Genomic DNA, 57,671 nt, shown 5'->3' with positions numbered 1-57,671 from the left:
CCCCAGCTATCACGGCGTTAACTATGTTGAAGCATTGGGTCCAGCCGCTTTCATCGCCCGCGCCCGTGTCGTACCCTTACGCAATACCGGCTCGGCAATCAGTCCTTTTAATAGCTTCCTTATCCTGCAAGGGCTGGAAACATTGCCGCTGCGCATGGAACGCCATAGCAGCAATGCGCTGGCGATTGCCCATTACCTCAAGCAGCACCCGAAAGTGAAGTGGGTCAATTATGCCGGGCTGGAAGACCACGGAGATTACCCTCTGGTCAAAAAATACCTGAATGGGCTGGCGTCCGGCATCCTGTCCTTTGGTGTGCAAGGCGGCAAAGAAGGCGGCACCAAGTTTATCGATGCGCTGCAACTGTTCACCCGGCTGGTGAATATTGGCGATGCCAAAAGTCTGGCCTGCCATCCGGCGACCACCACGCACCGTCAACTGAATCCTGAAGAACTGGCAAAAGCAGGCGTCAGCGAAGACCTGGTCAGGCTTTCGGCTGGCCTGGAACATATTGATGACCTGATTGCCGACCTGGAGCAGGCACTTTCACAGGTATAAATTAATAGCGCAGGACCCTTTGACGAAAACCTGATTTCGGCATAGTGTTTTTGCTAATACACTGAGAGGGAAAACAATTGCTGTCTGTTCGCTCATTTATCATCGGCATACTGTTGCTGACTTTTACTGGGGTCGTTTGTGCTTCAGAATCCTATATCGGCCAGTTTCTGTTCAATTACGAAGGCGGCAGTGTCTATCGCGTAACCGTGAAGGATGCCAAGTCCCTGTCATGGGAATGCATCAAAGGCCCGGAAAAAGGTGCGCAAGGCATAGAAGAACCTGAGCGTTTTAAAGTAGCAGACAAGATTTACTTCGTCAGCTGGATAGAAAAAACCGGAATCCAGGTATCGCAAGTCATTAATCTGAACAGCCTAAAAGTATATTCAACCATTATTGACGGCAAAGAGCGCTATGTCGTGACTGGCAATATCGTTCGCGAGAAATAACTTGCACACGCCAGATGGTGGTCTAGAACTTTTCTTGTCATGCTGCCATCAGATTGCATACCGGCTTTGATTGTTTGACTGTTCAGACACTTTGAAAAACCATGTCAGCTAACATGCCTTACGATGCATCATCCCTGGAGAAAAATATGAAAACCATGATTGCGCTAACCCTGGCACTTGTTTCAAACGTCGCCCTCGCAAATATTGTCGTGCCGCTGCAAGTGGTGGATGAAAAAGGCGCGGGGGCAAACGCCGGCAAAGTCACGATTTCCGAAACAAAATATGGCCTGGTATTTACGCCGGAATTACAGGGCCTGCCTGCAGGAACACATGGGTTTCATATTCACCAGAACCCTAGCTGTGACCCTAAGGAGAAAGATGGAAAAATGACTGCCGCTGGTGCAGCCGGCGGTCATTATGACCCTGACAATAGCAACAAGCACGATGCGCCATGGGGCGACGGTCACTTGGGCGACCTGCCAGCCTTGTATGTGAATGCTAATGGCACGTCCAACCAGCCGGTACTGGCGCCAAGGCTGAAGCTGAGCGATATCAGTGGCCGTGCCCTGATGGTACATGTCGGTGGAGACAACCATTCTGATCATCCTGCGGCGCTCGGCGGCGGGGGTGCGCGGTTTGCCTGTGGTGTGATTAAATAGTCTCTATTGCCTCAAGTTAATCAGCCTGATAACCCCGGGAGTCATTGATGAGCGCAGAAAGAACACTAGGCACGTCACGAACGCTGCCTTATACGCCCGGTGAAATCTATGGCGCCTTTGCATCCCCTGAGTTGCTGGCAGCATGGTGGGGGCCTGATGGCTTTTCCAATACCTTCGAGATCTTTGAGTTCAAGACTGGCGGCCGCTGGAAGTTTGTCATGCATAGCCCGGACGGAAAAGATTATGCGAATGAAAACATCTTCAGCGAGCTGGTCAAGGATGCCAAAGTCGTCATCCATCATATTTGTCAGCCGTTATTCACGCTGACAGTGGAGCTCACCCCAGTCAGCGACGGTACGCATTTAAGCTGGCAACAGATGTTCGATGATGTGCAGACTGCTCAAGCCGTCAAACAGATCGTGGGGCCGGCAAATGAGCAGAATATAGACCGGCTGACGCAGGTGCTCAGCAAGGTGGCCAGTCCGCAATAACTCCCTTTCTGGTTTTACCAGCAAGGCCTGTTTTTTATGGAATGACTTATTCGACTACTTCAGAGACATGATGGCAGACATAGAGAAAATCAAAGGCCCGGCCTCTTACTTCCCGTCTATAGAAGCAAAGTATGGCCATCCGGTTAAACACTGGTTTGACATCTTGCGCCAGGCTGGTGATCTTAAACATATGGAGCTGGTCAATCTGCTCAAATCAGCACATGGCTTGGGTCACGGTCATGCCAATGCCCTGGTCGCGTACCACCTGGCAAAAAATAAGGCCTAAGATACAGATTAAGGTTTTAACTGACTAAACTAAAAGGCGTAACGGTCACCGTTACGCCTTTTAGTTTTATTACCTAAGCTAGAGTACAGATTAAAACACGCGCAATTGCGTAGGTTTGATATATACCGTTTCACCCTGTTTGAAATTCAGCTGGTTGAATACATCACGGCCCAATTCCACATCGACATATTGCTCATTGTCCGTGCGCTTGATTTCCAGACGCACCAATGAACCGACCGAGTGCACATAAGTCAGTGCACCGGCGATAGTATTCAACGCTGGTTCACGGCTGACTGCTATTTCGTATGGGCGCACAAAGCCTTTACCTTGCGGGGTTTCAAATGCGTTCACATTGCCGAGGAACTCATACACAAATGGTGTGACCGGATTGTCGTACACGGATTGCGGTGAACCCACCTGCTCTACTTGCCCGTGGTTCATCACGACTATGGTGTCAGCCACTTCCAGGGCTTCTTCCTGATCGTGCGTCACAAACACACTGGTGACATGCAGTTCGTCATGCAGGCGGCGCAACCAACGGCGCAGGTCTTTACGCACTTTGGCGTCCAGGGCGCCAAACGGCTCATCAAGTAACAATACTTTTGGCTCAACGGCCAGGGCCCGTGCCAGGGCGATACGCTGGCGCTGGCCACCGGAAAGTTGTGGTGGATAGCGATCTGCCAGCCAGTCCAGTTGCACCAGCTTCAGTAAATCATGCACACGCTTTTTGATTTCGGCGTTAGAAGGACGTGTTTCCTTTGGGCGCACGCGCAGGCCGAAGGCCACGTTTTCGAATACCGTCATATGCCTGAACAGCGCGTAGTGCTGGAACACAAAGCCAACCTGGCGCTCACGCACATCCGCATGCGTGGTATCTACGCCATCAAACAGCACCTGGCCACTATCCGGTGTTTCCAGACCGGCAATAATGCGCAGCAGCGTTGTTTTACCGCAACCTGATGGCCCGAGCAATGCGACCAGCTCACCACTCGGTACTTCCAGGTGAATATCACGCAGTGCACTAAAGCTACCAAAACCCTTGCTAATTTGTTGTATGGTGATGCCCATATTAAACCGTCACTTCCTTTTCCTGAGTAGCTGCATCACTTGATGCCCGCCATTCGACATAGGTTTTCAAAACCAGCGTTACCAGTGCCAGCAAGGTCAGTAGTGAGGCCACCGCAAACGCTGCTGCATAGTTGTATTCGTTATATAAGATTTCCACATGCAAGGGCATGGTATTGGTCATGCCACGAATATGGCCGGACACGACAGATACCGCGCCAAATTCACCCATGGCCCTGGCGTTGGTGAGGATCACGCCATACATTAGACCCCACTTTACATTGGGCAAGGTCACATGCCAGAGGATCTTCCAACCGGAAGCGCCCAGCACAAGTGCCGCTTCTTCCTCTTCTTTCCCCTGAGCCTCCATCAACGGAATCAGCTCGCGGGCGACAAACGGGAAAGTGATAAAAATGGTGGCTAATATGATGCCCGGTACCGCGAATATCACTTTGTAATCATGATCGATCAGCCATTCACCAAACCAGCCTTGCAGGCCGAAGATCAGCACAAAGATCAAACCAGCAATCACGGGGGATACCGCAAACGGCAAGTCGATCAGCGTGATCAGGAAACTTTTGCCAGGAAAATCAAACTTGGTGATTGCCCACGCAGCCGCTACACCAAACACCAGGTTTAAAGGCACAGCAACCAGGGAAGCAATCAGTGTCAGCTTCATGGCGGATAAAGCATCAGAATCGGTAATGGCGGCCAGGTACACTCCCCAGCCCTTACGCAATGCCTCTGCAAATACAGCCGCCAGTGGAATCAGCAGGAACAAACCAAGGAATACCAGGGCCGTAGCAATCAGTGCCCAGCGCACCCAGGCAGGCTCTGAAGTGGCGCGTTTATAAGCCACTTTCCCCTGGTATTGGTCAAATTGTGTTTTATGCATAGTTTTTTATCGTTTAATTAAAGCATTCAGTGAGCGGCATCAAGTACTGGCCGAATGACAGAACCCCGAATGTATTGGGTCTGTCATAGCCTTGATACTATTTCCCGCCATGGCGGTGACTGCTCCACCACTGCAATAGATTGATCAGCAACAGCAAGGCAAAAGAAATCACCAGCATCACCACCGCAATCGCGGTGGCGCCAGCGTAATCATATTGCTCTAGCTTGGTAATAATCATCAGTGGCGTGATTTCTGAAATCATCGGCATATTACCGGCGATAAAAATCACCGAGCCATACTCACCCACAGCACGGGCGAAAGCCAATGAAAAACCGGTCAGCAAGGCAGGCCAGATAGCAGGCAGAATGACTTTGAAAAAGGTCTGCCAGCGATTGGCGCCCAGGCTGGCAGCGGCTTCTTCCAGTTCGCTACTGAAATCCTCCAGTACCGGCTGCACCGTACGCACGACGAAGGGTAAACCGATAAATGTGAGTGCAACCACGACACCGAGAGGTGTAAATGCAACCTTAATGCCGTGCGGCTCCAGCCATTGGCCTAACCAGCCATTCGGTGCATAAATCGCTGTAAGGGAAATACCGGCGACGGCGGTAGGCAAGGCAAACGGCAAATCGACCAGTGCATCGAGTATTTTTTTGCCAGGAAACTGGTAGCGCACCAGCACCCAGGCCGTGAGCATACCAAACACCAGGTTAATTAATGCAGCAAGGAAAGATGCACCAAAGGTTAAACGATAAGTAGCCAGCACCCGCGGCGTAGTCACCACTGCCCAGAACTCACTAAAGCTTAATTCAGTCGTCCGCAGGAAAACTGCTGCCAATGGGATTAAAACGATCAGGCTTAAATAGACAAGTGTGTAGCCTAATGACAGGCCAAAGCCGGGCAATAAATGTTTTTTTCTAGTTGTCATATTGACTCGTGACCGGTTTGAACAGGGGCTAATGTAGCCGGATTCTTATTATTCACAAAAGAATGTTTAATCATTAATTTATAATTGACTGTTATATCAGAACTGCCGGATTACCCAGTGCAACGCCTAAGTAATTCCAGCAGCCGGATATTATAGTATTTAACGCAGTTTAATGATCAAATAATCCAGTGTTTAAGCCACTTTAGGCGCACGATGTTGGAACTGGTCATTCAAGACCTTGGCAACCACCGGCTCGGCCAGGAAGTTACCCTGCAGTATGGTCGCTCCGGAAGCAATGGCGATATCCAGTTGCTGTTGCGTTTCCACGCCTACAATCACTGGCGTACTGCCCAGATCCTGCACGGCATGCACCAGACCACCCAGCGCTTTGGCCAGTGAAGGTTGTTGCGCTGCCTGGTGGATCACCGAAACATCAAATTTGATAAAGTCATGCTGCACACCCCACAAACGATACAGCTTGCTCTGGTGATTGCCGACATGGTCAAACGCGATTCTATAGCCCAATGAACGGTAGTTCTCAATTGCCGCAATCAGGTGTTTGTCCTGGTCAATCAGGGATTCATTGATTTCCAGCACTACGCGATCAGTGGGCACCGAATACTGATGCAATATCTGCTCAAATACCTTACCGTGCGCACTGACTTCCAGCAACAACTTAGGATGCACATTGAGGAACAGCAAGCCGTTTTCCTGGTGAATGGCGCGGAAGTTAAGCACATGCTGCGAGCGGCATACGCGGTCAAACTGCACCAGCTTTCCAGACTGTTCGGCATAGGTGAATGCAAACTCCGGCGTACTGCCCAGTGTGCCAAACAATGATGGGCGAATCAGGGCTTCGTAGCCATAGATATCTCCCTGTTTGGCGTCGTAGATAGGCTGAAAAGCCGTTTTCAGGTGAACGCCGATAAAAGTACTTTCATACTCGCCGGTATTAGCTTCTATCAGCCCTAACTCTTCCAGGTCAAGCGCTAGCACTTGCTTTAGCTCGGCGCGTAACTGCACTACATGTTCTGGTTCCTGATGTTGTTGTCGCTGGGTCATCATCCCTCCTTATACTATGCTGCGTTTATTACGTATGCGTTTATTTCTGGTAAATCTGGTCAAAAATAGCACCGTCATTGAAATGTTTGTTCTCGGCCTCGGTCCAGCTACCGAAAACTTCCTTTACCGTAAAGGTATGAATTTTCTTGAAAGTCGGTTGAGCAACATCAGTCACTTGCGGGCGCAAATAATGTTTCGCTGCAATGGCCTGTCCTTGCGGTGAAAAATGGAAATCAAGATAGGCTTGTGCCTGCTTGCGCGTGCCTTTTTTATCCACGACTTTATCGACCAGTGCTACCGGGTTTTCTGCCAGTACCGTCACTGAAGGATAAACGATCTCGTATTTATCCTCGCCAAACTCTTTCTGTAACAGGTAGACTTCATTTTCAAACGTGATCAGTACATCACCGATATCCCGCTGAGCGAAAGTGGTGGTTGCACCACGGCCACCGGCATCCAGCACGGGCACATGCTTGAACAGTTCAGTCACGAATTGTTTTGCCTTGGCAGCATCACCGCCTTTTTGCGTGATATAGCCCCAGGCAGCCAGATAGCTGTATTTACCATTCCCGGAAGTTTTTGGGTTAGGGATGATAGATGCGACATCAGATCGGACCAGATCGTCCCAGTCTTTCACATGCTTGGGGTTACCCTTACGCACGACAAATACGGTAGGTGAAGCGCTTGGTACGCTATTGTTTGGCAAACGGGTCTGCCAGTTCGCCGGAATCAACTTGCCCTTTTGCGCCAGGATATCGATATCTGCACTACGGTTCATCGTGATCACATCTGCAGGTAAGCCATCTACAACTGCACGCGCCTGTTTTGAGGACCCACCATGAGATTGGTTAATCGTGACGGTTTCGCCGGTTTTTTCTTTCCAGAACTGTACAAATGCCGGGTTAAAGTCTTTATAGAACTCCCGCGTGACATCATAAGAAACATTTAACAATTCAGCGGCTTGCAGCGATGCACTACTGAACAATACTGCAAGAACGGCAGTGCGTAACAAAGATGACATATTCGACTCCTATGATGAACAGGTCAGCACTATACAGACCTATTTATATTTTTAAAAAGAATAAAAAATAATATATTTATAACATAAAAATATATTAAAAAAGCCTGCTAATTTTACTTATATTTTATTGCAAACTGCCCCGCAGAGGAGTAGCTTTATAGGCTCAATAGATTTATTTCAATGCCTTCTAGAGCGAAATTTAAATATTTCTTTACTAATAACCAAATGGAATAAGCAAATAATTAATAATTATTTGACTTAAACCCTGTTCAATTACAGAAGTTTATTTTATAGTGAGCGCATAAAAAGCTGTCTAGACCACTGGAAGCCAGTTTGCACTCATGATGCAACTGGTTTTTTGTTTTTTGAACAGCTAACAAAGCATACTGACAGGACAAATTGACGATGCAAGAAATCGCGATCGAACACATCGTGCAGCAACTGGCCAACATCAGAGAAAGCGCATTGCAACAACGGCAGCGACTATCGCAACCACCGAAACTCCCTTCCCGCAAGGCCTTGGGACAATGCGTGGAATGGCTGGGAGCCGCTTTATTCCCTAATCGCCTGGGCGACCCTGATATTCAGGCCAATGCCATTAACTTCTATGTCGGCACCACGCTGGACAAAGCCCTGCGTGAATTACAGCACCAGATCCGCCTGGAACTGGCGTTTAAAGCCCCCAGCGAACCTACGAACCAGTTTCGTGCGCAAGCGCATACATTAGCCGGCCAGTTCTCCGAGCACTTGCCGCGTATCCGCCTGCAACTGGATACTGATCTGGAAGCTGCTTTTCAGGGCGATCCGGCCGCTGACAGTGTGGATGAAATCCTGGTCAGTTACCCTGGCATACTGGCGCTGATTCATTACCGCATTGCCCACGTCCTGCATGGATTAGGCTTGACCATCATTGCGCGCCTGATTACAGAGATTGCTCATTCACAGACCGGAATCGATATTCACCCCGGCGCGCATATTGGTGACCACTTCTTTATTGATCATGGTACTGGCGTTGTGATTGGTGAAACAGCCATTATTGGTAACCATGTCCGCCTGTACCAGGCTGTCACTTTAGGGGCAAAGAATTTCCCTAAAGATGCCAATGGCCATCTGGTGAAGAAATTTGAACGTCATCCTATCTTAGAGGATTACGTGGTCGCCTATGCCGGCGCGACGATTTTAGGTCGTGTCACCATTGGTAAACATTCAGTTATTGGCGGTAACGTGTGGGTAACCCGCAACGTGCCCGCCAATAGTCATGTCACACAAGCGCATTCGGATGCTAAGCCCATACCGGCCGCTGCTTGATTTTTTGTAGTATTTATTAAGCCATACCAAATAAGGAGAATACATGTCACAACAGCCATCACAAAGTGCATTAGGCGATGTCGCCGCACGGACGCTTGCCAATGCCACCAAATCGGTACCTATGCTCAGCACCATCAGCCCACGCTGGCTGGTGCATTTGTTGAACTGGGTACCGGTAGAAGCAGGTATTTACCGCGTTAACAAGGCAAAAGATCCAGCGGCAATTACGGTTGATTGTTCAAGCAAGGATGAAAAAGACCTGCCAGCGACCTTTGTGGATTACGAAGAATGGGGCCGTGAATATGTATTGAATGCAGTGAACACGGTAGTAGATGTACATACCCGTGTTTCTGACCTGTATAGCAGCCCGCACAACCAGATCAAAGAACAGTTACGACTGACCATTGAAGTTGTCAAAGAGCGCCAGGAAAGCGAACTGATCAATAACAAAGAATACGGTTTACTGAACAATGTAGCCAAATCACAAATCGTGAAAACACGTAATGGCTATCCTACACCTGACGACCTGGACGAGTTGCTGAGCAAAGTCTGGAAAGAACCAGCGTTCTTCCTGGCTCACCCGAAAGCGATTGCCGCATTTGGACGTGAATGTACACGTCGTGGCGTACCTCCGCCAACAGTGTCACTATTTGGTTCACAATTCATCACCTGGCGCGGCATTCCACTGATTCCAAGTGACAAATTGCCTATCGCCAATGGCAAATCAAAAATCCTGCTGTTACGCGTAGGCGAAAGCAAACAAGGCGTGATTGGCCTGTATCAACCTAACTTGCCTGGTCAACAAAGCATGGGCCTGTCCGTGCGCTTCATGGGCATTAACCACAAAGCGATTGCTTCTTATCTGGTTTCACTCTATTGCTCACTGGCAGTGCTGACTGAAGATGCGATTGCCGTACTGGAAGATGTCGGAGTTGACCACTACTATGACTACAAGTAATCCAAACACACATCAGGCGCTAGATTTGGCAGGGTTTGAGCCGGAGGCCATTTTGGCTTCACTGCCTGGCGAGCATCCTAAGATGGCGGCTGCACTGGGTGTTGGCCGTGAGTTGGAACAGACCGGGTCACTTGATATAGACACCCTCAACCAGCTGGTCAATGAGCTGTATGCGGAAGGGTTTCCCGCCACGGCACCATTTGCGGCAGCACAGTTTGCGCAAACACTTGTTTCGCCTAACCAGGCGCAAGCAAAAGTACCAGCCACTGACTCACTCACGACGCATGTAAGTCATGCCACTGGTGGCAACGCCAGGGATATCACTTCACCCAGCTATGCGCAATCGTCTATACAGCCAGTCACACTTGAATCACAGGCACAGCAATTAACGTATGCGCCAGGGGTTGAGACACTGGCCAGTGACCATAACCATCTGGATGTGCTGCATACTGACCCGGATTACCTGATTCCAGGCCAGTTTGCCAGTCTCGGGATTGAGATTCCATATCAGCAGGAATTAAACCGTTGGCTTGGGCAGTCGAATCCGTCGATTCCAACGACTCAAACCCAGGTCCCTGGCCATGGCTCACCTGGCCATGGTTCACCTAGTCATGGTTCACCTAGTCATGGTTCTCCTGGACTAGGGTCATCTGGACTTGGATCGCCAGGCAATGTACCGCCTGCTAAAGCTTCCTCATCAAGCGGGCAGTCGTTTTATTTCCTGCAAGCTGAGCAGCCAGCCGTGCACAATAGTCTGCCTGCTTCAGCCCATCCGGCATTTGATGTGCTGAGCGTTCGCCGGGATTTTCCTATCCTGAACGAAAAAGTGAACGGCAGGCCGCTGGTCTGGTTTGATAACGCGGCAACCACGCAGAAACCACAAGTAGTGATTGATAGAGTCAGTTATTTCTATCAGCATGAAAACTCCAACATTCACCGCGCTGCACATGAACTGGCCGCGCGTGCGACAGATGCATATGAAGATGCGCGCGAAACCGTGCGTCGCTTTATCAATGCGTCTTCCGTGAATCAGGTGATTTTCGTACGTGGCACCACTGAAGGCATCAACCTGGTCGCCAAAACCTGGGGTAAAAAACACCTCAGCGCCGGCGATGAGATCGTGGTTTCCAACCTGGAGCATCACGCCAATATCGTGCCATGGCAGCAATTGTGCCAGGAAACAGGTGCGGTACTGAAAGTGATACCAGTGGATGACAGTGGCCAGATCCTGCTGGAAGAATACCAGCGACTGCTGACACCAAGAACCAAGCTGGTATCGTTTACGCAAGTGTCTAATGCGCTGGGTACCGTTACGCCTGCGCAGGAAATGATTGCGATGGCACATAGAGCTGGTGCCCGGGTGTTACTGGATGGCGCACAATCCATTTCGCACATGCGTATTGATATACAGACGCTGGATGCGGATTTCTTTGTGTTCTCCGGTCACAAGATATTTGGCCCGACTGGTATTGGTGTAGTTTATGGCAAAGCCGATGTATTGCAGGACATGCCAGCCTGGCAAGGTGGTGGCAACATGATCCAGGACGTGACGTTTGAAAAAACAGTCTATCATGCAGCACCTGCCAAATTTGAGGCTGGTACCGGCAACATCGCAGATGCGGTAGGCCTGGGTGCAGCGCTAAAATATGTAGAGCGGATTGGCATAGAAAATATTGCCAATTATGAACATGCTTTACTTGAGTATGCGACTGCGGGCATGCGGGATATCCCACATCTGCGTCTGATTGGTACGGCCAAAAACAAAGCCAGCGTATTGTCTTTTGCGCTCAAAGGCTACCAGAGCGAAGAGGTAGGTGCGGCACTGAACGAGGAAGGCATCGCCGTGCGTTCCGGACACCATTGTGCTCAACCTATCTTGCGTCGCTTTGGCGTAGAAACAACCGTGCGACCTTCAGTGGCGTTTTATAACACCTATGAAGAGATTGACCGCATGATTGTCATCTTGCAACGTCTGTCAGCGCGTCAGCCTTAATAGAAATGTAGCAACAAAAAATGCAGCCAGGCAACTGGCTGCATTTTTTCCTTTCATGTTATAACCCTCTTCTGTTGTGACATTCTGTCCAACCCTCTGTAAAATCAATGCCATCCTGACAACAACCAGATTCATCTGCTTTGAGATGAACAGCCCATGACAGATGAAATTTGACCCGCGTAATAATAAATTCACCGCTATTTTCACCGGTGAAATCCTGGGCGCCATGCTGCCCTCTATCATCCTGATCAGCCTGGCACTGTTTGTCGCCTATAAGTTTATTGACCCTGCCCCACCCCGCAAAATCGTGATCGCTACCGGCAATAACGATATCAATTACAATGCGTTTGCTTCTATTTATGGGGTGTTCCTGAAACAGGAAGGCATCACGCTGGAAACCCGTCCCACCTCTGGTGATAAAGAAAACCTGCGCCTGCTAAAAGATCCCGAGTCTGACGTGGATATCGCCTTTATCCAGGATGGTGAAGCGCATGCCGAAGGCGCTGGCACCTTGTTATCGCTGGGCAGCCTGTACTACCAGCCGGTGTGGATTTTTTGCCGCTGCAAACTGGAAACCACACATCTCTCAGCGCTAAAAGGTAAAAAAATCGCTATCGGCTATGCCGGCAATGGTACTCATACATTGGTAAGTACTTTGCTGGCTGAAAGTGGCGTCACCGCCGAGAATAGCCGCCTGGTTGAAACAGGTGGCGAAGAAGCTGCCGAAGCGTTACGCAAAGGCAAACTGGATGCCGCGTTTTTTGTGGATGTGCCCACTTCATACGTGATTCGCAGTATGGTGGAAGATAAACAGCTCAGCCTGCTCAGCATGGATACCGCAGAGGCATTTTCCCGCAAATTCTCATTTCTGCATCACCTGGTCTTGCCTGAAGGCGCCATGGACCTGGTTAACAATACGCCACCACATGATGTTCATATGGTGGCACCGACGGCGACCCTGGTCGTTAAAGAAAACATGCATCCTGCACTGGTTTACTTAATGATGAAAGTCATCGCACAAGTGCATGGCGGGGCGGGTTTATTTAATACCAAAGATGAATTTCCTTCTGCCAAGGATACTGACTTCCCATTGAGTACACAGGCTTTGAATTTCTATAAATCCGGCCTGCCGATTATCGATAAATACCTGCCCTTCTGGGCCGCCACATTTGTGAATCGTACCTTGATCGTCATTCTGCCATTGCTGGCTTTATTGATCCCGCTCACCAAAATTATCCCGATGATTTATGTCTGGCTGGTTAAACGCAAATTATTCCGTTACTACGGCGAATTGCGTTATCTGGATACGCAACTAAGGGAGATCAAAACTGCCGAGGACCAGCGCCTGTTTGTTGAGAAACTTAACGAAATTGAATCCAAGGTGATTAACGTGCAGCTGCCGGTGCCTTTTTCGCAATATGCCTACGAGTTACGTGCGCATATAGAGCTGGTCAGGTCAAAGCTCCAGCATGAAAAATACATGGCTGACACAAAGTCTGGTGCTTAGCCTAGCTTTCACTACTTGATAGCGCATTATCTTGCCGGGCTAGCACCCATTGCTGCAACGCTTGCTCAGACATGGGCTTGGCATATAAAAAGCCCTGCACAAAATCACAGCCCAGCCCTTTGAGGTAATCGGCCTGCGCTTCGGTTTCCACCCCCTCTGCCACAATCTGGTAATGAAGGTTTTTGCCAAGTACCACGATTGCGCTAGTCACCGCCTCTGAACGCTCTTTACCAGGCACATCGTTAATAAAAGAACGATCTACTTTCAGGTAGTCTCCGGGAATATCTCTCAAATAAGCCAAACAGGAATAGCCGGTACCAAAATCATCAATCGCCAGTTTCACGCCTATGCGTTTCAGGGCCTGTAGGTTTTCCATGCTTTTGGAATCGGAATGCACAAATGCACTCTCCGTGAGTTCAATCACCAGCCGCTCTGCAGCCAGGCCTGTTTCACGCAGAACCTGTACCACATACTCAGTAAAACCTTCTGAATGGAGTTGTAATGAAGAAACGTTTACTGATACTTTGGCATTTGCCAGCTCGATATTTTTCCAACTGGAAACTTGCTGGCAGGCAGCTTTGAGCACCCATGCACCCATAGGCACAATCAAACCAGTCAACTCTGCCACACAAATAAATTTATTTGGCGGAATGACGCCCTGTTGTGGGTGCTGCCAGCGAATCAGCGCCTCTACCCCTACCAATTTGCCGGTGTTAAAGTCAATTTGCGGTTGAAACACCAGATAAAATTCTTCATGCGCAATTGCAGCTTCCAGCTCGCTTGCGAAAGCCAGGTCTTCAGGCGGTAACACCTGTTCATGCACCACACCTTTACGGTAATAAGTCGTGGTCATGATGCTGACAATCGCTATCAGAGCAACTGTGATGATGATAGGCGTGACGCGCGGGTCATGCTTGAAGTACACACCGACACCACCAAGTACAATTGAACATAAAAATAAAATACACACTATCCAGCGCAAATGTTTACCGGACTCATCCAGCAATAAAAGGTAGCTCATGGAAGTTTGCGATATTTGTTTGGCCAGCAACGCTGATGCGCACAGCAAGCCGCCAAGGCTGGCCATGATGGATAGCTGGCCATAGGCATCCGGGATGCCATATAAGGAAGCCAGCAACCCGTTTACCGGCATCAGTATCACAATGCAAAGTAATGCCTGGCTGCACTTGCTCCACTGGATATGGCAGAGCACAGATGCAAACATCACTAGTACCGCCATGACCAGGTCTGTGATCAACTGATCGAGACTGATTGCATGCGGATGAGTATTTGCAATGAAATCAAAGTCGATGTGCCTGTAGCTGCCCACGACCAGGAATATTTCAGCCAGGAATAACAGCATGACTGAAGCAGAAATAACTTTAGCCAGACGATCCTTACGCCAGGTTTCGAGCAAGGTGCGCAAACTGACACTAATAAAAATCAGGTAGCCCAGGCTCAGCGCAATGCAAAAGCCGTATTCATTCGGGAAGACAATAAAAGGAAACGTCAGAAAGACCGTGACAATACTGGCAATCGCCAGCCATGGCGCCTGTTTCTGAACGCTACGCAAAAAACGATGCCGCATATACTGGCGTTGAGTAACACACTCTTGAACATTCACAGCTAACCAGTCGATACTGGAAACTGACATATGATGCCCCCTGTCCCTGTCGATTTTATTCCCGGTCTGACCGGTGGTTTTTTACACTATAGGTGCTGGGACAAGGAAATTATTGGCTAAGGAACACCGGATTCATGTTCCTTTTCATTTAATTATGATTGATACCAAAAATAATTGTTACAAAACAGATTTGCTCACAAACAGAGGAATCTTATAAAAGACTATACAGGCCCTATTGCACTGCCGAAACATGACAATCACAATCTGGCTGGCTTGTATTAGGTTAGATAGTGATTACTGAGGAATGACCGCAGGCAGGTTTTCTGCCGCCCAGTGTTGCAATGCTTCTGCTTCCAGCGGGCGTGAAAACAGGAACCCTTGGACAATGTCGCCGCCTATGGCCTTGATAAACCTGGCCTGAGCTTCGGTTTCAACGCCCTCGGCAATGATCCGGTAATCCAGGCTCTTACCCAAGCTCACGATGGCTTGAATTACGGCTTCAGCTTTGTTATGTCCAGGCAGCTCCATCACGAAGGAACGGTCTATTTTGAGGTAGTCACCTGGGATATCGCGCAAATAAGAAAGACAGGAGTAACCGGTGCCAAAATCATCAATCGCCAGCTTGATACCGGCTTCTTTCAACTTGTGCATCATGCTGGCGTTCTGGCCATCATCTTGCACAAAAGCGCTTTCAGTCAGCTCAACCACCAATCGCTCAGGTGCCAGTCCAGTTTCTTCCAGTATCAGCAAGATATCTTCCACCAGCGTGCCGGACTTTAACTGTAACGCAGAGACATTGACTGCCACTTCTATCTTGCCCAGCACAGGGTCATCATTCCAAGCCGCAGCCTGCGCGCAAGCGGTACGCATTACCCATTTTCCCAAAGGCACTATCAGGCCTGTCAGTTCAGCCACGCGAATGAATTTTTCCGGTGAAATAATGCCTTTTTGCGGATGGCGCCAGCGTACCAGTGCCTCTACACCCTTTAACTTTCCAGTATTGAAATCAATCTGTGGCTGATACACCATATAGAACTGCTGGTTATCCAGTGCCGTCTCGACCTGACTGGCGAAATCCATATCTGCAGCAGGCAGCACCACATGTTCGCTGCTTTGCCCTTTACGGTAATAAGTGGCTGTCATGGTATAGATAATGGCAAGGATAGACACCACCACCACGACTGGCAGCGCACGCAACATGCTGTCACCAAACTCAACCCCTGCCCTGGCCAGCATAATCGCGAAAAAGCTGAGGAACACAATACTGAAGCGTATCTGTTTGCCATTATCATCCATGAGCAACAAATAGCTCATAGGCGGATGGGAAGCATGTTTTGCTAATAAGCTAAAGGCACATAGCAAACCACTCAAAGTGGTCAGCGGTGACATGATGCCGTAAGGTTGTGCAACGCCGCAAAAAAAACCGAGTAATGGAATCAAAGGAATCATCACAGCGACATACAAGATCGCCTGGCTGGTCGCTAACCAGCCAGAACGCTGGAATAAATAGGAGGATGCAATCAGGCAGGCCAGCAATGCCCCCGCCGCATACTCCAGCACACGCGTGAAATGATGTACCTGCATATCACTGGTCATCCGCAACAGATGGGCAGTGTCATTGAAATCGGCAGCATAGGGAGAAAGCTGAACGACGAATAAACTCACAGTGACCAGTGACATGGTCAACATGGCAAGATTGGTGCGGCCATTCTCTAGCAACAGATTGTAGCTGACCAGAATAAACGTTAAATAGGTGAGTAACTGTGCCAGCCAGACATTGTTATCAACATCCAGCAAATAGTGCGGAAAGCCTAATAAACCACATACCATGCTCGCCATGGCCAGAAAATGCGTGTTGTCCTGTACTTTGCGTACAAGACGATGGCGCATGAATTGCCGCTGCGTAGCATTTTCGTTGAGTGGCGTAGTGTGCTCGCCAATCCCGGTTTGATTCATTATTTACCCTTATACACTCAATGGCTGCATATTTCGTGCATGTGCACGGAATATCCATGAGTGTTGTCATTTAACCTTAAAACTCTTAGTGTTTATCGGCTAAACAGGAGGATAAATTTAGATTAGATTAAATATAAATGTAAAAATATATTTAAATATTGAATTACAGCTTGATCAGGCTGCTTCCAGCACACGTTGCATGCCATCCGCACTATTGCGTGTATACACCACTTTCACCCCGCGCTTGTGTGCGACATGTTTGATACGGTACATCATGGAATGATTCAACCAGCCGGTTACCAGCACAATCACATTTACATTTGTGGGCAGTTCACGCTTAACATCGCCCGGCTTGCGGCCTGTCCAGTGATCGATTTTGTCGATTCCCTGAGCATGCAACACCTGTTTGATTCCTTCAATACGGTCACCACCAATCACTAATGCTTTTGACATACAAACTCTCCTTATAAGAGAAAAAGAAAAAAGGCATTGGGTAAATGCCTTTTTTCAGGGTTAAAGCTTATTTCTGGTAAATCTCATCAAACACACCACCATCGGCAAAGTGTGTTTTTTGTGCTTTCTGCCAGCCGCCAAACGTTTCATCAATCTTGATCAGATTAACCTTTGGAAACTGTTTCTCATACTTCTTCGCCACAGAATCCAGGGTTGGACGATAGTAGTTTTTCGCTGCAATCTCCTGACCTTCTTCACTGTACAAATATTCCAGATACGCTTTCGCTACCGCTTCTGTCCCATGACGTTTCACATTCTTATCCACTACAGTCACAGGCGGTTCAGCCAGGATAGACAAGGAAGGCACCACAATGTCAAACTTGTCCGGGCCCAGCTCTTTCAGCGCCAGGAAAGCTTCGTTTTCCCATGCCAGCAATACATCACCGATACCGCGCTCTACAAAGGTTGTGGTAGATCCACGTGCGCCACTGTCCAGCACCGGTACGTTTTTAAACAGCTTTTTCAGGTACTCTTTGGCTTTGGTTTCATCCTGGTTGTTTTGCTTGAGTGCGTAAGCATACGCAGCCAGGTAATTCCAGCGTGCGCCGCCTGAAGTTTTAGGGTTAGGCGTGATCACTGAAGTGCCAGGTTTTACCAGATCACCCCAATCTTTGATGTTTTTCGGGTTACCTTTACGCACCAGAAATACAATCGTAGACGTGTAGGGAGAACTGTTGTGCGGCAAACGCTTTTGCCAGTCTGGTCCGAAAAGTTTGCCTTTACTGCCGACTTCATCGATGTCATAAGACAAAGCCAGCGTCACCACATCTGCCTGCAAGCCATCAATCACAGAACGCGCCTGCTTGCCTGAACCACCGTGTGACTGCTTGATGATCACATTGTCACCGGTTTTCTCTTTCCAGTATTTGGCAAATGCTGCGTTGTAATCCTGATACAACTCGCGAGTCGGATCGTATGACACATTCAGCAAGTTGACATCTGCTGCCCAGGACGCTAACGGCGAGGCAAGAGCGGCAATTAACAATGCCTTTTTAAATATTTGATTCAGTTTCATATCCATCCTCTATTTAGAAGCCGTACAGGGTTAATTCTGTGTAGAAAAAGTCTGAGCTTTTTGAACGGTTTTGATCAAATGTAGCTGTGTTACCAGGTGCACTTACAGCATCCTGCACAAAATCACCAGCCCAGAAATGTGCGTAACCCAAGTTGAGTGCCGCATACTGATTGATTGGGAAACGCACACGCAAATCGTATTCTTTACCCAAATCTCTTCCAGAGTTACCGGTTCTATCACGCAAGTTTGCACCTGCATTCCAGCGATCAGTTGCATCATCCAGCTGGTACCAGCTGAAACCAGTATCCACTTTCACATTAGTCAAGTAAGGTACTTGCGGATCAAATTCCACACGAACTTTTGCCGCACGAATGTTTTCCATCTGAATATAGTCATTGTTGGACCAAGGACGGGCAAAACCAAATAGACGATCAAAACGTCCGCTATCAGTTCGGTCAGCACCTGTAGGAGTGGTTTTATCACCTGAAGCTACACCATAAGAGGTGCTGAATCTTGGCTTCCATGGATGTTTAGCAAATGTATAGCCGATCTCTGCGTTGTAGGCAAAAGCATCGTGGTCAACATTGATGTACCCAACAGCGTTACTGATGAAACGTTGAACTTCACCCCATTGCTTTACATAGCTGGCGTCATAGTCCCATTGCGTGCCTGGCAAAACACCGAATACACGAACACCGCCAGTATGAATTTCCCGGTCGATTCTGGCTTGATTTTGCTGAGCAGCAGTGTAAACGCGTCGGTCACTGTAAGAGTTACCATTGGGGTCAAATACAACGTCATCCCCATTTTGTCTCAACAGGAAATAGTAAGGCTGAATAGTCACGTACTCAGACCAGCGGCGCCAATCACCGATGACACCATAAAAGTTTTGCGAGTGATCCACTTCATCCAGCTTGTCTGTAAAACGTTGTACAGGTTGCACTGCAAACGCTTCCAGCTGCCAGTCATTCTTTTTCTCGCCGATGTTGGCACGCACACCTTGAAAAGTGTTGGTAGTGTTGCGCCATTCGTTACGCGCAATCAGGCGACGATCAAGGCTTTCCCAGGCTAAACGACCCCCACGAACCCAAAATGGACGGCTGTTACCAAGATCATCTTTACCAAAGATGCTGTCTTTGTAGTAAAGCTCAAGGTAAGCCTGTACAAAATCTGCTTTATCCACATCACGGGTATCGTTACTACGTGTGTAATCACTATTATTACGACGTGAATCCTGAGCTTCTACTGCAAAACGAAATGGATCTAAAATATTCTTTAGACCTAGATAAGCTCGTGTGCGCAGTAAAATTGGATCATCAACATTTTCTCTGGCACGGCGGAAGTCGTTATCACGGTGTTCATAACGCGCACGATATTCCAGACCTACATCCAGCCAGTCAATATCTGCGAACGTGTCATATTCTTTCAGCCATGTTTTGTTAAGCTGTCTTACATAGCGTGGTGGTTCGGTTTCTTTTTGAGTGCCGTAACTGCGACGCTCTACGTAATAGCCATTAGCAGCTTTGGCAGCTGCTTTTTCCTCGGCTTTAATTTCAGCCAGACGTGCCTCAATTTTTTTCTTTTGCTCGACATCTTCTACCGATGTCTCGGCAACTTCTTCCGCAGCATAAGCCAGCGAAACTCCCGCCACCCCACTTGCCCACCATAACCCGGTCGCAGCCATTGCGAGCGTTATTTTTTTGAACTGCATTTAAATCTCCCTAGTGAATAAAGCTTCCAGTTATCTGGTCAGAGCCATAAAAATCATTTACTACTTTTCAGTTTGCTTTGCTCGAAACGTACTTTTTCGCGCCGCTCGATCTGAGTGACGCGCCCATCATGGATTGTCACTTCAATGGAACCATAGCCGGTATCACGTTGCACAGCGATAATCGCTGCATTTACCGCGGCAAGTACAGCTTCGTCATAATTAACTTCCGGCTTGGTAAGGGGCGATGACATCATGCATCTCGATTGGATTGAATGAGCAGGATTATTTCAGACTATGCATATTTTAAAAAATAATTATTTATTATTTTTATATTCTAATTTGTTATATATGAAATAAAAAAATCCCGCCGAAAGGCGGGATTTAATTTAAAGCAACTCAGTAAGATTAGAAGTTGTATTGCAGTTGTACTCGTAAAGCTTCTGCCTTGAAGTTTTCGTAATCTTCTCTAGGCTGCAAGTTGTTTGCGGTGTTTGCAGCAGAAGCTACACGGTTGCCGGTCACTAGATTAGTACGATTCATACGGTGGTATACCATGGCAATTTCAACTTCTGGAGCCAATTGCCATTCAACACCCAACTCCCAATCGTTCACATGGTTTTCTGGAGAGTTGGTTTCAGCCTTGTTGTAGCCATCGAAATATTGCCATTTCACAAATGGAATTAATGTGCCATTGGTACTCAAGAACTGGAAATTATCGATTTTGTACATTGCCTGCACATAACCACCATTCAGGCTTTTCTTCTCAATTACGTTTTTGGTGATATCCAGGCCAGGTGTGTTACCCCAGTTCCATTCAGCTTGGATACCAAAAGGCTGAGGATACATGATAAAGCTGATGCCTACGCGTTCGTCTTCAATACCGTTTCTCCCTGACAACGGTGTACCCGTACCCAATGTAGGAGTAGCTGAAGCGAGAGCTCCGGCAGCGTTACGGCGGCTATATGCAGCAGTTGACGATAAGTATTCACCTCTGTAAGCCTGAATACCGGCCTCGTAAATCTGACCACTCTCTGCTTTCCATGGGTAAGTAAAACGTGAAACCACATGATAATTGTCGTTTTGTTCAGGTCGGTTTGCGCCTTGACCATTGTAAAGACCAAGCGCAAACATACCGTAGTTGCCTGAATGTTTTAAACCTTGTTTGTTGATATCTTCAAACAAAGCTTGAATGTCTGTTGGCGTGTAGTAGTAAAAAGCCCCCAAATCACGCTCATCACGAACCGCGCTGTTCAATGCATCGTTACGATCTAACGCTAAGCGGTTTGAGCTTGATTGCAGGTTTTCAAAACCATAAGGTACTTTTGATTGACCCACACGCACACGATGCACACGTGTTTTATCAATATAGACATCACCATACGCATCACGTAGCTGTGCAAAGTTGTTATTACCTGTACCAGCTGTACTTGCGAAGTCAGGTTGAATGTAGTAACTCAAATGATCGCCATAGTCACCAAAAATAATCAGGCGTGCACGGCGAATCAGGAAGTTTTTATCGGCATCACCCAAAGACTTATCATCACCTACTGAGCGGTCTGACCATAAGTTGATACCATCATCACCACCTAGCATAGTGGTGTTACGAACCTGTACATAACCGCGAAGGTTTACGCGACTCGTCCAGCTTTTGCTTTCTTTTTTCTTTTGAACTTCAACTTCATTACTGCGGCCTTTGCTAAGCAAAGCACCTTCCTCTTCAGTCAACACCCCTTTGCTTACTAAAGCTTGTACCAGATCCACGGTCGAGTCCGCCATGGCAGGCAACGATAAGCCAACTAACATGCTTCCCGCTAGGGCGGATAACACGATGTGACGTAATTTTGAATTCATATCTTTTCCCTGTTTGTATATTCATCAATGCAACGGGGCGTATTTTGAACAAGCAATATGACAATTTGATGACAAACAGATGTCTTGGTACTACAGAAAGACTAGTCCGTTGATAGGCGTAAAAAAACCACCCGCAGGTGGTTTTTTTTCATCTCTTTTTTGTTTATTGCTCTGCACGCATATGCGGGAACAAAATCACATCGCGGATGCTGGGGCTATCGGTAATCAGCATGACTAAACGATCAATGCCGATACCACAACCGCCTGTTGGAGGCATGCCATATTCCAGCGCACGGATAAAGTCGGCATCGTAATACATCGCTTCCTGATCGCCCGCCTCTTTGGCCTTCACTTGCGACTGGAACCGCGCGGCCTGGTCTTCTGCGTCATTCAGTTCGCTAAAGCCATTGGCCATTTCACGGCCCGTGATAAACAACTCAAAACGTTCAGTGATCTCAGGCTGCTTGTCGGAGGCACGTGCCAGCGGCGAGACCTCTACCGGGTAATCAATAATATAGGTAGGTTGCCATAACTGGCTTTCAGCGGTTTCTTCAAACAGGGACAATTGGAGTGAACCCAAACCGGCATGGTCAAAAGCCTTTACGCCAAATTTGAGCAACTCTTGTCGCACAAAAGCTGCATCGCCCAACTGGTCCAAAGTGTAGTGTGGCGCATATTTCTGGATCGCCCCGATAATGGTCAGGCGCTCAAACGGCTTGCTCAAGTCAACCTCTTTACCTGCGTAGCTCAGCACCGCTGTGCCTCTGGCAGCAATCGCTGCGGCACGGATACATTGTTCTGTAAAATCCATCAACCAGTGATAGTCGGTGTAAGCGGCGTAAAATTCCATCATTGTAAATTCAGGGTTGTGGCGTACACTCAAACCCTCATTACGGAAGTTACGGTTGATCTCGAACACGCGCTCAAAACCGCCGACGATCAGGCGCTTCAAATACAACTCAGGCGCGATACGCATAAACATCTGCATATCCAGCGCATTGTGGTGCGTGATGAATGGTTTTGCTGAAGCCCCTCCCGGAATCGGGTGCAGCATAGGCGTTTCAACTTCCAGAAACTCGTTTTCATTCATGAACTGACGAATCGCAGTCACTACCTTTGAGCGGGCTTTGAATGTTTCCCTTGTTTCTTCAGACGTGATTAAATCCACATAGCGCTGGCGATATTTGATTTCCTGGTCTTGCAAACCATGGAATTTCTCAGGCAATGGGCGCAAAGACTTGGTCAGCAAGCGTAATTCGGTGACATGCACGGACAACTCGCCAGTACGGGTTTTAAACAGGCGGCCAATCGCACCCAAAATGTCGCCCATGTCCCAATGTTTGAAGCTTTCATAAAGCTCTTCGCCAATTTCATCCCGCGCCACATATAACTGAATCCTGGCACTGCTATCCTGAATTGTCGCAAAACTGGCTTTACCCATCACACGCTTCAACATCATCCGGCCAGCCACCACCACAGGAATCTCCTGTGGATCCAGTGTTTCCTTATCGGTTTCAGCATAAGCGGTTTGTAAATCGGCAGCTTTGTGCTCAGGTTTAAAATCGTTGGGGAATACAGCAGACTGGCTGGCGGATGCCTGTTCGCGCATCAGGCGCAATTTTTCCCGACGTTCTGCGATGACATGGTTTTCGTCAACGGCTGCTTCAACTGCGGCCGATGGAGGTTGATTGGATGATTGTGCTGTCATAGTTATCCGGCTGTTGCCTGAGTGATCTTTAAAACCGCTTATTTTAACATTGTTGCAGCTGAATACGTGCGAATTCAGCCAGCAGAAGACTTGTTGGCATATGGCAAATGGATACGTATCATAAAGCCAACCGGCGACAAGTTGGCCGCTTTGACATAGCCGCCATGCGCCTCCACGATGTGTTTGGTCATCGCCAGCCCTATGCCATGACCATCAATCTGGGAAGCACTGCGCCCACGGATAAACGGTTTGAAAATCTGCTCCAGCTCCTGCTGCTCAACGCCACTGCCCTGATCCTGGACTTCTATGATGACTTCACCGGTACGCTCGCTACGCTGCAACTCAATCGCCACTTCGCCCAGCACAGGGCCATACTTGACTGCATTGCGCACCACATTTTCAATCGCGCGCTGCAATAACTCCAGTTGACCGTGTATCAGAATGACGCTGTCAGGCATATCCAGCAAGATATGCGCATCCTGCTTTTCAAACTGCACATCGCCAACAATGCTGGCAAGTAAGCCTTTTAAATCAAGATCTGTTTTTTGCAACTTTTGCATGCCGGATTCCAGGCGGAAAATTTCCAGCAATTCGGAAATCATTTTCTCCATGCGTACAGCTTCAAGCTCTACCCGCTGTAATGAGCCTTGCATTTTTTTCGGGTTTTGCATCACCAGACCGACTGCCATCTGAATGCGTGCCAGCGGCGAGCGCAATTCATGGGACACATGATGCAGCATATTGGATTGACTTTTGATCATGCTGTTCAGGCGTAATGCCATTAAATCGAAAGCGGCGCCCAACTCGGAAAACTCGTCATGACTGACAGTGATTTTTGGGCTGACGCGCACGAGAAGATTGCCATCGGCGGCAGTTCTCAAATGATCGAGCAGTAATTTGATCGGGTGCGAAATAGACCATGCCAGCACCCCGGCAAAGATAGCACTGGTGATTAAACAAAACACCAATGCAGAGAACGGGAAGTTTAATAACAGCTCGACATAATTCAGTTCATTGGGAACATGCACATAGCCGGACTGGTTTTCAACTGTTGGCGCGGGGACTGGCGCAGGAGGAATCGTCAGCGAAGACGATTGCGAGGGTGGGTAATGCGCATGCGCCGCTTTCTGATGCAGTTCCCATTGCACAATATTCCCCACCGTGATGACGGTAGAGATAAGTGCCAGAAACAGTGCTGCAAACAACTTCCAGAACAGCCGCCCCATAGCCCCCGCTATTACTTCAAATGATTAGTCTCGGACTAATTGATAACCGACGCGGTAAATTGTTTGAATCACATTTACGCCGCCGGAAGCTTCTGATATTTTTTGCCTGATGCTGCTCAAGTGTACATCAATACTACGGTCATACTTCACTAATGATCGACCCAGAGCCTTCTGGGACAGATCTTCTTTGCTGACGATAGTCCCGGCATGCTTGGCCAGAATCTCGATCAGGCTGAATTCGGTACTGGTGAACACAATCGGCTGGTCACCCCAGAACACTTTTCTACGCTCGCCGGAAACAATCAACTGACCTACGACAATATCATTGCCTTTTGGAATGTCGTTGTTCTGGCGACGCAGGATGGCACGAATACGCGCTACCAGCTCACGTGGCAGACAGGGTTTTTGCACATAATCATCTGCCCCGCCTTCAAGACCCTCGATACGGCCTTCATTATCATCTTTTGCTGTCAACATCAGCACAGGAATATCCGAATGCTGCCTGATATTCTTTAAGGTCTGCATGCCATCCTGTCCTGGCATCATGACATCCAGAATGACCAATTCAAACTTACCGGCTAATACATACTGTTCACCGGTTAAACCGTCGTGGGCAGTCGTTACGGTAAAGCCTTCCTGCGTCAGAAATTCCTTCAGCATATTGGCTAGTTCGACATCATCGTCAATTAACAGCAGCTTGCTCATTTTATCCTCTTACTGATTAACGGAAGGCGCTAAACCCTTAGCCTTGGAATCTTATCGAAGAAACAAATTGATTAACAAGCGTTAAGCAACAAATTTACCCAAGTTTTCAAAAAGTTTCAAGAATATTAACTTTTAAATTATACATGCTGTAATTTAAGATCAACAATTAAATTGCACTAAATGCTTCACATAGCTGGCTAAGCAATTGACCGAACAATGGCAACACTTCTGAAGCTGCATGCGGACTATCATCGTCCGTAGCGGCGATGATGTAACTGATTGTGACTTTATCCAGGTTTTCGCGGTATTCGTGCCAATGCTCAGCGTCGGCTTCAGCGATCAGTCTGAATTTATGAAACCCGGATTCTATAATCTCGGCAAGCAGTTCAGGGTCTATGCCTTCAAACAGCGCACTGCCTATCATGACTTGCGCTTCGTCGTAATCCGGCTGATGCCCTTCCTGCGTCAATGGCATGGATAAAAAAGCGAACACCAACAATGCAAAACATTGGTAGACGCCCAACATTTCAAAATCACTCTGCAGCTCCTCACCCGGGTGGCGCCCTGCCGATTGTATGGCTTTAAATGTCACAAAGCTGGCAATATAGTAGGTGGCCTGTTCTACATCTGCATTGGCAAGTGCTGCCCTGGCCTCTTCTTCAGAACGCTGTTCAGCCTGCCTGGCTTCCACCTGGCATAACTGATGCAGCAATTTCAGGCGCTCGGTATAGGTCATTTCCATTTATTATCCTTCACTATCCATATTGGTTATTCAGGCAATGCTTCCAGTTTTTCCTGGCATGCCAGCCATTCACTTTCAATTTTTTCCAATTGCTTACTATTGTCTGCCTGGGCCAGCAGTAAGCTTTGTAAAGCAGCTTTTTGCGATACTTCATAAATCGCACTGTCAGCCAGGCGGCTTTGCAGTGTATTTTTTTCAATTTCCAGTTTGGCCATTTGCGCTTCCAGGCTGGAGAGCGCCTTTAGAAGCGGCCGACGTTCAACCAGCCTGGCCTGACGGTCGGCTTTCTGCTGATGGTAGCTGTTTTGCTTGGGCGCAGAACCCTTGTCAGGCGAGGTGGATACTTGCGTCTGCTTGAGTAAGTGCTGCTTGTAATCATCAAGATCGCCATCAAACACTTCCGCTTTGCCATCCGCCACTAACATAAACTTCTCGCAGCAAGTCGCCAGCAGCGTGCGGTCATGCGACACCATGACCATGCCGCCTTCGTAAGCCTGCAATGCCAGGGATAATGCATGACGCATTTCGATATCCAGATGGTTGGTCGGCTCATCCAGCAAAATCAGGTTAGGCCGCTTCCAGATCAACATGGCTAAAGCAAGCCTGGATTTTTCACCACCAGAAAACGGGCCGCAAGGGGTTTTGGCCATTTCACCGCGAAAATCAAAGCTACCCAGAAAATCCAGCAACTCCTGTTCGCGCGCTGCAGGGTCCAGCCGTTGCAAATGCTGTAATGGCGAATCAGTCGCTACCAGTTGTTCCAACTGGTGCTGGGCAAAATAACCAATGCGCAAATCCTTGCCTTCAACCCGTTCGCCATCCAGCAAAGTCTCGGACTGCGCCAATGTTTTGATCAGGGTAGACTTGCCCGCCCCGTTTTTCCCCAGCAGGCCAATACGCTCACCCGGTCGGATGGCCAGATGGTTAAAACTCACCAGTACTTGATCGCTGTATCCCAGTTTTGCCTTGTTTAATACCAGTAATGGATCTGGTGCAGAACCGGGGTCGCGGAAACCGAAGCTGAAAGGAGAATCTACATGCGCTGCGCTGATAAGCTCCATGCGCTCCAGAGCTTTAATCCGGCTTTGTGCCTGCCTGGCTTTGGTCGCCTGCGCTCGGAAGCGGTCAATATATTTTTGTAAATGCGCAACATGCTGTTGCTGCTTCTGGTAACTCGCCTGCTGCAGCGCCAGTTTTTCAGCACGTTGGCGTTCAAAATCGCTATAGCCACCGCGGTATAGCTCTAGTTTTTTGTCTTCGATATGCAGGATATGGTTGACCGTGTTATCCAGAAATTCGCGGTCATGTGAAATCAATAACAATGTGCCACGGTAGGCGTTAAGCCAGCTTTCCAGCCAGATCACCGCTTCAATATCCAAGTGATTGGTCGGCTCATCCAGCAACAGCAGGTCAGAGCGGCACATTAACGCCCGCGCCAGGTTCAAGCGCATGCGCCAGCCACCGGAGAAATCACTTACCGCCTGCGATAACTGCGCCTGGGAAAACCCCAGGCCAGCCAGCAAAGTACTCGCTCGAGATTCAGCACTATACCCGTCAATATCAGCCAGGCGCTGATGCCATTCGGCGACTAGCAATGGGTCATGTACTTCACCAGATTGCGCTTTGGCAAGATTGGTTTGCAGGGCCCGCAACTCTTCATCACCATCCAGCGTATAGTCGAGTGCCGATTGAGACAATGCCGGGGTTTCCTGGGCGACATGTGCAATCACCCAATGCGCCGGGATCAGCAAGTCTCCGGCATCGGCGACCAGCTCACCACGTAACAAGGCAAATAAAGTCGACTTACCTGCGCCGTTGGCACCGGTCAAACCGATGCGATGCCCGGGATGCAGTTGAAAACTGGCGTCTTCAACTAATGCCTTGCCTGCTCTTGAAAAAGTCAGCTGTTTAAACTGAATCACTGCTGACCACTTTCACTTATCTTGATATCCACTTTGTGACTTCCAATTAGAATAATTCACACCCGAAACTGACCGACTTAAAACGCCTGAATCATGCAAAATCGGCATTTTAAACGATTCATCCTGATCAGACTGCATAATTATCGCCGTTAATCCAGCATATCCTGAGGTGCTGCAACTGTTTTCGAGTAAAATAGTCTGTTGATAAACCACCTGCATCCAAGACCCTTCCCTGCTCATGCCTCTGCAAAAAATCAAACGCTGGCTACTCACCTTACTTATCGTCGTATTGGTAGTCCTGGCAGGCATTATCGGGGTGATCCAGTTTTATGTGTTTCCGCATATTGATGATTACAAGGATCGCATCGCCCAGCAATTAAGCCAGTCGATGAAACAGGAAGTCACGATTGCGCACATTGGCATTCGCTGGCGCGGCTTGGCACCGGAGGTGACTCTGGGGGATGTCACCGTATTTGACACACAACAGCGCCCTGCCCTAGAACTTTCAAAGGTCATTACCCGCTTGTCCTGGAGCAGTGTGGTGCTTTTATCGCCCTCACTGATCAGCCTGCGCATTGATGCACCCAACCTGATCATCCGGCGCACAAGCAATGGCGAGCTTTTCCTGGCGGGCATTTCCATGTCCGGCAAGGGCAACCCGGCATTTTCCAACTGGCTACTGGCACAAAGACGTATCAGGATCACGCATGCCACCGTGACCTGGGTGGATGAACAACGCCAGGCACCACCTTTACTGCTGGAAGATCTGAATATAGAAATATTGACCCCGGTTTGGCAGCGCCTGCTAGACCGGCACACGGTCCACATGGACAGCCTGGTTTCAACCGGAACTCAACAACGTATCACGCTTGATTCTGTACTGGTCGGTGATGATGTGACCAAACCTGAAGCCTGGCACGGCGAAATATCTCTACGTTTGCCACAAATCGACCTGGCGGCCTGGAGTCCTTGGCTGGACCTGCCATTAAAAGTGCATGCAGGTCAGGGCAGCATGACTTCGACGCTGGCTTTTAAAGCCATGCAACTGCAACGTATGGCCGCGCAAATTAATCTAAAGTCAGTTTCGGTCACCCCACCGGATACGACAGAAACTTTCCTGGCCAATAGTATGAATGGCGAGTTCCGCTGGCAACGCGTCGAGCAGCGCCATATGATCTATCTGAAACATTTTTCTGCCGATATCCAACCAGGCCTGAAACTTGATGATGCGAATGGCGAGCTGCAATGGGACGCTCACGGCCACGAAGGCATACTGTCCATGAAAAAATTCGCACTTGAACAGGGCGAGTTATTTGCCAAATGGCTGGATTCGCAATCCCAGGCTGCCGATTATCTTGAACATATCGCACCCGCTTTCAATGCCAACCAAATCAAGCTGCGATGGCTTAATCGTGAGGATAAATGGCAAGACTATGCGGTGGAAGCGAACCTGAATGCCGTCCACACCACAGCCTATGCGCAGTTACCAGGCCTGAAAAACTGGGCTGGGCGATTATCGCTACACCCGAATGCAGGCAGTATTGACCTGGACACGCAGAATGCCAGTATCGATTTAGCAAAAATCCTGCGCTGGCCGGTACCGATAGACCGTTTGCAGGGTAACATCGAGTGGGATAACAATGGCAAGAAACTGTTAATCAGCACCCACAACCTGCAACTTGCAAACCCGCATATCGCCTTGCGTACCAACCTGGAATATCAACTCGGCGCTGCCGGAGGTGACACCATTCAGTTGCAAACCCAGATTGAACGCGGCGATGCCAAGCACGCGCCATTTTATTACCCGCTGATTCTTGGTGAATCCACACTGCATTGGCTGGATACTTCTATTCTCGCTGGCCAGATCCGGCGCGGTGACGTCATCATCAAAGGCCGCATGAAGGATTTTCCGTTTGTAAATGCCGCGCATCAGGCTGACCCATCGCTAGGCTTATTCAAAGTCACCGCCCAGGTGGATCATGTCAGCCTGGAATACGGCACTGGCTGGCCATTGATCCAGAATGTCGATGCTTTGCTCAAGTTTGAAGGCAAGCGCATGGATATCTCGGTGAAAAACGGGACTACGGTCGGCCAGCACATCACACAGGCGCACGTTGAAATTCCACAGCTGGATGCAGACTGGCCGATGCTGAACGTGAAGGCCACTGTGACTGGTTCTGTTGAGCAAGGCGTCAAGTTTGTGAACACCAGCCCGGTGCGCCAGGTGACCATGGGCTTTACCGACTACCTGAAAACCTCAGGCGATGCCGAATTGAAACTGGCATTGCAGATTCCACTCAATGATGTTGATCGCAGCCAGTTCCAAGGTGACTATGCGATTAAAAATGGCCGCATTGCCGCCAATCCCGAGATCGCCATGCCGGAAATGACCAACATCAATGGTCATTTGAAGTTCACTGAAAAAAACCTGCAAGCGCAGGGGGTGCAACTCTCTATGTTTGATAATCCTGCATCCGTCAGCCTCACTTCGAGAAGCGACAAGTCTGTCATTATCCAGGGCAGTGGTCGAATCACCGATGCCGCGCTGAAAAAACTGGACAGCAATCTGCTGACCAAAGCACTGCATGGCACCACGGACTGGAAAAGCAGCCTGCTGATTCAGCCACCCGGCAATATTCGGCTGGATATACGTTCGCAGCTGATTGGCATGGGCATCGATTTACCAGAACCCATTAAAAAGGAAGTTGAAACTCCGGCAAATCTAACAATACGCCTGCGCCAGGAAAGTAACCAGCCGGATAAGGTTGCCATCCATTACAACGACTGGTTACATGCGAACTTTTTACGCACCACCGGCGGTCCGGAGCCTAAAATCAGCGCTGGCGAAATTTCAGTCAATACGCCGCCGCGCCTGCCCTCCGGTGAAGGCATCAACCTGCGCGCTGATTTCCAGAAACTGAATGTAGACGAATGGCTGGCCTATATGGGGCAAGGTGCAGGTGCAGGAGCAGAACCAGCGCGCCCGGCGAATATCCCGTTAAACCGCATAGATCTCAGTGCCGGCACCTTGCAAGTGTTTGACCGCAATCTGCACCAGATCAAACTGAACATCACGCCTGAACAGGATCGCCTGAAAATGTCCATCCAGAGCCAGGAACTGGCGGGAGATGCAGACTGGGTCACCGCCAAGCCAAATAACAAGCTGATTGCCAAATTAAGTTACCTGCGTTTGCCACGAAGCATGGACACCGATGACACACCCGCTGCTTCCGGAGAAGTACGCCGCCTGAACATGACCTATCCAGAAGTGGAAATTTCTGCACAGGATTTCCAGTTTGGCGATAAGCAACTCGGTAGCCTGGATATCAAGGCCTATAACAGTGGTGAAAACTGGGTGATCCAGAAAATGAATCTTAATAACCCTGATAGCCAGCTAACGGCTGACGGCACCTGGCGAAACTCTGTGCGTAGCCCGCAAACCAGTCTCAAATTCAACTTAACCTCCAGCAACCTGGGCAAAACCCTGCAACGCTTCCAGCCCGGCGGCGAGATGGTGAAAGGTGGTACGGGCAATATAGCGGGCCAGATTGGCTGGCCGGGTAGCCCGCATCAATTCGCAGTCGAGCGGCTGGACGGTAACTTCAACATGCAGCTCGAAAAAGGGCAAATCCTTAAAGTGCAGCCGGGCGTTGGCCGTTTGCTTGGCCTATTGAGTTTGCAAAGCCTGCCACGCCGGCTTACACTGGATTTCCGTGATTTATTCAGCCAGGGCTTCGCCTTTGACAAAATCACTTCTAGCGCCAATATCCGTGATGGTATCCTGCGGAGTGATGACCTGTTCATGACCGGCCCGGCAGCGGAAGCGAGACTCAAAGGCGAAACCAACTTGAAAACCGAAACCCAGCGCCTGAAAGTCAAAGTGATCCCGCATATCAGTGATTCTGTTTCCCTGGCTGCCTTGGCAGGCGGGCCGATTGTCGGCGTGGCTGCCTTTATCGCGCAAAAACTGTTAAAAGACCCTTTGAACAAAATCAGTTCCAGTGAATATATGATCACCGGCACCTGGGATAATCCGCAAGAAGTGGAAATTGATAAAACGGAACCGACTAAGCAACCTGTTCAACCCTTAAAAAGCATCCAGTGATGTCACACTGGATGTCGTGACAACATTCATTCTAGTTCCAACGGAAAATATGCCATGGCAGACAATAAAACAAAAAAACTGAAATCCGCAGCAAATGACGATATTGTCAAAGTCGCCGCCATTCAGATGGCTTCGAGCCCGAATGTAGCCGCCAACCTGGTTGAGGCCAAACGCCTGATTGAAATGGCGGCGAAAGCGGGTGCCAAACTGGTGGTTTTACCTGAATACTTCTGCATTATGGGCCTGAAAGATACTGACAAAGTCGCCATTAGCGAAAAGCCTAATGACGGCCCAATCCAGCAATTTTTGAGCAAAACTGCCAAAGCATTCAAGCTATGGATCATTGCCGGCTCCGTGCCCATGCAAAGCAACCATGCTAAAAAAATCCGCAACAGCTGCCTGGTGTATAACGAGAAAGGCGAACAGGTCGCCCGCTACGACAAGATTCACCTGTTCGGGCTGGATATGGGCACCGAGCACTACCATGAAGAAAATACCATAGAGCCTGGTGACAGCGTGGTGGCGATTGATACGCCTTTTGGCCGCATCGGCCTGTCTATCTGCTATGACTTGCGCTTCCCTGAACTTTACCGCGCCATGGGCGAAGTGGATATGATCGTTGTGCCTTCCGCGTTCACTGAAACCACCGGCAAAGCGCATTGGGAAACACTGGTGCGTGCCCGTGCCATTGAAAACCTCTGTTATGTCGTTGCCTCGGCACAAGGTGGCTACCACCTTTCGGGTCGTGAAACGCATGGCAACAGCATGATTGTGGATCCTTGGGGGGTAGTGCTGGATAGGTTACCGCGTGGATCAGGGATTGTAATTGCCAACATCAACCGCAATTATATTAAGAACTTGCGTCAGAGCCTGCCGGCCTTGAAACACAAAACGATTACTACTATTTCATGAAAATGCTGAGCCGCGTTACGGCACTCTTTTCATAAAACTTATTCCAAACATTAGTTTTAACCAGTTGTCCGACTCTTTTATTAAGTTGACCTATATGCAAACGCTACTCACCACTGCCAACGATACGCTACTCCGCCCGGCCGGGCTGGACCAGGAAGCTTTAAGCAAAGTCTTGTCTGGCATGATGACGCACAATATCGACTATGCCGATTTGTACTTTCAGTATAGCCGCAGTGAATCGTGGGGGCTGGAAGAAGGCCAGGTGAAATCTGGCAGCTTTAATATTGACCAGGGCGTAGGCGTACGTGCCGTGAGCGGCGAAAAAACCGCCTTTGCCTATTCCGATGATATTCACCTGGACGCCTTGCAACAGGCGGCCAATGCCACGCGTGCGATTGCCAATCTGGGCCAGGAAAAAACTGGCCATAGCATACTCACCCGCAGCCATGCCCCACTCTACCTGCCGCAAGACCCGATTGCCAGCCTGAGCGCCGAAGCCAAGGTCAAGTTACTGGAAAAGCTGGAGCGTTATGCAAAAGCACAAGACCCTCGCGTGACGCAAGTAATGGCCTCGATTGCTGCCGAATATGAAGTGGTGATGGTCGCCCGCAGTGATGGCGTGATGGCTGGCGATGTACGCCCGCTGGTACGCCTCTCGCTGCAAGTGATTGCCGAACACAATGGCCGCCGAGAACAAGGCAGCAGTGGCGGTGGTGGGCGTTTTGATTACAGCTTCTTTACCGATGAAGTATTACAGGATTACGCACAAAAAGCTGTACACCAGGCATTGGTCAATCTCGATGCCCGCCCTGCCCCAGCCGGTAGCATGACCGTCGTGTTAGGCAGTGGTTGGCCAGGCATCCTGCTGCACGAAGCGATAGGCCATGGTCTTGAAGGCGACTTCAACCGTAAAGGCAGCTCAGCTTTCTCAAACATGATAGGTCAGCAAGTCGCCGCCAAAGGCATCACCATCGTCGATGATGGCACCATTGCCAATCGCCGCGGTTCATTAACCATGGACGACGAAGGTAATGCGCCGCAAAACACGGTGTTAATCGAAGACGGTATCCTGCGTGGTTATATCCAGGATACGCTGAATGCCCGATTGATGGGTATGGGCCTGACCGGCAATGCGCGCCGCGAAAGCTATGCGCATATCCCTATGCCGCGCATGACTAACACTTACATGCTGAACGGCGATAAAGATCCGCAAGAGATTATCAAGTCAGTGAAAAAAGGTCTTTATGCAGCCAACTTTGGCGGCGGCCAGGTCGATATCACCAGCGGTAAATTCGTATTCAGCGCCGCTGAAGCTTATATGATTGAAGACGGCAAAATCACCTATCCGGTCAAAGGTGCTACCTTGATCGGTAATGGGCCGGACGTGCTTACCAAAGTCAGCATGATTGGTAATGATATGGCGCTGGATAGCGGCGTAGGTACCTGCGGTAAAGAAGGCCAGAGTGTGCCGGTGGGCGTTGGCCAGCCTACACTGAAGATTGATGGTTTAACCGTGGGCGGAACATCCGCTTAGGCTTCATGCAAGCGCAACCAATTGCAGCCGTGATGATTCATGTGTCCTCGGTTCCGGAGGCTTTGAACTGGTACCAGCAATTATTTCCTAACGCTCAGCGGCAGCGCCTTGCAGCTGACAATTTTGAATACCTATCTCTCGATGGCATTTCACTGGAATTCGTCCCCGCTGATGAGAAAGTGGGCTCAGGGCCTGCCGGCTCTGTCGTTTATTGGTTTGTTCCAAAACTTAATCTAGCCTTGGCGCATGCCCAAATTATCGGCGCCAAGCTCTATCGCGGCCCGTTGCACATTGAAAATGGTTATGCCATTTGCCAGCTTCAAGACCCATGGGGAAATTGTATTGGTCTGCGAGGACTGGCTTCTGATTAACAAAAAATGATTTAATGCGCTTTGCCAGACAACGCTTTAAAACCAAACCAGGCGATATAAACATAACAAATCACTGGCAAGATAAATGCATGATGCAGCCCCATACGATCAGCCAGCAGCCCGGTCAATAACGGGACAATCGCTCCTCCCAGAATCGCCGTTGCCAATAAACCAGACCCTTTCTTCTCCTGCCCGGCTTTCAGGCCTTTAATACCCAAGGTGAATATCGTCGGGAACATAATCGAATTACAAAGTCCGACCAGGACCATACTGCCAATCGCCAGCGTGCCCGAGGCTTGCATGGAGATGAGAATCAGGATAACGGCAAGCAATGCGTGCGTCATCAGCACTCTGGCAGGTGCAAACGCTTTCAGGGTAAAGATGCCCAGGAAACGACCTACCATGGCGCCTCCCCAGTAAAACGCCACCAACGGTGCCGCTTGTGTTTCCGTAGCATGGCTGATGTCCATGACGTAATTGACCAGGAAGCTGCCGATGGCGACTTCAGCCCCTACATAGGCAAATATAGCTATCACCCCCAGTAACAAGCCTTTTTCTTTTAGTACTTCCAGCCAGCCACTTTCATCTGCTGCTGTGCTTTCAAGCCCGGTCAGGTTAAGACGGGAAAGCACCAGCGCAATGATGATTAACACAAATGCAATAAAGAAATAGGGATAGACAACACCTTCGGCATGCGTTGAGTTTGTCAGTGCGGACAGGATGAAATAGGCACCAAACAACGGGGCAATAAAAGTGCCCAGTGAGTTAAAGGCCTGTGCCATGGTCAGGCGGGAAGAAGCCGTTTCCTTTGGGCCGATGACAGACACGCAAGGATTTGCCGCGACTTGCAACAACACAATGCCGGATGCCAGCACGAATAACGCACCGAGGAAAAGTGGATAGGTATGTAATATGACGGCCGGGTAAAACAGCAGGCAGCCCAATGCCGCTAGCGTGAAGCCAACCACCATCCCCTTCTGGTAGCCGACACGTTCAATCAACTTGCTGAATGGAATGGAAGTCAGCCCGTAAGCAGCAAAAAAGCAGAATTGCACCAGGGCGGCCTGGCTGTAGCTAAGTGAAAAAATAGCTTTCAGGTATGGCACAAGAATATCGTTCAGACAAGTGATAAACCCCATCATAAAAAACAGAATGGTGAGTGACGTCAGGGCCTTTTTATACATGGATATCCTTTAATTGCGGGTGCGCATGCACTACATCATAAATAACCGGGCTTGAAAAGGAAATAATCCCAAATAAAGCTGCGAACTCCCCATCAAATTCAGAGTCTGCTCATTTAACGGCTTGACGGCAAGTGTTACATTTTAATAAGATGATTCACACGAGGTCACAAGCCTCGCACTTTTATTTCACTCTAGATCAAGGAGATATGATGGCCACCAGCAAAAGTACTGAGAACGGTAGTAAAAAACCAGCCGCAAAAAAAGAAGTGACAACAAAAGCAGCGGCTTCCAAACCCGCCGCAAAAAAGACTGCCAGCAAAACAACTACCAGTAGCAAGAAATCCAGCGCTCCTGCGATCGTCACCAGCGCTAACCGTCTGCAGATGATTGAAGAAGCTGCGTATTACATTGCCGAGAAACATGGCTTCAATGGCCCCAGTTCAGATCACTGGCTTGAGGCAGAGAAACAGATCGATAGCAAATTGAACGCCTGAGGCGTTAACTTGCAGTGAACCCAGCACTAGCAGTCATCAGTGCTGGCTGCCATATGGATAAAGAGGTGCCGAAGTGAATTGAATGTCGGCACCGCTATGCTGCGCGTACTGCAAAAAGCCTAATACTTCCGGATGACTCAAGCGCAAGCCATAAGCAATGTATGGGTATTCGGACAATGGCACCTGTTTCTGAAAAAAAGGCCAGTTTGCACTTGGATTGTAAAAGCGCTCCACCAGGCTGGTAATCCCCAGTAACTCATATTCTCCCCGCGCATTGAGCACCAACCATGGGCCGCCCGAGTCACCTACTGTCGGCATGGCGATGGTGTGGTCATATTGATCCAACTCGTTCAGCCTGTTCACTGCCAGTAACGCTTTTTCGGCATGCACCAATTCCTGGGTATAGGCAAACTGGGTCTGCGCCTGAAGATGCAACATTTCATCCATCTCGCGATAGGCTTTTGGTAGCACCTGATAGAAATCGGATAAATCACGCACCGGCTTACGTTCACCGCAACGCGGGTGCCTGGTATCGGCTTCGCCGTAGCCACGCCCGTAACCGCAAATCATGATCACGTCAGGCAAACTGTCATCCAGACGGATGCGCAACGCTTGAATCGGGCTTAACACTTTGGCATCGAACACCAGCACCGCAATATCCTGGGTCAGGTCTTCTGATACTTTTTCAAAAGGCCGGTAAAAAGCCTGTTTCAGGTGTATGTCTTCAATGCCCAGTAATTCCGGCTGTACGATGGAGAGCATGGGCAAATCTGTGGGTCCGGTCAGACGTACCTCTTTCAGGCAATGCGCCGCAGTGAGCAGTGTCAGCGGTTTGCGTCCCACAATGACTGCGCTACAGATCGAATCGTAGTATTCCCATTTTTCCACTGACTGCAGGAAATGTGCGTGCTGGATACTTAACTTTACTGTGGAAATCGCCATCCCGGGAAATGTCAGGCCATGAATAAGTGCTTGCGTAGAATGGCCTATACCTAAGCCCACGCATGCCACCAGCACAGGCATGGTACGCCGGAGCAACAGGAATCGTGATTGCCACATGCAATGAAACCCTTAATCTCAGGGCAGGCTTCTTGTCGCGTTATTCTTTAACTCTACCGGGCCAAAACAGGCTTCAAGTGATGGGTTATCATCGTCACAAGAAATAAAACTGCGCCCATCCGGTTGGAAAAGCACATAACTGGTTTGTTCGGTGTTGATTTCGGAAGTCTGGCGGGTACAGTCCAGTCCTTTATTACTTAAGGTCACCCGGTGAGTGAGTTTGAAAAATCCTTGCCCGTCCGGTTGTGGCGTGACTTCATAGCGTGCTTCCAGTTGTTCATCACCACTGGTAAACACTGCCGTGCCATCTTCTTTAAACCAGTAGGATTCCAGACAGCCGGTCTCGGGAATTTTTGACTCCCAGTAACCGACCAGGGGGTGTTTAAGTGAACGCGCATCCACCTCAGCCGCAGCTTTTGAACTGACAGTGAGCCCAAACCAGCTCAACAGACACATAACGATGAAATGCTTATTGCTGAACTGCTGATGACGCATTGCAACCCTCCTTCGCGTGAGATGATGTAAAGCTGTCAGCGATTGTCAGTGAAAAAAAACATTCTCAACAGTGAATCATTCCTTACAATTGGCAAAACATTTCCCTATCAGCATGATCAGCAAACCACGCTTATGGACAACAAAAAACCCCAGGCAAGCCTGGGGTTTTCTTTTAACTCTGGGTAAGCGTTGCGATTATTTCATCACACGGTTACGGTATTCACCAGTGCGGGTATCGATCTCGATTTTGTCACCCTGACTCACGAACAATGGTACCGGAATTTCAAAACCCGAAGCGATTTTCGCAGGTTTCATCACTTTACCGGAAGTATCGCCTTTTACCGCTGGCTCAGTGTAAGTGATTTCACGCACAACAGTCGTTGGCAGTTCGATGGAAATTGCTTTGCCATCGTAGAAGCGCACTTCACAGGGCATACCATCTTCCAGGTATGGCAGTGCATCTTCCATGAACTCTGCATCTACATCATACTGGTTGTACTCGGCATCCATGAATACATAGGTTGGGTCGGCAAAGTAAGAGAAAGTCACTTCTTTCTTTTCCAGTACGATCACGTCAAACTTGTCCTGAGCAGCATAAACGTTTTCGCTAGGTGCGTCAGTCAGCAGGTTTTTCATTTTCATCTTCACAACCGCTGAGTTACGGCCGGATTTGTTGTATTCGGCTTTCACAACAACCATAGGATCATTACCAATCATGATCACGTTGCCTACGCGTAAGTCCTGAGCGATTTTCATACTAGAGCCTTTAAATAGAATTTGTGGATAATAAAGCGGCGCATTATACCCGATTTGCGCGCAATTTCTCAATAAAAATCACCAAGTTAGTAGCCAGGTCGGGCTGTCTGCACAACTGGCTGGCATAGGCTTCAGCATGTTGCCTGATGTGTTCGCGATGATGGATAAAAGCATGCCAATCCTTGTCGGACCATACACCGGTTGCCCAGGCCTGCATCACAGACGTGACTTGCGCTTTCACTTCGTCATTGGCTAGTGCCAGATAATGCTTTAGAAAAGCATCCAGTTTTTGCAGGTGGGTATGTTCAGATTGCTGGTAGGGTAACCAGACCATAGGTTTAGCTGCCCACAGCGCGCGAATCCAGCTATCTTCACCGCGAACGAAATTCACATCACACAACGCTAACAACAAGTCATAGTCGATTTGCGGCAGGAAAGGAATGACGACTATTTCACAATTACCATGTTGTGTGCTGTTGCCAGGACTCAGTACATTTAGTGCTAATGCTTGTGAAACGGCCGCTGCCAGACTTTCAGACACAATCAGTCTGCTTGGATATGATGATGCGGACAGGCTATCCAGCAATCCCTTGATCGGTGCATGCGTATAGCAAAACAATGAAAGGCTAATCACATTGGGGGATGCCACCAGGCCCAGCTGCTGCCACGCTGATTGTGTGGATTGTTCAGCCTGCCGTTTCAATGCCGTTAAAAATTTCTCACGCAGCAAACCGCCTGTCTGCGTGCTGAATCCCGGGTACATAAAATAACGCACCAGGCCATTTGCTTGCGGTGAAGGCCGGCCGTGAAATCCTTCCACCCAGTCTTCGGCGGATAAATAATCCACATTGAGCCAGAGAGTATTTGTCGACATCGCTTGCTGATAACCCTCAGGCAATCCGCAGCTAAAAGTTTCAATCACGACGTCAGCAACCTCTGAAAAATCTACCTCGGCATGCCATTGCTGCACCTGCACTTTCGGATGCCCTGCCCGGAAAATTTTCTTTGCAACGGTTAAATCGTCTATCCATAAAGTGACAGTCACGTCATGCTCATCCGCCAACTGACAAGCCAGGCGCCAGCTGACGCCGATATCGCCAAAGTTATCGACGACCTGGCAGAACATATCCCAGCGCTTAGCAATAAGAAACGACATGAAGTGTATTTAAAGAAACTCGAAAAATCGAGATAGTGTACCTGAACAGCGAAACGCTGCTAGCAGCTAATAAACTTAGCCTACGTGAAGATTAGCCTATCAATCCCTAGTTAACCGTCGAGTGCGGGCGCTGACTCAGCAGTTTTCAACCAGGTCAATTGCAAGGCTTTTGCATCCATCGCAGCACGATGCTCAGGTAATGCAAAGGTATCGCGGATAGTTTGCTCGGTGTCATGCCAGGCCGATTGTTGCTCCATCGTCAGCAACACACTTAAATCTTCCAGCTTGAAAGAAGGATTCAAGCCTGCTGCATCATACAAACTGTGTAGCCAGACAAAATCCTGGTACCAGCCATCGGTATACAGTGTTTGCCCGCTGAAATTGAGGTTCAGGTGAGTGGCGATTGCATGTGGTGTTTGCCCATTTTCAACTAACGCCTGACGGGATTGTTGATGCAGTTTTTCTGCTTTTTCATCCCAATGCACCCAGCCCGCTTGCGGCTGCACCAGCGCGCTCCAGGTTGTCCCGCTCGCGTCAACATACCCGATTTCGATCGGGTAGCTGCCAACGCCAAAGCCAGAGGCTTCAATATCCAGAATAATGGGGAGAATCATGTGTGCTTTTTGTATTTGCAAATCTTGTGTCTAAAACAATATGTCACGCAGAGCGTGCAATGACACACTTTAACTCAACGTTTGCTTAGTAAAGCTGGGATTATACGCGAGGACATATAGATTGATTGCCTAAAAACCATGTATTTTCAATCGCTTATCATTTTTGCACAAGTTGTTCTCACGACAATCAATCATATGAATTTGCAACTGCTTGAAGGTAAGCCTGCTGATAAAAATGCACATTACCTTCAAGCCTGATCGCTTTCATGGGCCTGCAAATATAGATGGCTAAGAGATCATGCAGCTTTACGCCAGTGCGGTGTCCAGCATCATCATCAGTACAAAGCCGACCAGTAAGCCGGTGGTCGCGAACAGCTCGTGTCCTTGCCGATGCGATTCAGGTATAACCTCGTGACTGACGACGAACAACATGGCACCAGCGGCAAAGGCAAGGCCCCACGGCAACATGGGCTGACTGTAGATCAATACCGCAGCACCCAATACGGCAGCAACTGGCTCTACCAGACCGGATGCTGCACCTAATAATGCCGATTTCCATTTACCCATGCCGACACTGCTCAGCGCGAGTGCGACCACCAGCCCTTCCGGCACATCCTGGATAGCAATGCCTGTAGCTAATGCAGCTGCGCGTGCAGCGTCATTCCCGGCCGCTGAAACACCAATCGCCAGGCCTTCCGGGATGTTATGTAACACAATCGCGAATACAAACAGCCACAGTCGACGGATGCGTTGCGCAGTTTCTGTCCCGGCGCCGCCAAAGAAATGCTGGTGCGGTAAAGTGCGTTCCAGCAACATCAGACAGGCCGCGCCCAACAGTATGCCTCCTCCTGTAATCATAGCCGCACCCCATGGGCCATGGCCTTGCTCTTGCGCGGATGCGAGTGCCGGTATGATCAATGAAAAGCAGGTGGCCGCCAGCATCACGCCAGCGCCAAACCCAAGCAGGGTATCGTGTATACGGCGGCCAGGCGCGCGGGTGAGCAGCATGGGGACTACCCCTAGCGCAGTGGCGAATGCAGCAATCGAGCCGGATCCGAGTGCAATCCGCAAGGTTGGTTGACCCGCAATCCATTGCCAGGCCTCATTCAGCAAAAGCACGCCACCAAGTATCAACAACGCATAAGCGAGGGTCTGCCACCAAAAACTGGCTGCTGTTCTGGAACCGTTTTTCCTTAAACTGGAGTGCATGTCTAACCCTTAAGTTGGTGAATACGTATACACGTGTCGTGCGAGTCCATAAACTGAATTTCTTTATTATAGATGCGAATAATTATTATTCGCAATAAATAAAATGCGTTTACCTGCTCAAAAATCTGACTGAGTCTACGCAAAAAAATTCGTCGACCAGCGTCCTGATGACTGAACTTAGCTTGCCCATCCGCAACTAACCAGAATACAAAAACTTTCCAAGGAGGAAAAATGCATAAAGTAGTGACTGCTTCATTGTTAACGGCCGCGATTGGCTTGTCCGGTTGCGCAAGCATGAGTGAAACCCAGAAAGGCACGGCCAAAGGCGCAGGGATAGGCGCTGCTGCGGGCGGGGTCGTCGGTGCCCTCGCCAACGGCGGTAAAGGTGCTGCAATTGGCGCAGCAGTCGGCGCAGGCGCAGGTGCCATCGCGGGGAATATCTGGTCCAGAAAAATGGAAGCGCAAAAGCAGGAGATGGAACAGGCAACCGCAGGGACCGGTGTTGCAGTAACCAAAACCAGCGACAACCAGCTCAAGCTTGAGATTCCTAGCGACATTTCGTTTGATAGCGGCAAGTCTGATATCAAACCGAATTTCCGCCCTATCCTGGATAAATTTGCAACCGGCCTGCAAAGCAACCAGGCAGCACGCGTGACCATCGTTGGTCATACTGACAACAGCGGCTCTGATGCAGTGAACGATCCCTTGTCAGTGAATCGCGCTGCCAGTGCACGCAAATACCTGTCTGAGCGAGGCGTCGCCACCAGCCGTGTTACGATAGACGGTCGCGGCTCGCATGAACCGGTTGCCGCGAATGACAACGCCGCCAACCGAGCAAAAAATCGCCGGGTCGAGATTTTTGTCGCCGAGCCTGATCCGGCAGCACCTAAGTAAAATTTTCAGCCAGGAAAAAGCCGACATTAAGTCGGCTTTTTGTTATCCCAGATATTAACCACTCTCTTCATTGACGAGTGATCAGGCCCTTATAAAACTACTCAATCAGCAACGGCGCAACAAATGCAAAGAATGCGCCTATCACAAACAGCACCAGCGAAAACACATATACCCACAGGCTTTGCCGACGCGTTTTCATACATAAAGCTGCCAGCGCGGGATCAGCCGGGCAAGGCAGCAAGCGTGCCTGCCATTGTAACCAGCCAGCCACCAGCAACATCGCCCCTGCCAAACCGAATACCAGGGTTTTGTGCTCGCTGATCCAGATCAGCTGCGGAAACTGGCTGATCAAGCTGGTCAGCGTCGCCACCGAGCCAATGGCCACCAGCGTTGCTGGTAAAGCGCAACAAATCAGGGTCGAACCACTGGTAAATAGTGTCAACAGATTAAGCCTCTTGGACGCCTGCAGACTATTTATCTCCGCTGCCATTATTTGCCGCCTGCTTTTTCGGCTTTTGCAACTTGCGCCTGAATCTCAGCCGCAGTTTGGCTAAGGCGTTCCACCTTGCTGACCGAATAGCCGGCATCCTGAATGACCTTGTTAAAGGTTTCATCAGAAATCTCTTTTCCATCTTTGAGCTGCAGGGCCACCACGCGGCTTTTTAAATCTACAAAAGCACCCTGCCCTTCAGGCAATGCCTTGAGTTTTTTCTCTATGCCCTTGGCACAAAATGCGCACACCATGCCATTGACTTCGGCTTTAATGGTCGTAACGGCAAATGCAGCTGGAGCCATTGCAGATAACATCAGGGTAATCAATAATTTTTTCATTTTTTAAATCCTTTAAAAATAGAGTGGTTAAAACACAAACATGGCGTTAAGGCGCGGCGCAAAGCCTTCTCCCTGCCATGGATTGGTCACACCGAATTCGAGAAAGTAATTTTTGTTGATCAGGCGCAATGCAGGCGTCACCTGCAGCCCGGGATCGTTATTGCGCATAGTTTTAGCTTCGATCACGAACCATGGCTGCGTGTCGTCAAAGCCGGCTTCATAAAATGAAAACCCGGCCTGGACTGCAGCGGTGTCATAGTTCATGCCAGGCGCGCGGATCATGCGGGCTTTGGCCAGGAAATACAGCCGTGTGGATTCCATATCAAACTGCACGCTGGGGGTATAGGCAAAGCCATCATATTGCCCTTTGGCTTCGCCCACGCTGCCGTTGAACCAGACGTTGGCTTGGGCAGAAGGCAGGTTCCAGCGTTTGATCAAGCCGGTGTAATTGATGCCAGTAATGGTCGTGGCCCGTTCGCCTTTACCCGACATGCGCATCTGCTCAACGCCGATGGCATGCCCGAGTGCGGGCGAGTAGTTCAACATCCACTCCTGGTTATAGCGACCGATTTCTGTCATCAGCATGGCGCTATCCTCAAAGCCCATCAGTGCCGCCGCATGCGCTGGCAACACTAACTGGCCTAAAAACAAGGCGCCCAGTGAAAAAACGGAAAAAGGTGCAATGGTGTATTGCTTGGACATAAGCCCTCCATATTCAACTTGGCAAAAACGCTTTAGTAAAAAGCGTGATCTACACAGCGGACAAACCGATAGACGGATTTATCCTGCTGTTAGCTGAATATGGGTGGTTTGATAGCGGGGGGATAGGTTTGTGAGTGGACAGGCGCAGCCACAAATAATGGCGCGACCGAACTTGAAGTAGTGAAGGCTAAATCGGGAATGACGTGGAAATGCGCAACGCCGCCGCTGATTGCACAAAATCCGCATACATCACAATGATGCGCTTTGCTCGATGTCGTTGTACCAGAATCATGCGCTGCCTGATGCTCATGGCAAGGCATTTCGCTCATCACTCCCATCTTGTGGCTGGCATGCATGTCATGCGCCTGTTGTGCAACAGAATTTGCCTGTGCAAGCAACATTTGCATCGCCATGACGTTAGCGGCCATGACAAAGCATGGCAACCAGCAGATCAAGAAAATACAAAGACGTTTTTTCATGGTGAATTTAAGAGAGCTACCCGGCAATTTTAGTTCAAAAAACGCATCAGTGTGCTGTTATTCATAGCGGATATCAATAATTTCGTATTCTGTTTCTGCGGCAGGTGTCACTACCCTTACCGCATCGCCCAGATTTTTACCTAACACCGCTTTCGCCATAGGCGATACCCACGAAATATACCCTTGCGCCGGGTCCAGCTCATCCTGCCCGACAATACGGATGATGATCTCACTCTCATCATCCAGATTAAATAACGTCACCCAGGCACCAAAAAATACTTTCTCGGTGTTGGTTTGCGTACGGCTATACACAATTTCAGCCGCATCCATACGCTTGGTCAGAAAGCGTATGCGCGAATCGATCTGGCGCAGGCGTTTCTTGCCATAGATGTAGTCGCCGTTCTCACTACGGTCGCCGTTCCCCGCCGCCCAGCTCACCACGCGCACCACTTCCGGCCTATCGACCTTAATGAGGTATTGAAACTCTTTCTCCATTGCCGCATAGCCTTCAGGCGTAATGTAGTTCTTGTACTCTGCCATTGATTACCAACTCTATCCAGGGGTCACCTGCTCTTGTTCATTCCAGCCTTGCACATCATACAACGGTTCACGATTTCTCCTGAGAAATCGTTTAAAACCTGAGTCGCAATATGAAGGTTTTATGAAGCTTTTATTTTAGCCTTCAGTTCCGGTTTTTTTATGCGTAATTCACATGTGTGCTAGTCAAAGGCACATCTTAAGGCAACGCCAGTTGCTGGTTATTCAAGCATTATCTAGAGGAATTCATGAAAAAATCCATTGCTCACCTCAATGTCGGCACCCGCTTGTTTCTAGGGTACGCATTACTTATCCTGTTTACCGCTTTCATTTTTGCCATTGCCTGGCGCGGCTTTAATCACATCCACCAGACCTGGCAGCATTTTGAAAACACCAACCTGGTCAAAAGAACACAAATCGAAAACGCCAGCAAAGGCTTGAGCGACGGCGTGCACCATTTTAAAAACTATGTATTGCGTGGCGGCCGCGAAGCGACCAAGTTCCAGCGCAGCATGGAGGATGTTGAACGGGCAATGGCCGCTTACCAGGCGACCGGCGAAATCAATGCACAAGAGCAAGAGATTCTAGGCAATATTGCGCTGGGCCTGACAACTTACCGGGCAGCGATTGCGCGTTGCGAAGAACTTAAAAATGGCGGCATGAGTGTCACTGAGATTGATGCGACTGTAAAAGGAGCCGACAAGCCACTCAATCACTCGCTCAGATTACTGATGGATATGAACATCGCTGGCGTGACCGAGGCTTCCAGTCAATTTGCATCGACTATTGCCAGTGCCAACAAGCAGATTGAAACCGCATTATTGATCGCCGTGATCATGGCAGTTTTCATCGCCTGGAAAATGACGCGCTCCATCACCCGTCCGCTAAAACAGGCACTGAATTTGTCTCACCATATTGCCAATGGCGAATTTATTACCCAAGACACGCCAACAAGGGATGATGAAACAGGCAGGTTGCTGCATGAAATGCAGCGCATGCAATCCACGATTCAACAGATCGTAGAGTCATTGAATGATATGTCGCGGCAGCATAGTGAAGGCCTGATCAGTCACCGCATCGACAGCCAGCAATTCAACGGTGCTTACCAGCAATTGACAGAAGGCATCAACCGCATGGTGGATGGGCATATCCTGGCGCAGACCAAATCGTTGCAAGTGGTAACAGCATTTGGCGAAGGCAATTTCAACCAGCCGCTGGAAGCATTTGCGGGCGAACGCAGCTATATCAACCAAAGCATAGAACAAGTACGCCAGAACTTTAAACTGTTGACCGAAGATGTGCATACCCTGTCGCAGGCAGCCGAAAACGGACAACTGAATATCCGCGTAGAGGTGTCACGTCACCACGGTGATTTCCAGCAGATTGTGGCGGGCTTTAATCAAACACTGGACGCAGTGGTAGGCCCGTTGAAAACCACAGCCCGCTACTTGGATGAAATGGCTGCCGGCCATATCCCCACTAAGATTGAAGAACATTTCGTTGGCGATTTCAACTTGGTGCAAACCAGCCTGCAGCATTGCGCAGGCGCCATCCATCAGCTGATTTCCGATGTGCATCACCTGGCTTCTGACGCACAACAGGGCCGACTGAATACCCGTGTCGATATTGAAGCGCATGCGGGTGATTTTCGCAAAATCATTCACGGTATCAACGAAACGCTGGACGCCGTAGTTTCACCATTACACGTGGCTGCAGATTGCGTGAAAAGAATCGCTGCGGGCGATATTCCCGCCCCTATCCACAATCAGTACCATGGCGATTTCAAGGTGTTGATCAATAACCTGAATACATGTATTCATGCCGTCAACCGCCTGGTTGAAGATACGCGTCAAATTGCTGGCGAGGCACAACAGGGCCAGCTTTACAGCCTGGTGGATGTCACCGCGCATAGCGGCGACTTCAGGGAGGCATTGCAAGGCTCGCAAGAGATATTGGAACGTATGGTAGCGCCTATCCAGACCGTCAAAGTCGCTGCGGAGACTATCCAGGTTGCCGCGGCTGAAATCGAAAAAGGCAATAACGACCTCTCCCGCCGCACTGAAACCCAGGCCAATGCCTTGCAGGAAACGGCAACCAACCTGGAAACCTTGACCAGCAACATCAAGCAAACTGCCGATCATGCCCAGCAAGCCAGCATGCAAGCCAATCAGGCCAACCAGCTGGCGCTGGAAGGCGGGGAGGCATTCAGTGCACTGACTACCACCATGCAGGCTATCAATCACACCTCGGCGCAAATCGAGCAGATCACCAGCGTGATTGACAGCATCGCCTTCCAGACCAATATCCTGGCCTTGAATGCTGCGGTGGAAGCTGCACGCGCCGGGGAAGAAGGCCGTGGTTTTGCCGTAGTCGCCGGTGAAGTGCGCAACCTGGCCAAACGCTCTGCCGCTTCTGCCAAAGAAATCAAGGAGCTGATTGCAGCGTCTGTCTCCCAGACAAGTGACAGCGCCAAACAGGTCAGGCTGGCCGGACACACCATGCAGGAAATCGTCGGTGCCGTGCAACAGGTATCCCACAGCATTCAGGTGATTTCCGAGGCATCCACGCAGCAAAGCAGCGGCCTGGAACAAATCTATGAGTCCATGACTTCAATCGATGAAACCACCCAGCAAAATGCAGCGCTGGTTGAGGAAGCTGCCGCTGCGGCAGAGAGCATGCTTGAACAAGTGCATACCCTGGTGGTTTCAGTGAACCAGTTTAAAACAGATGCCTATGACACAGACAGCCGCCAACCCTTGCGCCTGATTGCCTGATCAAGCATCCATTCTCCAAAACTAAAATGCTCCCGCTTGGGAGCATTTTAGTTTTACCTGCGAATGATTACTGCTTTTCATCTTCAAGAGGTTGTGCGTCATAGACAAAGTAACTGGTTTCACCGAAACAGTTAGAAGGCACGCCTCTGTGTTCTTTATATAACAACCTTGCACGTTCTCCTGCCAGCTGATTAACTTTTAATACCACCGCTGGATCGCGTACCGTAAAATGAAACTTTTCAGCCTGCGTGCCGGGTATCGTTACCAGCACCAACTCGCCTTCCCAGGTTTTGCATACCCAACCTTTATTGGAGAGCTTTTGCACATAGCCGATCCGCTCGCCGTATGAATACACCCAGTTCAGGGATGCCCAGGTGTAGAGCGTGAAAAAAACCACCGGAAACAGGATCAGCCAGAATATTATTTTTATAAATTTCCCCATGTTTGATATTCACCTAATTAAAAGTTGTTAGAATCAGCAAGCGTTAAAGGTTGATATTACATGAGAAAATCATCAGGTGAAGAAATGATATTCACCACGGACCAGCATCGCAGTTTTTGTTTGCCAGCATTACATCAGCGCAACAATCTGCCATTGTTGACGCGTGCAAATACCTAACCATGCTTGAAATACTGCCAACCAACTCATTGACCACACTGAATTCTGCACCGGATGCTTTCCCAGCCTATTGAAAACAAGCGCATTCTCCTGTGCGCCTCCGCGCGCCTGGCGCAAGGCATCCGCCTGACCGTACAACAAAATTACCAGCAACAAGGCTTGTCACAGTGGCAAGCGCCTGAAGTTTATCCCTTGCAGGACTGGCTAAACCAGCTCACAGAGCATGCGATTTTATGCGGGCAGATTGAAGTCTCGGATGCCCCACTGGGCATGCTCTCCGCCACACAGGAAGCATTGTTGTGGGAACAGGCCATTCAGTCCAGTCTGAGCCGCCATGAAGCAGCTTCGCTGTTTAATACCAGCGGCCTGGCCAGCGCCGCGATGGAAGCCAACCGTTACCTGATCGAGTGGAATATCAGTATCGATATGGATTCAGCGACGGAGGAGACGCACCAGTTCATGCAATGGCGCCAGCAATTCCAGGCATTGTGCAAACAGAGTGGTTATCTTGAAAGTGTGCGTTACCAAACCTGGCAACTGGAGCAACTACAGCAATCTATTTATTCGTTGCCCGGGGAAATACAACTGGCCGGATTCGACCGCATCAATCCGCATTTGCAGACTTTGATTAATGCGCTGCAGGCACAAGGCGTCAGCGTGACGGCATTTGACATGGGCGTCGCCGCCGATGAAGTGCAGCGTATGGCGTTTACCGAAGCGATGGATGAATGCCGGGCCGCTGTGTATTGGGCGCAACAACATCTGCAAATGAATCCCCAGGCCAAGCTGGCAATCGTAGTGCCGGAGCTGGATGCCCTGCGTGACACGCTGGCAAACCTGCTCGATGATGTATTCCACCGCGAGGAATTACACCCGGCGCATGCCGAAACACCACGTTGCTATGAATTTTCGCTAGGCTTGCCACTCAGCCGTTGGCCGCTGGTGGATACCGCGCTTGGTTTGCTCAGGTTAGCTTTCCAGCAATCACCTTTCACACAAACCGAGCTTTCTGCCTTGCTGGGTAATGTGTACTGGTCACAAGCACAATACGAAGCGGACCCGCGTGCAGCGCTGGATACCGAGATGCGCAGGCAACTGCCTTTGCAGGTAAAAGCCTCGACCTTTTTGCGGTTTGTTGAGCGCAGACAGCAAGATATACACCCGATTCTTAGCCCGGCGTTATACACCGATTTGCATGCCCTGCTCACTCTGGCAAAACAAACACCGCGCAAACAAGCGCCTTCTGCCTGGGTCGCCAGTTTTAACCAGTTACTGGAAGCCACGCATTGGCCGGGCGAGCGCAGTGTCTCCAGTCACGAATATCAATGCCAGCAATCGTTTCAGCGTGTACTGGCCCAGCTGGCAGCGCTGGATGCGTGGCTGGGGCCCATTGATGCCATGTCTGCCCTGCACCGTTTATCGCAATTGTGCCAAGCACAGATTTTCCAGCCACAAACGATACGCTCGCCAAATATCACACTGATGGGCATGCTGGAAGCCTCTGCACAGCCGCTGGATGGCGTTTGGGTGATGGGCATGAATGACCATGTGTGGCCACCCTTGTCGCGTACCAACGCACTGATTCCCGCAGAACTGCAACGCCAGGCAGCGACGCCCAACGCCAGCAGCGAAGTGCAAATTGATTTCGCCAACCAGATTCACAAACGCCTGCTGCGTTCAGCCAGGCAAGTGGTTTTCTCTTATGCTGACCGTGAAGGTGACCGGCTGTTACGTCTGAGCCCGCTGATTTATGCGATCCCGGAAATGACCGCTACTCCAGGTGCAGCGACCCTGGCCGAAACACTGGCGCAAAACAGTACCCGGGACTGGCAATGGCTGGACGACCACCAGGCACCACCGGTTGAAGACGGTGAGCATGTCAGTGGTGGTACCGGCTTGTTGCGTGCACAAGCGCTGTGTCCGGCCTGGGCGTTTTATCAATACCGCTTAAAAGCCCGCAAACTGGAAACGCCGCACAATGGCCTGGATGCCATGCAGCGCGGTGATTTGATCCACCGCGTGATGGCAGCATTCTGGGCACAGCAATCTTCTGTAGCCTGGGCATCAGTGCAGGCAGAAGTGCTCAAAACACAACTCGACCAGATTGCAACTGAAGTGATTGCAGAGTTCAACCAGGAATTCTCGCAACCTTTTTCCGAGGTGTTTTGCCAGCTGGAAAGTGAACGCTTAAGCAAGCTGGCCCTGACCTGGCTATGGGAAGTCGAACGCGAACGCCCGCAAGCCTTCAGCGTCAGCATGATAGAAAAAAAATTCAATCCTTTGATTGAAGGCATACAGGTCAAGCTGGTCATAGACCGTGTGGATACGCTGGCAGATGGCCGCCTGGTGGTGATTGACTACAAAACCGGCAGCGCGCCCGATTATAAAAACTGGGCCAGCGACAAAATCATCGAGCCGCAACTGCCGATTTATGCCGCTTTTGTCTTGCAGGATGAAGACATTGCCGCAGTGTGTTTTGGCAAGCTGCGCCTGACCGATGGCGGATTCACCGGCGTCGCGGCTGAAGATGATATCGTTTCGGGTATCAAGGCGTTCAACCACGAAAAAAACAAACTATTCGATCCGCAAGCATTTCCCGACTGGCCTTCGATATTACAGCACTGGCGCCGCCAGATTACCCATACCGCCCAGGCTTTAAAAGCAGGCGATGCCGCTGTGGTATTTGAATCCGAAAAGGATCTGGATTATTGCGATGTGCTGCCATTGTTACGGCTGCCTGAGCGGCAATTACAGTTTGAGCACAGGCACCTGGGTGAGCAGTCATGACGATCTCTGAATTCGACTTGCAACAAGCCCTGGCTTACGACACCGCAAACCGCCAGCGCGCCCTGGAAATAGAGTCGTTCATTGTCGAAGCGCCGGCGGGTGCGGGCAAAACCGAACTGCTGACGCAACGTGTGCTCAAGTTACTACAAACCGTGCAGGCACCCGAAGAAATCATTGCCATCACTTTTACCAATAAAGCAGCATCCGAAATGCGCGCCCGTATTCTTGATAGCCTGCAACTGGCTGCGGCAGGTGTGATGCCGGAAGCGCCACACAAACAGATCACCTTTGCACTAGGCCAGCAGGCCTTGCAACGTTCAGCCGAACTCAACTGGCATTTGCTGGAAACCCCTGCAAGATTACGTATTTACACCATTGATTCACTGTGTGCCAACCTGGCGCGGCAAATGCCATTGCTAAGCCGTTTTGGTACGCAACCGGCCGTGACTGAAGATGCCTGGGCCTATTACCGTGAAGCGGCCGGTCAAGCGCTGCAAACCATGGATGACCCGCAACTGGGAGCGCCGGTGCGGCTGGTGCTGCGCTATATGGATAACGACCAGGCGCGCCTTGAGGGCCTGTTGATGGCGATGCTCTCAAAACGAGAGCAATGGCTGCATTTAAGCCAGACAGGTGGCACTCCCGATCAGATAAATCAAAGCGAAGTTGCCAGGCTGGCATTGTTACATCTGATTGAAAGTGAGCTTCAGCTGGCGGCACAGGCTTTACCCGCCCGCTTGCAATCTGCGCTAATGCCAATTGCACGTTATGCTGCCAGCCAGCTTCCACCTGATCATGCACTGTCTGGCTTACTTGACTGGCAAGCACCGCTCTCAGCCACTATTGAAGATTTACCGGGCTGGCGTGCACTGGCCGACTTGTTACTGACCGCCAGCGGTGGCCTGCGCAAACGGCTGGACAAAAACATGGGCCTGCCCGCCACCGATGAAGCAAAACCCTACAAAGAAGCATTAACAGGCATACTGGATGGGCTGGCGCAGCACGCTGACAGCGAAGCCAGCATTGCCCGCATCCGCATGCTGCCCGACCCGGATAGTGAAGACGATGCGATCATCCATGCGCTCAGCCAGCTGTTAAATATTGCAGCAGCCCAATTATGGTTATGTTTCCAGGCGCAGAATGAAGTCGATTTTGTCGAGATCGCCCAGCGCGCATTGGCCGCACTGGTTGAAGGTGGCGTTTCCACAGAACTGGCGATGCGCCTGGATTACCGCATTCAGCATCTCTTAGTCGATGAATTCCAGGATACCAGCCCGATGCAGATCGACCTGCTTAAGGCACTCACGCGCGGCTGGCTGCCAGGCGATGGCCGCACCCTGTTTGCGGTAGGCGACCCCATGCAGTCGATTTACCGCTTCCGCAAAGCCAATGTCGGTTTGTTCCTTAATGCCGCTGTGCATGGCATAGGTGACATCCAGCTGACACCGCTCAAACTTTGGCGCAACAACCGTTCCCGGCCGCCGGTGGTGGAATGGATCAACCAGACATTTAAAGGCATGCTGCCCGCGAGAGACGCACCGCAACAAGGTGCCATTGCATACCGGCTGTTTGTCGCTACCCGTGCTGATACAGAATGTGCAGGGATATTTGTACACCCGCTATTAATCCCTGTGACTGAAGCGGATGAAGAACCTGCCGATATCCGCCATCTGGAAGCTGAACAGATCATCCGCATCATCCAGGAAACGCGCGCAAATAAAGCGGATGCAACCATTGCCGTACTGGTGCGCGCACGCAGACATCTGCACGCCCTGGTCAGCGAAATGCGCCGTAACCACAGTGAATTGAGTTTCCAGGCAGTTGAGATTGAAGAACTCGCCAACCGTCAGATTGTGCAGGATTTGCTGACATTGACCTATGCGCTGCATCAGCGCGCCGACCGTGTGCACTGGCTGGCTTTGCTGCGTGCGCCCTGGTGTGGCCTCACTCTGGCTGACCTGCATGCGCTGATCGGCCTGGACGGTCATCGCAGTGTGATGCATTTGCTCTCCGATGAGGCCGTACTTGCCAGGCTAAGTGCAGAGGGTCAACAGCGTGCCCGCCATGTCTACCAAGTCATGCAATCCGCGCTGGATTTTCGTGGCCGCTCTAGCGTCAGCCGCTGGGTGCACAATACCTGGTTAAGGTTGGGCGGTGCGCAATGCCTGTGGAATGAAAATGATGTGCAGGACGTACAGGCATTTTTTGCACGCATCGCAGCGCTGGAGCAGCATAACCAGTTCAGCCCGCAAGCACTGGCTGAAGATGTGAAAAAACTCTACGCCGCGCCCGATGCAAAAGCCGATGCCACTCTGCAATTCATGACCATACATAAATCCAAAGGCCTGGAATTTGACACCGTGATTCTGCCCGGCCTTGATGGAGGCAACCCGCCTGATGATGCCAAGCTGGTGATATGGGAAGAAGTGACGCTGGCTGACGGCTCCACCGAACTTGTCGCTGCGCCCTATGTGCCCGCGGCTCGTAAACGTCAGCAGGCGAATGCTTCTACAGTCACGGCTTATGATTATTTGAATGACCTGGACAAAACCCGTGCCGCTTATGAAGATGCACGCGTGCTGTACGTCGCTGCTACGCGTGCTGAAAGGAAATTACATCTATTAGGCGCTGCAAAAGCGGATAAAAACGGTGACCCGCAGCCGCGTAAAAACACCTTCCTGCAACTGTTATGGCCAGCCGTGCATGCGCAATTTACGCCTGAAAACGACATTGTGGCGCGCGCGACAAATACGCAAACCGATGCGGATATCCAGCAATTCGTGCCCAAACTCATCCGTGTACGTCAAGCCCTGACACCAACTGTATTGCAAGTTGCCGATGCCATGGCAACGCCCGCTTACAGACAAACTACTGAGAATACGACAGTGGCAGCACTGGAAGCCGATACCGGCACCCTCGCCCACCTGTACCTGCAACTGATTGCCGAGCAAGGCCTTGCCCGCTGGGGCGATAGCGTCAATAATCAATTCCTGATGCACACGGCCGCCATGCAACGCTGGTTTAAACAGCGTGGTTACACAGACAATGACGCCAAGACAGCGACCGCCAAAGCGGCCAGATTATTAACCACGACTGTGCAGTCTGACGACGGGCGATGGGTGCTGCAACCACACGCTCAAGCCGCTTCCGAGCTGGCGATTGAACAACTGGCGGATGGCAAAAAAGTCATAGACCGTACTTTTGTCGCCGATGGTGTGCGCTGGATCGTGGATTACAAATCCATGCCAATCACAGCCCAGCAGGACTTGTACAGCCTGGCTGGGCTATTTACCCAGCAACTGTCGTCTTATGCACAGCTATTCCAGCAGGAAGGCTTACCGGTCAAAACAGCCATCTTATTTTTAAGTGTCGGTAAACTAGTCGTCATCGAATAAGCGTTAAATACACAAGGATTAAATATGATTGAACAACAAGCTATCCTGGATGCCTTCCAGTTTCGCCATGCCTGCAAAGAGTTTGATGCCAGCAAACAAATCCCCGCTGAAGAATTTGAGTTAATTCTTGAATCCGCCCGCCTTTCGCCCAGCTCGTTTGGCTTTGAGCCGTGGCACTTTATTGTGGTGCAGGATAAAAACCTGCGTGAAAGCCTGAAACAGCATGCCTGGGGCGCACCTCTGAAACTGGATACTGCCAGCCACTTTGTATTGTGCCTGGCGATGAAGTCACCGTTTCTGGATCCTAAAGGCCCTTATCTGCCCAAGTTCATGCGCGAAGTACAGCAGCATCCGCAAGAGGTGGCTGATATGCGGCTGGGCTTTTACAGCCAGTTTCAGCAATCAGATTTTGACCTGACAGACGAGCGCAAACTGCTCGACTGGGCAAGCAAGCAATGTTATATCCCGCTGGCCAACATGATGACAGTAGCCGCCATGCGCGGCATAGACTCGTGCCCGATTGAAGGTTTTAAACAAAAGGAAACGGATGCGCTGCTGGCCGAACAGTTTGGCGTAAACCTGGAAGAATATGGCCTGGCCTATATGGTCGCGTTTGGCTATCGCAAAAATGAACCGCGGCCGAAAACGCGACGGAATATGAATCAGGTCGTGACTTGGAAATAGTGACTTGGAAATAGTGACTTGGAAATAGTGACTTGGAAATAGTGACCTGGAAATAGTGACCTGGAAATAAATCCATAAAAAAGCTGCCGGTTGGCAGCTTTTTTTATTAGGCTTCGTGCTCGTTCTTAAAATGCCGGCGTACATACCAGATGATAAATATCACACCCAGTGCGGCAATCACATAATGGGATTCATGAAAGTACACTTTCAGGTCCTCCCAATGCTGACCGGCTTTCATCCCGACATAGCCCAGTACCCAGCACCAGATCAGTGAGCCGACAAAGGTATAGGCAACAAAACGCGTCATATTCATGCGTGCCACACCTGCCGGAAAGGCAATAAAGGTACGCACGGCGGGCAACAGGCGTGCAATAAAGATAATGATCTCGCCATGCTCGGCAAACCAGCGGTCCGCCATATCCAGGTCTCTTTTGCTGATCAGCACATATTTACCGTACTTCTCTACCAACGGACGGCCACCGTACATCCCGAGGTAATAAGCAGGAATCGACCCGAGTACGCAGCCAATCGCACCCGCCAGCGCAATCCCCCACAGAGTCATTTCACCTTTGGTGACCAGGAAACCGGCAAACGGCATAATGATTTCAGACGGCAGCGGGATACAAGCGGATTCAATCGCCATCAATAATACGATACCGCCGTAACCCATTGTGGAGATCACCCCCATGATCCAGATGGCGACGGCAGCTAATAATTTTTCTAACATTTCAGATTGACCCTAATAACAGCTTTCAAGCGCAATATAACAGTTTAATAAAACAAGACAAACGGACTATTGTGATAAATTGTAAATCCCTGTATTGTCTTTGAAAAAAAACAATCAGGGAAGAATAAGAAATGAATTTACAATACTCAGGGGTGGATTCAATTGCCCTAAGCAATTTTAGCAGTGCCTTATCAACAAATGCTCAGTCTCACTACACATTATTTGCCATAATTGATATTGAATATATGGCATTTAGTGATTGGAATGCTACAAACACATACGCTTCCGGTAATGAATACAATACCGGCTATCAATATACTCTCACGGGCAATCACTTTATTGATGACACACCGTTACTGACGGTTAAATCGATAAACTTAACATCATTACATAGCAATGAAAATTTTTTAATTTCCAGCCCAGGCGTTACAGTAAATTACAATACCGGAGGAATCACTGGCGGTATTAATAAATTTGAATATACTAACTTTACGACAGGAGTTTCATATAGCATCCTGGGTAGCTTTGGGATTAGTGCAGATGGTTCTGCACTTCGAGCAGGTACAATTACTGCCATTAGCTTCTCATCAAATACAGTCGATTCTTATACTATCAAAGGTAGTTTGACTACAGATTTGAATGGAATAATAACTGGCGGTACTTTAAATGAGATTACTCTAATCGATTCATCCGAAAATACTCTAAAAGCTAGTGGTTTTACTATCAGTTGGGCTCAGTATCAATCGTTGACTATCGCGCATTCTTCTTTATCAGATTTACTTAATTATATAAATTCAGAATCAAATCTGGCTGGAAATGATAATATCCTTGGTGGAAATCAAGCCGACAATTTATATAGTGGCGCGGGCAACGACATTATAGACGGTGGCTTAGGTGCCGACTTAATGCGTGGTGGTAAAGGCAACGATACTTACATCGTCGATAACATCGGTGATGTCGTTACTGAATTAGAGAACGAAGGTATTGACCTAGTTAAAGCAAACGCTACGCATACGCTTTCTGCCAATGTCGAGAACCTCACGCTGACCGATGGTTCTGTCAATGGCGGGTCTGCTACGATCAATGGTACTGGCAATACACTGGCGAACACCATCACTGGCAATGCCGGAGACAATATCCTGGATGGCGGTGCTGGCATAGACAAACTGATTGGCGGCCTTGGTGACGACATTTACAAGGTTGAC

Annotated in this window: 51 protein-coding genes (1 of these 51 running past the window's edge); 20 read left to right on the top strand and 31 right to left on the bottom strand. The window is 49.6% G+C overall.

Annotation, left to right across the window (positions count from 1 at the left end; all coding sequences use genetic code 11):
* From ACFQ2T_RS00255 to ACFQ2T_RS00235, 5 genes are all read left to right on the top strand, one after another.
* On the top strand, nt 1–556 hold the end of the coding sequence (locus ACFQ2T_RS00255; RefSeq protein ID WP_379028899.1) for an O-acetylhomoserine aminocarboxypropyltransferase/cysteine synthase family protein. Its footprint begins 713 nt before the window's first position; 556 of the gene's 1,269 nt are visible here — the last part of the coding sequence; its start codon lies off the left edge, out of view; it ends in the stop codon at nt 554–556.
* A gap of 77 nt (nt 557–633) precedes the next feature.
* Nucleotides 634–1,002: a phenolic acid decarboxylase gene (locus ACFQ2T_RS00250; protein WP_379028896.1), complete on the top strand. Its 369-nt coding sequence runs from the start codon at nt 634–636 to the stop codon at nt 1,000–1,002.
* A gap of 146 nt (nt 1,003–1,148) precedes the next feature.
* Nucleotides 1,149–1,661, top strand: coding sequence for a superoxide dismutase [Cu-Zn] SodC (gene sodC, locus ACFQ2T_RS00245; protein WP_379033841.1), 513 nt, complete (start codon nt 1,149–1,151; stop codon nt 1,659–1,661).
* A gap of 47 nt (nt 1,662–1,708) precedes the next feature.
* On the top strand, nt 1,709–2,152 hold the full coding sequence (locus ACFQ2T_RS00240) for an SRPBCC domain-containing protein (RefSeq protein WP_379028893.1): 444 nt from the start codon (nt 1,709–1,711) through the stop codon (nt 2,150–2,152).
* Nucleotides 2,153–2,219: 67 nt separating this feature from the next.
* Nucleotides 2,220–2,438 (top strand): DUF4287 domain-containing protein, encoded by a 219-nt coding sequence (locus tag ACFQ2T_RS00235; RefSeq protein WP_449288950.1) that lies wholly within the window; start codon nt 2,220–2,222, stop codon nt 2,436–2,438.
* A 90-nt stretch (nt 2,439–2,528) separates the two neighbouring features.
* Here the strand turns inward: ACFQ2T_RS00235 and ACFQ2T_RS00230 are convergent, their stop codons facing one another.
* From ACFQ2T_RS00230 to ACFQ2T_RS00210, 5 genes are all read right to left on the bottom strand, one after another.
* Entirely contained in the window at nt 2,529–3,506 is a 978-nt protein-coding gene (locus ACFQ2T_RS00230; protein WP_379028890.1) for a sulfate/molybdate ABC transporter ATP-binding protein, read from the bottom strand.
* Nucleotide 3,507: 1 nt separating this feature from the next.
* Nucleotides 3,508–4,398 carry a sulfate ABC transporter permease subunit CysW gene (gene cysW, locus ACFQ2T_RS00225; protein ID WP_379028887.1) on the bottom strand — a complete coding sequence of 297 codons (891 nt, stop codon included), beginning with the start codon at nt 4,396–4,398 and terminating at the stop codon, nt 3,508–3,510.
* A 97-nt stretch (nt 4,399–4,495) separates the two neighbouring features.
* Nucleotides 4,496–5,326, bottom strand: coding sequence for a sulfate ABC transporter permease subunit CysT (cysT, locus tag ACFQ2T_RS00220; RefSeq protein WP_379028884.1), 831 nt, complete (start codon nt 5,324–5,326; stop codon nt 4,496–4,498).
* A gap of 192 nt (nt 5,327–5,518) precedes the next feature.
* Nucleotides 5,519–6,388 carry an EAL domain-containing protein gene (locus ACFQ2T_RS00215; protein WP_379028881.1) on the bottom strand — a complete coding sequence of 290 codons (870 nt, stop codon included), beginning with the start codon at nt 6,386–6,388 and terminating at the stop codon, nt 5,519–5,521.
* A 40-nt stretch (nt 6,389–6,428) separates the two neighbouring features.
* Nucleotides 6,429–7,409: a sulfate ABC transporter substrate-binding protein gene (locus tag ACFQ2T_RS00210; RefSeq protein WP_379028878.1), complete on the bottom strand. Its 981-nt coding sequence runs from the start codon at nt 7,407–7,409 to the stop codon at nt 6,429–6,431.
* A gap of 405 nt (nt 7,410–7,814) precedes the next feature.
* On the opposite strand from ACFQ2T_RS00210, the gene epsC reads away from it, so the two are divergent.
* From epsC to ACFQ2T_RS00190, 4 genes are all read left to right on the top strand, one after another.
* The gene (epsC, locus tag ACFQ2T_RS00205) at nt 7,815–8,717 is read left to right on the top strand and encodes a serine O-acetyltransferase EpsC (protein WP_379028875.1); all 903 of its coding nucleotides are present in this window, start codon (nt 7,815–7,817) and stop codon (nt 8,715–8,717) included.
* Between the two features lie 43 nt (nt 8,718–8,760).
* A complete protein-coding gene (locus ACFQ2T_RS00200) occupies nt 8,761–9,675 on the top strand; it encodes a family 2A encapsulin nanocompartment shell protein (RefSeq protein ID WP_379028872.1) in 915 nt (304 codons plus the stop codon).
* On the top strand, nt 9,662–11,668 hold the full coding sequence (locus tag ACFQ2T_RS00195) for a family 2A encapsulin nanocompartment cargo protein cysteine desulfurase (RefSeq protein ID WP_379028869.1): 2,007 nt from the start codon (nt 9,662–9,664) through the stop codon (nt 11,666–11,668). The genes ACFQ2T_RS00200 and ACFQ2T_RS00195 overlap by 14 nt, the downstream gene beginning before the upstream one ends.
* A 163-nt stretch (nt 11,669–11,831) precedes the next feature.
* Complete coding sequence (locus ACFQ2T_RS00190) at nt 11,832–13,175, top strand: TAXI family TRAP transporter solute-binding subunit (protein WP_379028867.1); 1,344 nt, start codon at nt 11,832–11,834, stop codon at nt 13,173–13,175.
* 1 nt (nt 13,176) lies between these two features.
* Here ACFQ2T_RS00190 and ACFQ2T_RS00185 read toward each other — a convergent pair whose 3' ends face one another.
* The 12 genes from ACFQ2T_RS00185 to ACFQ2T_RS00130 form a co-directional block, all read right to left on the bottom strand.
* Nucleotides 13,177–14,829 carry a putative bifunctional diguanylate cyclase/phosphodiesterase gene (locus ACFQ2T_RS00185; protein ID WP_379028864.1) on the bottom strand — a complete coding sequence of 551 codons (1,653 nt, stop codon included), beginning with the start codon at nt 14,827–14,829 and terminating at the stop codon, nt 13,177–13,179.
* A 264-nt stretch (nt 14,830–15,093) separates the two neighbouring features.
* Nucleotides 15,094–16,755 (bottom strand): putative bifunctional diguanylate cyclase/phosphodiesterase, encoded by a 1,662-nt coding sequence (locus ACFQ2T_RS00180; RefSeq protein ID WP_379028861.1) that lies wholly within the window; start codon nt 16,753–16,755, stop codon nt 15,094–15,096.
* Nucleotides 16,756–16,929: 174 nt separating this feature from the next.
* A complete protein-coding gene (locus ACFQ2T_RS00175; protein ID WP_379028858.1) occupies nt 16,930–17,208 on the bottom strand; it encodes a DUF2325 domain-containing protein in 279 nt (92 codons plus the stop codon).
* A gap of 67 nt (nt 17,209–17,275) precedes the next feature.
* The gene (locus ACFQ2T_RS00170; protein WP_379028855.1) at nt 17,276–18,283 is read right to left on the bottom strand and encodes a sulfate ABC transporter substrate-binding protein; all 1,008 of its coding nucleotides are present in this window, start codon (nt 18,281–18,283) and stop codon (nt 17,276–17,278) included.
* Nucleotides 18,284–18,296: 13 nt separating this feature from the next.
* Nucleotides 18,297–19,994, bottom strand: a complete 1,698-nt coding sequence (locus tag ACFQ2T_RS00165; RefSeq protein WP_379028852.1) for an alginate export family protein — start codon at nt 19,992–19,994, stop codon at nt 18,297–18,299.
* 53 nt (nt 19,995–20,047) lie between these two features.
* On the bottom strand, nt 20,048–20,248 hold the full coding sequence (locus tag ACFQ2T_RS00160; RefSeq protein ID WP_379028849.1) for a YezD family protein: 201 nt from the start codon (nt 20,246–20,248) through the stop codon (nt 20,048–20,050).
* 151 nt (nt 20,249–20,399) lie between these two features.
* A complete protein-coding gene (locus ACFQ2T_RS00155) occupies nt 20,400–21,845 on the bottom strand; it encodes a porin (RefSeq protein WP_379028846.1) in 1,446 nt (481 codons plus the stop codon).
* Between the two features lie 163 nt (nt 21,846–22,008).
* Nucleotides 22,009–23,553: a lysine--tRNA ligase gene (lysS, locus tag ACFQ2T_RS00150; RefSeq protein ID WP_379028843.1), complete on the bottom strand. Its 1,545-nt coding sequence runs from the start codon at nt 23,551–23,553 to the stop codon at nt 22,009–22,011.
* 74 nt (nt 23,554–23,627) lie between these two features.
* The gene (locus ACFQ2T_RS00145) at nt 23,628–24,779 is read right to left on the bottom strand and encodes a sensor histidine kinase (RefSeq protein ID WP_379028840.1); all 1,152 of its coding nucleotides are present in this window, start codon (nt 24,777–24,779) and stop codon (nt 23,628–23,630) included.
* 24 nt (nt 24,780–24,803) lie between these two features.
* On the bottom strand, nt 24,804–25,484 hold the full coding sequence (locus tag ACFQ2T_RS00140) for a response regulator transcription factor (RefSeq protein ID WP_379028837.1): 681 nt from the start codon (nt 25,482–25,484) through the stop codon (nt 24,804–24,806).
* 166 nt (nt 25,485–25,650) lie between these two features.
* Nucleotides 25,651–26,226, bottom strand: coding sequence for a hypothetical protein (locus tag ACFQ2T_RS00135; protein WP_379028834.1), 576 nt, complete (start codon nt 26,224–26,226; stop codon nt 25,651–25,653).
* Nucleotides 26,227–26,252: 26 nt separating this feature from the next.
* Nucleotides 26,253–28,148 carry an ATP-binding cassette domain-containing protein gene (locus ACFQ2T_RS00130; RefSeq protein ID WP_379028831.1) on the bottom strand — a complete coding sequence of 632 codons (1,896 nt, stop codon included), beginning with the start codon at nt 28,146–28,148 and terminating at the stop codon, nt 26,253–26,255.
* 238 nt (nt 28,149–28,386) lie between these two features.
* Between ACFQ2T_RS00130 and ACFQ2T_RS00125 the strand changes: the two genes are divergently transcribed.
* From ACFQ2T_RS00125 to ACFQ2T_RS00110, 4 genes are all read left to right on the top strand, one after another.
* On the top strand, nt 28,387–32,253 hold the full coding sequence (locus ACFQ2T_RS00125) for a YhdP family protein (protein ID WP_379028828.1): 3,867 nt from the start codon (nt 28,387–28,389) through the stop codon (nt 32,251–32,253).
* A gap of 54 nt (nt 32,254–32,307) precedes the next feature.
* Nucleotides 32,308–33,165, top strand: a complete 858-nt coding sequence (locus ACFQ2T_RS00120) for a carbon-nitrogen hydrolase family protein (RefSeq protein WP_379028825.1) — start codon at nt 32,308–32,310, stop codon at nt 33,163–33,165.
* 94 nt (nt 33,166–33,259) lie between these two features.
* Nucleotides 33,260–34,699 carry a metalloprotease TldD gene (gene tldD / locus ACFQ2T_RS00115; RefSeq protein WP_379028822.1) on the top strand — a complete coding sequence of 480 codons (1,440 nt, stop codon included), beginning with the start codon at nt 33,260–33,262 and terminating at the stop codon, nt 34,697–34,699.
* A gap of 5 nt (nt 34,700–34,704) precedes the next feature.
* Nucleotides 34,705–35,070, top strand: coding sequence for a hypothetical protein (locus ACFQ2T_RS00110; RefSeq protein WP_379028819.1), 366 nt, complete (start codon nt 34,705–34,707; stop codon nt 35,068–35,070).
* A gap of 11 nt (nt 35,071–35,081) precedes the next feature.
* Here ACFQ2T_RS00110 and ACFQ2T_RS00105 read toward each other — a convergent pair whose 3' ends face one another.
* Entirely contained in the window at nt 35,082–36,254 is a 1,173-nt protein-coding gene (locus tag ACFQ2T_RS00105) for a sugar MFS transporter (RefSeq protein WP_379028816.1), read from the bottom strand.
* A gap of 209 nt (nt 36,255–36,463) precedes the next feature.
* Between ACFQ2T_RS00105 and ACFQ2T_RS00100 the strand changes: the two genes are divergently transcribed.
* Nucleotides 36,464–36,748, top strand: a complete 285-nt coding sequence (locus ACFQ2T_RS00100) for a DUF2934 domain-containing protein (protein ID WP_379028813.1) — start codon at nt 36,464–36,466, stop codon at nt 36,746–36,748.
* A gap of 36 nt (nt 36,749–36,784) precedes the next feature.
* Here the strand turns inward: ACFQ2T_RS00100 and ACFQ2T_RS00095 are convergent, their stop codons facing one another.
* From ACFQ2T_RS00095 to ACFQ2T_RS00070, 6 genes are all read right to left on the bottom strand, one after another.
* Nucleotides 36,785–37,807, bottom strand: a complete 1,023-nt coding sequence (locus tag ACFQ2T_RS00095; RefSeq protein ID WP_379028810.1) for a trypsin-like serine protease — start codon at nt 37,805–37,807, stop codon at nt 36,785–36,787.
* Between the two features lie 18 nt (nt 37,808–37,825).
* Nucleotides 37,826–38,302 carry a hypothetical protein gene (locus ACFQ2T_RS00090; RefSeq protein WP_379028807.1) on the bottom strand — a complete coding sequence of 159 codons (477 nt, stop codon included), beginning with the start codon at nt 38,300–38,302 and terminating at the stop codon, nt 37,826–37,828.
* Nucleotides 38,303–38,497: 195 nt separating this feature from the next.
* Complete coding sequence (gene efp, locus ACFQ2T_RS00085) at nt 38,498–39,058, bottom strand: elongation factor P (protein ID WP_379028804.1); 561 nt, start codon at nt 39,056–39,058, stop codon at nt 38,498–38,500.
* 43 nt (nt 39,059–39,101) lie between these two features.
* Nucleotides 39,102–40,214: an elongation factor P maturation arginine rhamnosyltransferase EarP gene (gene earP, locus ACFQ2T_RS00080; protein WP_379028801.1), complete on the bottom strand. Its 1,113-nt coding sequence runs from the start codon at nt 40,212–40,214 to the stop codon at nt 39,102–39,104.
* A 110-nt stretch (nt 40,215–40,324) separates the two neighbouring features.
* Nucleotides 40,325–40,828 (bottom strand): hypothetical protein, encoded by a 504-nt coding sequence (locus tag ACFQ2T_RS00075; RefSeq protein WP_379028798.1) that lies wholly within the window; start codon nt 40,826–40,828, stop codon nt 40,325–40,327.
* Nucleotides 40,829–41,134: 306 nt separating this feature from the next.
* Nucleotides 41,135–42,037: a ZIP family metal transporter gene (locus ACFQ2T_RS00070; protein WP_379028795.1), complete on the bottom strand. Its 903-nt coding sequence runs from the start codon at nt 42,035–42,037 to the stop codon at nt 41,135–41,137.
* 231 nt (nt 42,038–42,268) lie between these two features.
* On the opposite strand from ACFQ2T_RS00070, the gene ACFQ2T_RS00065 reads away from it, so the two are divergent.
* Nucleotides 42,269–42,931 carry an OmpA family protein gene (locus tag ACFQ2T_RS00065; protein WP_379028792.1) on the top strand — a complete coding sequence of 221 codons (663 nt, stop codon included), beginning with the start codon at nt 42,269–42,271 and terminating at the stop codon, nt 42,929–42,931.
* 97 nt (nt 42,932–43,028) lie between these two features.
* Here ACFQ2T_RS00065 and ACFQ2T_RS00060 read toward each other — a convergent pair whose 3' ends face one another.
* The 5 genes from ACFQ2T_RS00060 to greB all read right to left on the bottom strand — a co-directional run bounded on the left by ACFQ2T_RS00060 (nt 43,029) and on the right by greB (nt 45,483).
* On the bottom strand, nt 43,029–43,421 hold the full coding sequence (locus tag ACFQ2T_RS00060; RefSeq protein WP_379028790.1) for a hypothetical protein: 393 nt from the start codon (nt 43,419–43,421) through the stop codon (nt 43,029–43,031).
* On the bottom strand, nt 43,421–43,762 hold the full coding sequence (locus tag ACFQ2T_RS00055) for a heavy-metal-associated domain-containing protein (protein WP_379028787.1): 342 nt from the start codon (nt 43,760–43,762) through the stop codon (nt 43,421–43,423). The genes ACFQ2T_RS00060 and ACFQ2T_RS00055 overlap by 1 nt, the downstream gene beginning before the upstream one ends.
* Nucleotides 43,763–43,789: 27 nt before the next feature.
* On the bottom strand, nt 43,790–44,464 hold the full coding sequence (locus ACFQ2T_RS00050; protein WP_379028784.1) for a hypothetical protein: 675 nt from the start codon (nt 44,462–44,464) through the stop codon (nt 43,790–43,792).
* A gap of 89 nt (nt 44,465–44,553) precedes the next feature.
* Nucleotides 44,554–44,943, bottom strand: coding sequence for a hypothetical protein (locus tag ACFQ2T_RS00045; protein WP_379028781.1), 390 nt, complete (start codon nt 44,941–44,943; stop codon nt 44,554–44,556).
* A gap of 57 nt (nt 44,944–45,000) precedes the next feature.
* Nucleotides 45,001–45,483: a transcription elongation factor GreB gene (greB, locus tag ACFQ2T_RS00040; protein ID WP_379028779.1), complete on the bottom strand. Its 483-nt coding sequence runs from the start codon at nt 45,481–45,483 to the stop codon at nt 45,001–45,003.
* 245 nt (nt 45,484–45,728) lie between these two features.
* On the opposite strand from greB, the gene ACFQ2T_RS00035 reads away from it, so the two are divergent.
* A complete protein-coding gene (locus ACFQ2T_RS00035) occupies nt 45,729–48,254 on the top strand; it encodes a methyl-accepting chemotaxis protein (RefSeq protein WP_379028776.1) in 2,526 nt (841 codons plus the stop codon).
* A 67-nt stretch (nt 48,255–48,321) separates the two neighbouring features.
* Here ACFQ2T_RS00035 and ACFQ2T_RS00030 read toward each other — a convergent pair whose 3' ends face one another.
* Complete coding sequence (locus tag ACFQ2T_RS00030; protein WP_379028774.1) at nt 48,322–48,696, bottom strand: hypothetical protein; 375 nt, start codon at nt 48,694–48,696, stop codon at nt 48,322–48,324.
* A 231-nt stretch (nt 48,697–48,927) separates the two neighbouring features.
* On the opposite strand from ACFQ2T_RS00030, the gene ACFQ2T_RS00025 reads away from it, so the two are divergent.
* The 3 genes from ACFQ2T_RS00025 to ACFQ2T_RS00015 are packed head-to-tail and all read left to right on the top strand — an operon-like array spanning nt 48,928 to nt 55,739.
* Nucleotides 48,928–51,660, top strand: coding sequence for a PD-(D/E)XK nuclease family protein (locus tag ACFQ2T_RS00025; protein ID WP_379028771.1), 2,733 nt, complete (start codon nt 48,928–48,930; stop codon nt 51,658–51,660).
* Complete coding sequence (locus ACFQ2T_RS00020; protein WP_379028768.1) at nt 51,657–55,055, top strand: UvrD-helicase domain-containing protein; 3,399 nt, start codon at nt 51,657–51,659, stop codon at nt 55,053–55,055. Before ACFQ2T_RS00025 ends, ACFQ2T_RS00020 begins: the two co-directional genes overlap by 4 nt.
* Before the next feature lie 24 nt (nt 55,056–55,079).
* Entirely contained in the window at nt 55,080–55,739 is a 660-nt protein-coding gene (locus ACFQ2T_RS00015; RefSeq protein WP_379028765.1) for an NAD(P)H-dependent oxidoreductase, read from the top strand.
* Nucleotides 55,740–55,845: 106 nt separating this feature from the next.
* Here ACFQ2T_RS00015 and ACFQ2T_RS00010 read toward each other — a convergent pair whose 3' ends face one another.
* Complete coding sequence (locus ACFQ2T_RS00010) at nt 55,846–56,466, bottom strand: DedA family protein (protein ID WP_379028762.1); 621 nt, start codon at nt 56,464–56,466, stop codon at nt 55,846–55,848.
* Between the two features lie 131 nt (nt 56,467–56,597).
* Here ACFQ2T_RS00010 and ACFQ2T_RS00005 point away from each other — a divergent pair.
* Nucleotides 56,598–57,671: calcium-binding protein (locus ACFQ2T_RS00005; protein ID WP_379028759.1), on the top strand; the 1,074-nt coding region annotated here is incomplete at its 3' end.

It is taken from the genome of Methylophilus flavus (genome assembly GCF_042678905.1).
Taxonomy (GTDB): domain Bacteria; phylum Pseudomonadota; class Gammaproteobacteria; order Burkholderiales; family Methylophilaceae; genus Methylophilus; species Methylophilus flavus.
Note: the sequence above shows the minus strand (reverse complement) of the source record. Positions and strands in the feature narration are given on the sequence as shown.

What these genes read in the sequence shown, in the direction of transcription:
- sodC (WP_379033841.1), top strand. Translation starts at nt 1,149, where the DNA reads ATGAAAACCATGATTGCGCTAACCCTGGCACTTGTTTCAAACGTCGCC.
- ACFQ2T_RS00240 (WP_379028893.1), top strand. Translation starts at nt 1,709, where the DNA reads ATGAGCGCAGAAAGAACACTAGGCACGTCACGAACGCTGCCTTATACG.
- ACFQ2T_RS00235 (WP_449288950.1), top strand. Translation starts at nt 2,220, where the DNA reads ATGATGGCAGACATAGAGAAAATCAAAGGCCCGGCCTCTTACTTCCCG.
- ACFQ2T_RS00230 (WP_379028890.1), bottom strand. Translation starts at nt 3,506, where the DNA reads ATGGGCATCACCATACAACAAATTAGCAAGGGTTTTGGTAGCTTTAGT.
- cysW (WP_379028887.1), bottom strand. Translation starts at nt 4,398, where the DNA reads ATGCATAAAACACAATTTGACCAATACCAGGGGAAAGTGGCTTATAAA.
- cysT (WP_379028884.1), bottom strand. Translation starts at nt 5,326, where the DNA reads ATGACAACTAGAAAAAAACATTTATTGCCCGGCTTTGGCCTGTCATTA.
- ACFQ2T_RS00215 (WP_379028881.1), bottom strand. Translation starts at nt 6,388, where the DNA reads ATGACCCAGCGACAACAACATCAGGAACCAGAACATGTAGTGCAGTTA.
- ACFQ2T_RS00210 (WP_379028878.1), bottom strand. Translation starts at nt 7,409, where the DNA reads ATGTCATCTTTGTTACGCACTGCCGTTCTTGCAGTATTGTTCAGTAGT.
- epsC (WP_379028875.1), top strand. Translation starts at nt 7,815, where the DNA reads ATGCAAGAAATCGCGATCGAACACATCGTGCAGCAACTGGCCAACATC.
- ACFQ2T_RS00200 (WP_379028872.1), top strand. Translation starts at nt 8,761, where the DNA reads ATGTCACAACAGCCATCACAAAGTGCATTAGGCGATGTCGCCGCACGG.
- ACFQ2T_RS00195 (WP_379028869.1), top strand. Translation starts at nt 9,662, where the DNA reads ATGACTACAAGTAATCCAAACACACATCAGGCGCTAGATTTGGCAGGG.
- ACFQ2T_RS00190 (WP_379028867.1), top strand. Translation starts at nt 11,832, where the DNA reads ATGAAATTTGACCCGCGTAATAATAAATTCACCGCTATTTTCACCGGT.
- ACFQ2T_RS00185 (WP_379028864.1), bottom strand. Translation starts at nt 14,829, where the DNA reads ATGTCAGTTTCCAGTATCGACTGGTTAGCTGTGAATGTTCAAGAGTGT.
- ACFQ2T_RS00180 (WP_379028861.1), bottom strand. Translation starts at nt 16,755, where the DNA reads ATGAATCAAACCGGGATTGGCGAGCACACTACGCCACTCAACGAAAAT.
- ACFQ2T_RS00175 (WP_379028858.1), bottom strand. Translation starts at nt 17,208, where the DNA reads ATGTCAAAAGCATTAGTGATTGGTGGTGACCGTATTGAAGGAATCAAA.
- ACFQ2T_RS00170 (WP_379028855.1), bottom strand. Translation starts at nt 18,283, where the DNA reads ATGAAACTGAATCAAATATTTAAAAAGGCATTGTTAATTGCCGCTCTT.
- ACFQ2T_RS00165 (WP_379028852.1), bottom strand. Translation starts at nt 19,994, where the DNA reads ATGCAGTTCAAAAAAATAACGCTCGCAATGGCTGCGACCGGGTTATGG.
- ACFQ2T_RS00160 (WP_379028849.1), bottom strand. Translation starts at nt 20,248, where the DNA reads ATGATGTCATCGCCCCTTACCAAGCCGGAAGTTAATTATGACGAAGCT.
- ACFQ2T_RS00155 (WP_379028846.1), bottom strand. Translation starts at nt 21,845, where the DNA reads ATGAATTCAAAATTACGTCACATCGTGTTATCCGCCCTAGCGGGAAGC.
- lysS (WP_379028843.1), bottom strand. Translation starts at nt 23,553, where the DNA reads ATGACAGCACAATCATCCAATCAACCTCCATCGGCCGCAGTTGAAGCA.
- ACFQ2T_RS00145 (WP_379028840.1), bottom strand. Translation starts at nt 24,779, where the DNA reads ATGGGGCGGCTGTTCTGGAAGTTGTTTGCAGCACTGTTTCTGGCACTT.
- ACFQ2T_RS00140 (WP_379028837.1), bottom strand. Translation starts at nt 25,484, where the DNA reads ATGAGCAAGCTGCTGTTAATTGACGATGATGTCGAACTAGCCAATATG.
- ACFQ2T_RS00135 (WP_379028834.1), bottom strand. Translation starts at nt 26,226, where the DNA reads ATGGAAATGACCTATACCGAGCGCCTGAAATTGCTGCATCAGTTATGC.
- ACFQ2T_RS00125 (WP_379028828.1), top strand. Translation starts at nt 28,387, where the DNA reads ATGCCTCTGCAAAAAATCAAACGCTGGCTACTCACCTTACTTATCGTC.
- ACFQ2T_RS00120 (WP_379028825.1), top strand. Translation starts at nt 32,308, where the DNA reads ATGGCAGACAATAAAACAAAAAAACTGAAATCCGCAGCAAATGACGAT.
- tldD (WP_379028822.1), top strand. Translation starts at nt 33,260, where the DNA reads ATGCAAACGCTACTCACCACTGCCAACGATACGCTACTCCGCCCGGCC.
- ACFQ2T_RS00110 (WP_379028819.1), top strand. Translation starts at nt 34,705, where the DNA reads ATGCAAGCGCAACCAATTGCAGCCGTGATGATTCATGTGTCCTCGGTT.
- ACFQ2T_RS00105 (WP_379028816.1), bottom strand. Translation starts at nt 36,254, where the DNA reads ATGTATAAAAAGGCCCTGACGTCACTCACCATTCTGTTTTTTATGATG.
- ACFQ2T_RS00100 (WP_379028813.1), top strand. Translation starts at nt 36,464, where the DNA reads ATGGCCACCAGCAAAAGTACTGAGAACGGTAGTAAAAAACCAGCCGCA.
- ACFQ2T_RS00095 (WP_379028810.1), bottom strand. Translation starts at nt 37,807, where the DNA reads ATGTGGCAATCACGATTCCTGTTGCTCCGGCGTACCATGCCTGTGCTG.
- ACFQ2T_RS00090 (WP_379028807.1), bottom strand. Translation starts at nt 38,302, where the DNA reads ATGCGTCATCAGCAGTTCAGCAATAAGCATTTCATCGTTATGTGTCTG.
- efp (WP_379028804.1), bottom strand. Translation starts at nt 39,058, where the DNA reads ATGAAAATCGCTCAGGACTTACGCGTAGGCAACGTGATCATGATTGGT.
- earP (WP_379028801.1), bottom strand. Translation starts at nt 40,214, where the DNA reads ATGTCGTTTCTTATTGCTAAGCGCTGGGATATGTTCTGCCAGGTCGTC.
- ACFQ2T_RS00075 (WP_379028798.1), bottom strand. Translation starts at nt 40,828, where the DNA reads ATGATTCTCCCCATTATTCTGGATATTGAAGCCTCTGGCTTTGGCGTT.
- ACFQ2T_RS00070 (WP_379028795.1), bottom strand. Translation starts at nt 42,037, where the DNA reads ATGCACTCCAGTTTAAGGAAAAACGGTTCCAGAACAGCAGCCAGTTTT.
- ACFQ2T_RS00065 (WP_379028792.1), top strand. Translation starts at nt 42,269, where the DNA reads ATGCATAAAGTAGTGACTGCTTCATTGTTAACGGCCGCGATTGGCTTG.
- ACFQ2T_RS00060 (WP_379028790.1), bottom strand. Translation starts at nt 43,421, where the DNA reads ATGGCAGCGGAGATAAATAGTCTGCAGGCGTCCAAGAGGCTTAATCTG.
- ACFQ2T_RS00055 (WP_379028787.1), bottom strand. Translation starts at nt 43,762, where the DNA reads ATGAAAAAATTATTGATTACCCTGATGTTATCTGCAATGGCTCCAGCT.
- ACFQ2T_RS00050 (WP_379028784.1), bottom strand. Translation starts at nt 44,464, where the DNA reads ATGTCCAAGCAATACACCATTGCACCTTTTTCCGTTTTTTCACTGGGC.
- ACFQ2T_RS00045 (WP_379028781.1), bottom strand. Translation starts at nt 44,943, where the DNA reads ATGAAAAAACGTCTTTGTATTTTCTTGATCTGCTGGTTGCCATGCTTT.
- greB (WP_379028779.1), bottom strand. Translation starts at nt 45,483, where the DNA reads ATGGCAGAGTACAAGAACTACATTACGCCTGAAGGCTATGCGGCAATG.
- ACFQ2T_RS00035 (WP_379028776.1), top strand. Translation starts at nt 45,729, where the DNA reads ATGAAAAAATCCATTGCTCACCTCAATGTCGGCACCCGCTTGTTTCTA.
- ACFQ2T_RS00030 (WP_379028774.1), bottom strand. Translation starts at nt 48,696, where the DNA reads ATGGGGAAATTTATAAAAATAATATTCTGGCTGATCCTGTTTCCGGTG.
- ACFQ2T_RS00025 (WP_379028771.1), top strand. Translation starts at nt 48,928, where the DNA reads ATGCTTTCCCAGCCTATTGAAAACAAGCGCATTCTCCTGTGCGCCTCC.
- ACFQ2T_RS00020 (WP_379028768.1), top strand. Translation starts at nt 51,657, where the DNA reads ATGACGATCTCTGAATTCGACTTGCAACAAGCCCTGGCTTACGACACC.
- ACFQ2T_RS00015 (WP_379028765.1), top strand. Translation starts at nt 55,080, where the DNA reads ATGATTGAACAACAAGCTATCCTGGATGCCTTCCAGTTTCGCCATGCC.
- ACFQ2T_RS00010 (WP_379028762.1), bottom strand. Translation starts at nt 56,466, where the DNA reads ATGTTAGAAAAATTATTAGCTGCCGTCGCCATCTGGATCATGGGGGTG.